General features: G+C 65.5%; 62 protein-coding genes and 1 riboswitch (1 of these 63 only partly in view). Of the genes, 26 read left to right on the top strand and 36 right to left on the bottom strand.

What is annotated here, in order from left to right; all coding sequences use genetic code 11:
* Together AC1RNQ_RS03575 and AC1RNQ_RS03570 are read right to left on the bottom strand one after the other, a co-directional pair.
* Positions 1–100, bottom strand: partial view of an acetyl-CoA C-acetyltransferase gene (locus tag AC1RNQ_RS03575; RefSeq protein ID WP_493168974.1) — the start only. 1070 nt of this gene lie to the left of the window's left edge; only the first 100 of its 1170 coding nucleotides appear in the window; the start codon lies at positions 98–100; its stop codon lies off the left edge, out of view.
* 102 nt (positions 101–202) lie between these two features.
* Positions 203–1357: an acyl-CoA dehydrogenase family protein gene (locus tag AC1RNQ_RS03570; RefSeq protein WP_493168973.1), complete on the bottom strand. Its 1155-nt coding sequence runs from the start codon at positions 1355–1357 to the stop codon at positions 203–205.
* Positions 1358–1655: 298 nt separating this feature from the next.
* Between AC1RNQ_RS03570 and AC1RNQ_RS03565 the strand changes: the two genes are divergently transcribed.
* The 5 genes from AC1RNQ_RS03565 to AC1RNQ_RS03545 all read left to right on the top strand — a co-directional run bounded on the left by AC1RNQ_RS03565 (position 1656) and on the right by AC1RNQ_RS03545 (position 6169).
* Positions 1656–2525, top strand: a complete 870-nt coding sequence (locus AC1RNQ_RS03565; protein ID WP_493168972.1) for an SMP-30/gluconolactonase/LRE family protein — start codon at positions 1656–1658, stop codon at positions 2523–2525.
* Positions 2526–2845: 320 nt separating this feature from the next.
* Positions 2846–4954: a M3 family metallopeptidase gene (locus AC1RNQ_RS03560; protein ID WP_493168971.1), complete on the top strand. Its 2109-nt coding sequence runs from the start codon at positions 2846–2848 to the stop codon at positions 4952–4954.
* A gap of 112 nt (positions 4955–5066) precedes the next feature.
* Entirely contained in the window at positions 5067–5414 is a 348-nt protein-coding gene (locus tag AC1RNQ_RS03555; RefSeq protein WP_493168970.1) for an Mpo1-like protein, read from the top strand.
* Positions 5415–5486: 72 nt separating this feature from the next.
* The gene (locus tag AC1RNQ_RS03550) at positions 5487–5690 is read left to right on the top strand and encodes a DUF2061 domain-containing protein (RefSeq protein WP_493168968.1); all 204 of its coding nucleotides are present in this window, start codon (positions 5487–5489) and stop codon (positions 5688–5690) included.
* 50 nt (positions 5691–5740) lie between these two features.
* Positions 5741–6169, top strand: coding sequence for an OsmC family protein (locus AC1RNQ_RS03545; protein WP_493168967.1), 429 nt, complete (start codon positions 5741–5743; stop codon positions 6167–6169).
* 3 nt (positions 6170–6172) lie between these two features.
* Here AC1RNQ_RS03545 and AC1RNQ_RS03540 read toward each other — a convergent pair whose 3' ends face one another.
* On the bottom strand, positions 6173–6751 hold the full coding sequence (locus AC1RNQ_RS03540; RefSeq protein ID WP_493168965.1) for a hypothetical protein: 579 nt from the start codon (positions 6749–6751) through the stop codon (positions 6173–6175).
* 146 nt (positions 6752–6897) lie between these two features.
* Between AC1RNQ_RS03540 and AC1RNQ_RS03535 the strand changes: the two genes are divergently transcribed.
* Together AC1RNQ_RS03535 and AC1RNQ_RS03530 are read left to right on the top strand one after the other, a co-directional pair.
* The gene (locus AC1RNQ_RS03535; RefSeq protein ID WP_493168964.1) at positions 6898–7446 is read left to right on the top strand and encodes a hypothetical protein; all 549 of its coding nucleotides are present in this window, start codon (positions 6898–6900) and stop codon (positions 7444–7446) included.
* A gap of 96 nt (positions 7447–7542) precedes the next feature.
* Positions 7543–7743: a hypothetical protein gene (locus AC1RNQ_RS03530; RefSeq protein WP_493168962.1), complete on the top strand. Its 201-nt coding sequence runs from the start codon at positions 7543–7545 to the stop codon at positions 7741–7743.
* Positions 7744–7825: 82 nt separating this feature from the next.
* Here AC1RNQ_RS03530 and AC1RNQ_RS03525 read toward each other — a convergent pair whose 3' ends face one another.
* Together AC1RNQ_RS03525 and AC1RNQ_RS03520 are read right to left on the bottom strand one after the other, a co-directional pair.
* Positions 7826–9043: an MBL fold metallo-hydrolase gene (locus tag AC1RNQ_RS03525; RefSeq protein WP_493168961.1), complete on the bottom strand. Its 1218-nt coding sequence runs from the start codon at positions 9041–9043 to the stop codon at positions 7826–7828.
* Entirely contained in the window at positions 9040–9534 is a 495-nt protein-coding gene (locus AC1RNQ_RS03520; RefSeq protein WP_493168959.1) for a nuclear transport factor 2 family protein, read from the bottom strand. Before AC1RNQ_RS03520 ends, AC1RNQ_RS03525 begins: the two co-directional genes overlap by 4 nt.
* 103 nt (positions 9535–9637) lie before the next feature.
* Here AC1RNQ_RS03520 and AC1RNQ_RS03515 point away from each other — a divergent pair, with 103 nt between their 5' ends.
* From AC1RNQ_RS03515 to AC1RNQ_RS03500, 4 genes are all read left to right on the top strand, one after another.
* On the top strand, positions 9638–10414 hold the full coding sequence (locus AC1RNQ_RS03515) for a hypothetical protein (RefSeq protein ID WP_493168957.1): 777 nt from the start codon (positions 9638–9640) through the stop codon (positions 10412–10414).
* Positions 10415–10534: 120 nt separating this feature from the next.
* Positions 10535–11101 (top strand): peptidoglycan recognition protein family protein, encoded by a 567-nt coding sequence (locus AC1RNQ_RS03510; RefSeq protein WP_493168955.1) that lies wholly within the window; start codon positions 10535–10537, stop codon positions 11099–11101.
* Positions 11102–11122: 21 nt separating this feature from the next.
* Positions 11123–11476 carry a hypothetical protein gene (locus AC1RNQ_RS03505; protein WP_493168953.1) on the top strand — a complete coding sequence of 118 codons (354 nt, stop codon included), beginning with the start codon at positions 11123–11125 and terminating at the stop codon, positions 11474–11476.
* 111 nt (positions 11477–11587) lie between these two features.
* Positions 11588–12451 carry an arylamine N-acetyltransferase family protein gene (locus AC1RNQ_RS03500; RefSeq protein ID WP_493168951.1) on the top strand — a complete coding sequence of 288 codons (864 nt, stop codon included), beginning with the start codon at positions 11588–11590 and terminating at the stop codon, positions 12449–12451.
* 135 nt (positions 12452–12586) lie between these two features.
* Here the strand turns inward: AC1RNQ_RS03500 and AC1RNQ_RS03495 are convergent, their stop codons facing one another.
* Positions 12587–12907, bottom strand: coding sequence for a hypothetical protein (locus tag AC1RNQ_RS03495; RefSeq protein ID WP_493168949.1), 321 nt, complete (start codon positions 12905–12907; stop codon positions 12587–12589).
* A 178-nt stretch (positions 12908–13085) separates the two neighbouring features.
* Here AC1RNQ_RS03495 and AC1RNQ_RS03490 point away from each other — a divergent pair, with 178 nt between their 5' ends.
* Entirely contained in the window at positions 13086–13874 is a 789-nt protein-coding gene (locus AC1RNQ_RS03490) for a matrixin family metalloprotease (RefSeq protein ID WP_493168947.1), read from the top strand.
* 52 nt (positions 13875–13926) lie between these two features.
* On the opposite strand, the gene AC1RNQ_RS03485 is transcribed toward AC1RNQ_RS03490, so the two are convergent.
* The 13 genes from AC1RNQ_RS03485 to AC1RNQ_RS03425 form a co-directional block, all read right to left on the bottom strand.
* Positions 13927–14736, bottom strand: coding sequence for a ThuA domain-containing protein (locus AC1RNQ_RS03485; protein ID WP_493168945.1), 810 nt, complete (start codon positions 14734–14736; stop codon positions 13927–13929).
* Positions 14733–15176, bottom strand: coding sequence for a nuclear transport factor 2 family protein (locus AC1RNQ_RS03480; RefSeq protein WP_493168943.1), 444 nt, complete (start codon positions 15174–15176; stop codon positions 14733–14735). Before AC1RNQ_RS03480 ends, AC1RNQ_RS03485 begins: the two co-directional genes overlap by 4 nt.
* 125 nt (positions 15177–15301) lie before the next feature.
* A complete protein-coding gene (arr, locus tag AC1RNQ_RS03475) occupies positions 15302–15742 on the bottom strand; it encodes an NAD(+)--rifampin ADP-ribosyltransferase (protein ID WP_493168942.1) in 441 nt (146 codons plus the stop codon).
* 60 nt (positions 15743–15802) lie between these two features.
* Positions 15803–16264, bottom strand: coding sequence for a hypothetical protein (locus AC1RNQ_RS03470; protein ID WP_493168941.1), 462 nt, complete (start codon positions 16262–16264; stop codon positions 15803–15805).
* A gap of 13 nt (positions 16265–16277) precedes the next feature.
* Entirely contained in the window at positions 16278–16493 is a 216-nt protein-coding gene (locus AC1RNQ_RS03465) for a hypothetical protein (RefSeq protein ID WP_493168939.1), read from the bottom strand.
* A 299-nt stretch (positions 16494–16792) separates the two neighbouring features.
* Positions 16793–17101, bottom strand: a complete 309-nt coding sequence (locus AC1RNQ_RS03460; RefSeq protein WP_493168938.1) for a hypothetical protein — start codon at positions 17099–17101, stop codon at positions 16793–16795.
* 225 nt (positions 17102–17326) lie between these two features.
* Positions 17327–18202: a MerR family transcriptional regulator gene (locus AC1RNQ_RS03455; protein WP_493168937.1), complete on the bottom strand. Its 876-nt coding sequence runs from the start codon at positions 18200–18202 to the stop codon at positions 17327–17329.
* 205 nt (positions 18203–18407) lie between these two features.
* The gene (locus AC1RNQ_RS03450) at positions 18408–18677 is read right to left on the bottom strand and encodes a hypothetical protein (protein ID WP_493168935.1); all 270 of its coding nucleotides are present in this window, start codon (positions 18675–18677) and stop codon (positions 18408–18410) included.
* A gap of 113 nt (positions 18678–18790) precedes the next feature.
* Positions 18791–19474, bottom strand: a complete 684-nt coding sequence (locus tag AC1RNQ_RS03445) for a hypothetical protein (protein ID WP_493168934.1) — start codon at positions 19472–19474, stop codon at positions 18791–18793.
* Between the two features lie 106 nt (positions 19475–19580).
* On the bottom strand, positions 19581–20096 hold the full coding sequence (locus AC1RNQ_RS03440) for a hypothetical protein (protein ID WP_493168933.1): 516 nt from the start codon (positions 20094–20096) through the stop codon (positions 19581–19583).
* A gap of 86 nt (positions 20097–20182) precedes the next feature.
* On the bottom strand, positions 20183–20773 hold the full coding sequence (locus AC1RNQ_RS03435; protein ID WP_493168931.1) for a GNAT family N-acetyltransferase: 591 nt from the start codon (positions 20771–20773) through the stop codon (positions 20183–20185).
* Between the two features lie 86 nt (positions 20774–20859).
* Complete coding sequence (locus tag AC1RNQ_RS03430) at positions 20860–21804, bottom strand: hypothetical protein (RefSeq protein WP_493168929.1); 945 nt, start codon at positions 21802–21804, stop codon at positions 20860–20862.
* Between the two features lie 98 nt (positions 21805–21902).
* On the bottom strand, positions 21903–22415 hold the full coding sequence (locus AC1RNQ_RS03425; protein ID WP_493168927.1) for a 2'-5' RNA ligase family protein: 513 nt from the start codon (positions 22413–22415) through the stop codon (positions 21903–21905).
* 825 nt (positions 22416–23240) lie between these two features.
* On the opposite strand from AC1RNQ_RS03425, the gene AC1RNQ_RS03420 reads away from it, so the two are divergent.
* Together AC1RNQ_RS03420 and AC1RNQ_RS03415 are read left to right on the top strand one after the other, a co-directional pair.
* The gene (locus AC1RNQ_RS03420) at positions 23241–24110 is read left to right on the top strand and encodes a retron St85 family effector protein (RefSeq protein ID WP_493168925.1); all 870 of its coding nucleotides are present in this window, start codon (positions 23241–23243) and stop codon (positions 24108–24110) included.
* Positions 24111–24285: 175 nt separating this feature from the next.
* Positions 24286–25200 (top strand): reverse transcriptase domain-containing protein, encoded by a 915-nt coding sequence (locus tag AC1RNQ_RS03415; protein ID WP_493168923.1) that lies wholly within the window; start codon positions 24286–24288, stop codon positions 25198–25200.
* A gap of 6 nt (positions 25201–25206) precedes the next feature.
* Here the strand turns inward: AC1RNQ_RS03415 and thiC are convergent, their stop codons facing one another.
* Positions 25207–27111 carry a phosphomethylpyrimidine synthase ThiC gene (gene thiC, locus AC1RNQ_RS03410; protein ID WP_493168922.1) on the bottom strand — a complete coding sequence of 635 codons (1905 nt, stop codon included), beginning with the start codon at positions 27109–27111 and terminating at the stop codon, positions 25207–25209.
* Positions 27112–27172: 61 nt separating this feature from the next.
* A riboswitch (TPP riboswitch) is annotated at positions 27173–27283 on the bottom strand.
* 175 nt (positions 27284–27458) lie between these two features.
* Here thiC and AC1RNQ_RS03405 point away from each other — a divergent pair.
* Complete coding sequence (locus AC1RNQ_RS03405; RefSeq protein ID WP_493168920.1) at positions 27459–29765, top strand: TonB-dependent receptor; 2307 nt, start codon at positions 27459–27461, stop codon at positions 29763–29765.
* On the opposite strand, the gene AC1RNQ_RS03400 is transcribed toward AC1RNQ_RS03405, so the two are convergent.
* On the bottom strand, positions 29735–30202 hold the full coding sequence (locus AC1RNQ_RS03400) for a cupin domain-containing protein (protein WP_493168919.1): 468 nt from the start codon (positions 30200–30202) through the stop codon (positions 29735–29737). The two genes, AC1RNQ_RS03405 and AC1RNQ_RS03400, sit on opposite strands and share 31 nt — an antisense overlap.
* 90 nt (positions 30203–30292) lie before the next feature.
* Between AC1RNQ_RS03400 and AC1RNQ_RS03395 the strand changes: the two genes are divergently transcribed.
* Positions 30293–31525 (top strand): cytochrome P450, encoded by a 1233-nt coding sequence (locus AC1RNQ_RS03395; protein WP_493168917.1) that lies wholly within the window; start codon positions 30293–30295, stop codon positions 31523–31525.
* 127 nt (positions 31526–31652) lie between these two features.
* Here the strand turns inward: AC1RNQ_RS03395 and AC1RNQ_RS03390 are convergent, their stop codons facing one another.
* The 3 genes from AC1RNQ_RS03390 to AC1RNQ_RS03380 form a co-directional block, all read right to left on the bottom strand.
* Entirely contained in the window at positions 31653–31895 is a 243-nt protein-coding gene (locus AC1RNQ_RS03390; RefSeq protein ID WP_493168915.1) for a hypothetical protein, read from the bottom strand.
* Between the two features lie 29 nt (positions 31896–31924).
* On the bottom strand, positions 31925–32803 hold the full coding sequence (locus AC1RNQ_RS03385) for a hypothetical protein (protein WP_493168914.1): 879 nt from the start codon (positions 32801–32803) through the stop codon (positions 31925–31927).
* A gap of 183 nt (positions 32804–32986) precedes the next feature.
* Entirely contained in the window at positions 32987–34408 is a 1422-nt protein-coding gene (locus AC1RNQ_RS03380; RefSeq protein WP_493168913.1) for an HD-GYP domain-containing protein, read from the bottom strand.
* Between the two features lie 179 nt (positions 34409–34587).
* Between AC1RNQ_RS03380 and AC1RNQ_RS03375 the strand changes: the two genes are divergently transcribed.
* Positions 34588–34866, top strand: coding sequence for a hypothetical protein (locus tag AC1RNQ_RS03375; protein WP_493168912.1), 279 nt, complete (start codon positions 34588–34590; stop codon positions 34864–34866).
* Between the two features lie 44 nt (positions 34867–34910).
* On the opposite strand, the gene AC1RNQ_RS03370 is transcribed toward AC1RNQ_RS03375, so the two are convergent.
* Complete coding sequence (locus AC1RNQ_RS03370) at positions 34911–35597, bottom strand: helix-turn-helix domain-containing protein (protein ID WP_493168911.1); 687 nt, start codon at positions 35595–35597, stop codon at positions 34911–34913.
* Between the two features lie 106 nt (positions 35598–35703).
* Between AC1RNQ_RS03370 and AC1RNQ_RS03365 the strand changes: the two genes are divergently transcribed.
* From AC1RNQ_RS03365 to AC1RNQ_RS03350, 4 genes are all read left to right on the top strand, one after another.
* Positions 35704–36213 (top strand): hypothetical protein, encoded by a 510-nt coding sequence (locus AC1RNQ_RS03365; RefSeq protein ID WP_493168909.1) that lies wholly within the window; start codon positions 35704–35706, stop codon positions 36211–36213.
* A gap of 313 nt (positions 36214–36526) precedes the next feature.
* Entirely contained in the window at positions 36527–36970 is a 444-nt protein-coding gene (locus AC1RNQ_RS03360) for a DUF6265 family protein (protein WP_493168907.1), read from the top strand.
* A gap of 47 nt (positions 36971–37017) precedes the next feature.
* Positions 37018–37710 carry a helix-turn-helix transcriptional regulator gene (locus AC1RNQ_RS03355; protein WP_493168906.1) on the top strand — a complete coding sequence of 231 codons (693 nt, stop codon included), beginning with the start codon at positions 37018–37020 and terminating at the stop codon, positions 37708–37710.
* A 79-nt stretch (positions 37711–37789) separates the two neighbouring features.
* Positions 37790–38194: a GFA family protein gene (locus AC1RNQ_RS03350; protein WP_493168904.1), complete on the top strand. Its 405-nt coding sequence runs from the start codon at positions 37790–37792 to the stop codon at positions 38192–38194.
* 6 nt (positions 38195–38200) lie between these two features.
* Here AC1RNQ_RS03350 and AC1RNQ_RS03345 read toward each other — a convergent pair whose 3' ends face one another.
* Genes AC1RNQ_RS03345 through AC1RNQ_RS03330 form a run of 4 tightly spaced genes read right to left on the bottom strand, consistent with a single transcriptional unit; the run spans position 38201 to position 39921 of the window.
* A complete protein-coding gene (locus AC1RNQ_RS03345; protein WP_493168902.1) occupies positions 38201–38656 on the bottom strand; it encodes a DMT family transporter in 456 nt (151 codons plus the stop codon).
* Positions 38653–38877 (bottom strand): tautomerase family protein, encoded by a 225-nt coding sequence (locus AC1RNQ_RS03340; protein ID WP_493168901.1) that lies wholly within the window; start codon positions 38875–38877, stop codon positions 38653–38655. Before AC1RNQ_RS03340 ends, AC1RNQ_RS03345 begins: the two co-directional genes overlap by 4 nt.
* 10 nt (positions 38878–38887) lie before the next feature.
* Complete coding sequence (locus AC1RNQ_RS03335; RefSeq protein WP_493168899.1) at positions 38888–39298, bottom strand: VOC family protein; 411 nt, start codon at positions 39296–39298, stop codon at positions 38888–38890.
* Entirely contained in the window at positions 39295–39921 is a 627-nt protein-coding gene (locus AC1RNQ_RS03330) for a pyridoxamine 5'-phosphate oxidase family protein (RefSeq protein ID WP_493168898.1), read from the bottom strand. The genes AC1RNQ_RS03335 and AC1RNQ_RS03330 overlap by 4 nt, the downstream gene beginning before the upstream one ends.
* A 98-nt stretch (positions 39922–40019) precedes the next feature.
* Between AC1RNQ_RS03330 and AC1RNQ_RS03325 the strand changes: the two genes are divergently transcribed.
* Positions 40020–40910: a LysR family transcriptional regulator gene (locus AC1RNQ_RS03325; RefSeq protein ID WP_493168896.1), complete on the top strand. Its 891-nt coding sequence runs from the start codon at positions 40020–40022 to the stop codon at positions 40908–40910.
* 247 nt (positions 40911–41157) lie between these two features.
* On the opposite strand, the gene AC1RNQ_RS03320 is transcribed toward AC1RNQ_RS03325, so the two are convergent.
* A complete protein-coding gene (locus AC1RNQ_RS03320; protein ID WP_493168895.1) occupies positions 41158–41589 on the bottom strand; it encodes a DUF3592 domain-containing protein in 432 nt (143 codons plus the stop codon).
* Between the two features lie 45 nt (positions 41590–41634).
* Positions 41635–42642: a MipA/OmpV family protein gene (locus AC1RNQ_RS03315; protein ID WP_493168893.1), complete on the bottom strand. Its 1008-nt coding sequence runs from the start codon at positions 42640–42642 to the stop codon at positions 41635–41637.
* Between the two features lie 269 nt (positions 42643–42911).
* Between AC1RNQ_RS03315 and AC1RNQ_RS03310 the strand changes: the two genes are divergently transcribed.
* The 3 genes from AC1RNQ_RS03310 to AC1RNQ_RS03300 all read left to right on the top strand — a co-directional run bounded on the left by AC1RNQ_RS03310 (position 42912) and on the right by AC1RNQ_RS03300 (position 46069).
* Entirely contained in the window at positions 42912–43136 is a 225-nt protein-coding gene (locus AC1RNQ_RS03310; RefSeq protein ID WP_493168891.1) for a hypothetical protein, read from the top strand.
* Between the two features lie 219 nt (positions 43137–43355).
* Complete coding sequence (gene dxs / locus AC1RNQ_RS03305; RefSeq protein ID WP_493168889.1) at positions 43356–45284, top strand: 1-deoxy-D-xylulose-5-phosphate synthase; 1929 nt, start codon at positions 43356–43358, stop codon at positions 45282–45284.
* Between the two features lie 116 nt (positions 45285–45400).
* Positions 45401–46069, top strand: coding sequence for a hypothetical protein (locus AC1RNQ_RS03300; RefSeq protein ID WP_493168888.1), 669 nt, complete (start codon positions 45401–45403; stop codon positions 46067–46069).
* 5 nt (positions 46070–46074) lie between these two features.
* On the opposite strand, the gene AC1RNQ_RS03295 is transcribed toward AC1RNQ_RS03300, so the two are convergent.
* Entirely contained in the window at positions 46075–46605 is a 531-nt protein-coding gene (locus AC1RNQ_RS03295; RefSeq protein WP_493168886.1) for a PaaI family thioesterase, read from the bottom strand.
* Between the two features lie 94 nt (positions 46606–46699).
* On the opposite strand from AC1RNQ_RS03295, the gene AC1RNQ_RS03290 reads away from it, so the two are divergent.
* Positions 46700–47059: a winged helix-turn-helix transcriptional regulator gene (locus AC1RNQ_RS03290; RefSeq protein ID WP_493168885.1), complete on the top strand. Its 360-nt coding sequence runs from the start codon at positions 46700–46702 to the stop codon at positions 47057–47059.
* Positions 47060–47074: 15 nt separating this feature from the next.
* Here AC1RNQ_RS03290 and AC1RNQ_RS03285 read toward each other — a convergent pair whose 3' ends face one another.
* The 4 genes from AC1RNQ_RS03285 to AC1RNQ_RS03270 form a co-directional block, all read right to left on the bottom strand.
* Entirely contained in the window at positions 47075–47494 is a 420-nt protein-coding gene (locus AC1RNQ_RS03285) for a DUF3035 domain-containing protein (RefSeq protein WP_493168883.1), read from the bottom strand.
* A gap of 25 nt (positions 47495–47519) precedes the next feature.
* Positions 47520–48050, bottom strand: a complete 531-nt coding sequence (gene lspA / locus AC1RNQ_RS03280) for a signal peptidase II (RefSeq protein WP_493168882.1) — start codon at positions 48048–48050, stop codon at positions 47520–47522.
* Between the two features lie 3 nt (positions 48051–48053).
* Entirely contained in the window at positions 48054–51119 is a 3066-nt protein-coding gene (gene ileS / locus AC1RNQ_RS03275; protein WP_493168880.1) for an isoleucine--tRNA ligase, read from the bottom strand.
* Between the two features lie 242 nt (positions 51120–51361).
* Complete coding sequence (locus tag AC1RNQ_RS03270; protein WP_493168879.1) at positions 51362–52408, bottom strand: glycerophosphodiester phosphodiesterase family protein; 1047 nt, start codon at positions 52406–52408, stop codon at positions 51362–51364.
* Positions 52409–52412: the final 4 nt, after the last annotated feature.

Genomic DNA, 52412 nt, shown 5'->3' with positions numbered 1-52412 from the left:
ACACCGCGGCGCCGAGGTCGACGGGGTGGACGCCGGCGAGCCGGCCGCCGCGCTTGCCGCCCGCGGTGCGGACGGCGTCGACGATATAGGCATGGGGCATGGGAGAATTCCTTTCTGAGCAATCGTCATCCCCGCGAAGGCGGGGATCGCTATGGAGATATAGGAACGCCAGCGGCCCCCGCCTACGCGGGGGCGACGGGCGTCAGAGCTTGCGCCCGATCAGTTCCTTCATAATTTCGTTGGTGCCGCCGAAGATGCGTGTCACGCGCGCCGCGCGCCAGGCGCGGGCGATCGGATATTCGTTCATATAGCCCGAGCCGCCGAACAGCTGGAGGCATTTGTCCATCACCTCCCATTGCAGGTCGGTGTGCCACAGCTTCGCCGCGGCACCCTCCTCGGGGGTGAGTTCCTTCTTCATGTGGCGCGCGAGCGCCCAGTCGAGATGCGCCCAGCCGACCTGCAGCTTGGCCTTCAGATCGGCGAGCACGAAGCGGCTGTTCTGGAAGTCGAGGATCGGCTTGCCGAACGCCTTGCGCTCGCGCGTATATTCGACCGTGTCGTCGAAGGCGCGCTGCGCCGAGGCCTGCGCGCTGACCGCGATCGACAGGCGTTCCTGCGGCAACTCGCTCATCAGGTAAATGAAGCCCTGGCCCTCTTCGCCGAGGCAGTTGGTGATCGGCACGCGCACGTCGTTGAAGAACAGCTCGGACGTATCCGCCTCGTCCTGCCCGATCTTGTCGAGGTTGCGGCCGCGCTCGAAGCCTTCGCGATCGGCCTCGACGAGGACGATCGACACGCCTTTCCACGCCGGCTGGATGTCGGTGTCGGTCTTGACGCAGACGAGGATCAGGTCGGCATTCTGGCCGTTGGTGATGAAGGTCTTCGACCCGTTGATGACGTAGTGATTGCCATCCTTCTTCGCGGTCGTGCGCATGCCCTGGAGGTCCGAGCCGGTGCCCGGTTCGGTCATCGCGATCGCGGTGATCGTCTCGCCCGACACCATCTTGGGCAGCCAGTGCTTCTTCTGCTCTTCGCTGCCATATTTGACGATATAGGAGGTGACGATGTCCGACTGGAGCGAGAAGCCCGTGGTCGCGCGGCCGTAATACGCGCTTTCCTCGTCGACGATCGCATTATAGCCGAAGTCGAGCCCGAGCCCGCCATATTCCTCGGGAACCGTCGGGCACAGCATACCGAGCTCGCCCGCCTTGGGCCAGATCGACTTGGGGACGATCTTGTCCTCGGCCCATTGCGCCGCGTTCGGCGCGACTTCCTTTTCGAGGAACTGGCGGACCGTCGCGCGGAACGCTTCATGATCCTCGCCATAGGCCGAGCGCGACAGATTATCGAGCGACATGGTCTTCTTCTCCCTTGGGGGCAGCCGAACGCGAGCGGGGAGTCGGCCGCATTTTTCGCGTGCCAACAGACCTTACGTTTACGTGCACGTCAAGTGGAAAGACGCTACGGCATGAAGTTCCTTCGTCGCCGAGCGGGAAGCCTCCGCTTCCCGTCACCCCGGACTTGATCCGGGGTCTGCCTGTCTTGCCGAAATAGGCGGATCCCGGGTCAAGCCCGGGATGACGATGGAATGAGCGGCAGCGAATAGGTTTGCAGGCGCTGGGCAGCGGCTGTGCCACTCGCTAGGCTCCCTGGCCATGGTCGAACTCCTTCTCGATGCCGGCGCGCTGCTCGGCGAATCGCCGCGCTGGCATGCCGGCGAAGCCCGTCTCTATTGGGTCGATATCGATGCGCAGCAGATCCACCGCTTGGATCCCGCGAGCGGGACGCACCAATGGATGCAACTGGACGAGCCGGTCGGCTGCATCGCCCTGCGCGCGGGCGGCGGGCTGGTCGCGGCGCTCGGCGACGGCTGCGTGCTGATCGACATATGGGGCGCGGTGCCGCGGCCCTTCGGTCCGGCGGCGCTCGCGGGCCTGCCGCATCAGCGCTTCAACGACGGCTGCGTCGATGGTGCCGGGCGGCTATGGGTCGGCAGCCTGACCAGCGACAAGCCGAAGCGCGACGCCACGCTCTACCGCCTCGACCCCGACGGGTCGCTGACCACCGTCTTCGGCGGGCTGATGACGAGCAACGGTGCGGCGTTCAGCCCCGACGGGCACATCTTCTATCACGCCGACACGCCGACGCATCGCATCCACGCCTATGACGTCGATCCCGCGATCGGCGATCTCGGCGGCAAGCGTCTGTTCCACGAATTTGCCGAGGGCAATGGTCGCCCCGACGGCGCAGCAGTGGACGCGGAAGGCTGCTACTGGTCGGCGCTGTGGGACGGGTGGCGCATCGTGCGCCTGTCGCCGCAGGGCGAATTGCTGCAGACGGTCGATCTGCCGGTGCAGCGCCCGACGATGCTCGCTTTCGGCGGCGCGGACATGCGCACCGCCTTCGTCACCAGTGCGGGCAAGAATCTGACCGGCGCGGAGCGTGAGGCCCAACCGCATGCGGGCGGGGTGTTTACCTTCCGCGTCGACGTGCCGGGTCTGGTCCAGCCGATGTTTGCAGGCTGATCGATCCTCCCCTTGGCGCAGCCATGGGGAGATGGCAGCGCGAAGCGCTGACGGAGGGGTAATAGAGCTAGCGTCGAGACCCCTCCACCATCGCCTGCGGCGGCGGTCCCCCTCCCCAACGCTGCGCGATGGGGAGGATCTGGAAGCCCTCCCGGACCTTGCATCGCGCCGTCACATAAGGTTAAGACGCCCGCCGACATGGTTTCGTCCGAAACCTTTTCCACCGGGAGATCCGAAATATGCCGCGCAGCGCGCCCCATTTTGCCCGTCGCCTGTCGACTCTGCTTGCATCCACTGCGATGCTCATGGGTATGAGCCAGATGACCAGCCTTGCCGCCGAAGCCGCCAAGCCCGCCGCCGCGACCGCGCCCGCGGGCGACAACCCGATGCTCGCGCCGTGGACCGGGCCGTTCGAGGGGGTGCCGCCGTGGGACAAGATGGACCCCGAGCTGTTCCCCGACGCCTTCGTGAAGGGCATGGCCGAAACCAGGGCGCAGGTGCAGGCAGTGATCGACGATCCCGCGGCGCCGACCTTCGAGAATACGCATGTCCCGATGATGCTTGCGGGCGACACGATGGAGCGGCTGTTCGCTTTGTGGGGCGTGCAGACGTCGAACAAGTCGAACGACCGCGTCGAGGATATCGATGCCGAGTGGAGCCCCAAGCTCACGACCTTCTACACCGAGCTGTTTTTGGAGCCCAAGCTCTTCGCGCGCTACAAGGCGGTTTACGACAAGCGCCACGAGAGCGGCCTCAACGCCCAGCAGATCCGCATCGTCGAGCGCAGCTATGAAGAGATGGTGCGCGACGGCGCGAACCTGTCGCCCGCCGACAAGGTGAAGCTGGTCGAATATAATTCGAAGCTCGAAGGGCTGTTCTCGACCTTTTCGTCGAAGCTGCTCGGCGACGAGAAGCTCTATACTTTCGTCACTGACAAGGCCGAGCTCGCCGGGCTCGAGCCCGGCTTCGTCGCCTCGCTCGCCGCGGCCGCCGAAGCGAACGGCAAGCCCGGCCAGTGGGCGATCAAGAACACCCGCTCGTCGGCGCAGCCGGTGCTGCAGGGCGCGACCAACCGGGCCTTGCGCGAAAAAGTCTATAAGGCGTTCGTGAACCGCGGCGACAATGGCGACGCCAACGACACCAATGCGACGATCGCCGAAATATTGAAGCTGCGCCAGCAGCGCGCCGAGCTGCTCGGTTTCCCGACGCACGCGCATTACCGCATGGCCGACACCATGGCGAAGACCCCCGAAAATGCGATGGGGCTGATGATGAAGGTCTGGCCCGCCGCGGTCGCGCGCGTCAAGGAAGAGGTCGCCGACATGCAGGCGATCGCCGACGCCGATGCCAAGGCCGGCAAGGGACCCAGGCTGACCATCGAGCCGTGGGATTATCGCTTCTATGCGGAGAAGGTCCGCAAGGCGAAATACGACCTCGATGAGAGCGAAGTGAAGCCCTACCTCCAGCTCGACAAGCTGACCGAGGCGATGTTCTGGTCGGCGGGGCAGCTCTATGACCTCGGCTTCCGCGAGAATAGCGGCACCGTCCCGGTCTTCGATCCCAAGGTCAAGACCTTCGAGGTCTATAACCTCAAGACCAACGCGAATGTAGGGCTCTTCTACCTCGACAATTTCGCGCGCGACGGCAAGCGCTCGGGCGCGTGGATGACGACCTATCGCAGCCAGCAGACGCTGGGCGGCGAGCGCAACGTGCTCGCCTCGAACAACAATAATTTCACCGAAGCCGCCAAGGGCGAGCCGACGCTGATCAGCCTCGACGACGCCCAGACGCTGTTCCACGAATTCGGCCACGGCATCCATTATCTGCTGCAGCACATCACTTACCCCGCGCTCGCCGGGGTGCCGCGCGACTTCGTCGAATATCCGAGCCAGGTGAACGAGAATTGGCTGATGACGCCCGAGGTGCTGTCGAAATATGCGACGCACACCAAGACGGGCGAACCGATGCCGCAGGCACTGGTCGACAAGATCCTGGCGTCGGACAAGTTCAACCAGGGCTTCACGACGGTCGAATATCTGTCGAGCGCGATCGTCGACATGAAGCTCCACGACCGCAAGACCCCGCCGGCCGACGCCGACAAGTTCGAGCGCGAGACGCTCGCCGAGATCGGCATGCCCAGGGAGATCGTGATGCGGCACCGCCTGCCGCAGTTCGGCCATCTGTTCAGCAGCGACGCCTATTCGGCGGGCTATTACAGCTATTTGTGGTCGGAGACGATGGATGCCGACACCTGGGCGGCCTTCACCGAAGCCGGCGGCCCGTGGGACCGCAGCGTCGCCGACAAATTCCGCACCATCCTGCTGATGACGGGTAACGAGACCGACCGCGCCGAAGCCTATCGCGCCTTCCGCGGCCGCGATCCCGATGTGAAGGCGCTGCTCAGGAAGCGCGGCTTCCCGACCGAATAGGTTCGAACAGAACCGGGGAGGCAAAGGGGGTCGTTTCGGCCCCCTTTGTTTGTCCGGGCCGTTGCGATGCCCCCGCCTTGACCCGCGCGGCGAAGCGCCGCATCCTCGCGCCATGTCCCGGCTCTACACCAGCTTCGCCGACTTCTGGCCCTTTTACCTGCGCGAGCATAGCAAGGCCTCGACGCGCGCGCTCCACTATGTCGGGACCAGCCTGGTGGTGGGAATCGCGATCGGCGCGGTGCTCACGGGGCGCTGGGCGTGGCTGATCGCGCTGCCGCTCGCGGGCTATTTCTTCGCCTGGGTCGCACATTTCGGGGTCGAGAAGAACCGCCCCGCGACTTTCACCTATCCACTGTGGAGCCTCGCCGCCGACTTCAAGATGTGGGCGCTGTGGCTGACCGGGCGGCTGGGGCCCGAGCTCGACAAGGCGGGGGTCCTGCGGAAAAATCGATCAGACTGACCCAAAGGTCGCTCTGGCGCTTGTTGCGAACGATTCTTAAGTTGGTGCTCTTCCGCCCACCGGAGACGCGCCATGCCGACCGACCTGACCAAGACCTTCACCTATCTGGCGCTGCACCTGACGATCGGGTTCGGCGTCGCTTATGCCATGACCGGGTCGGTCGCGCTGGCGGGCGGGATCGCGGTCGTCGAGCCGTGCATCAACGCGGTCGCCTTTTTCTTCCACGAAAAGGCGTGGAAGCGCGCGGATGCGCGGCCTAGGCTGGTCGCGGCCTGAACGCCGGCCTCGAGTCCCGCGGATTTTCATCCAGCCCAAGGAGATACGCCATGACCGTCAATCGCGCTTCCGCCCGCTACGAAGGCTTCGGCAAGGCGGGCAAGGGATCGATCACCACCAAGTCGGGGGTGCTCGACAAGCAGCCCTATGGTTTCGGCACGCGGTTCGAGGGGCAGCCGGGGACCAACCCCGAGGAGCTGATCGCCGCGGCGCACGCCGCCTGTTTCACCATGGCTTTGTCCTTCGGGCTGGCGCGCGCGGGCTATAGCGGCAACACGCTCGAAACCACCGCCGCGGTGACGCTCGACCAGGTCGAGGGCGGGTTCGAGATTTCGAGCTCGGCGCTGACTTTGGTCGCCAAGGTGCCGGGGATCGGCGCCGAGGAATTCGCGGCGATCGCGAAGGAGGCCGAGATGAATTGCCCGGTGTCGAAGCTGCTCGATTGCGAGATCACGCTCGAACATAGCCTGGAGAATTAGGGCTCAGGCGGCGCGCCGGATCGGGGGCAGTTCGTCGGCCATGAAGTCGAACAGCCCCTGCGCCGGCGGCGGCAGCATCCAGCTTTGCAGGACGCGGTGGCGCCGGTGGCCGATATGGCTTTCGACGAGCACCAGATTGTGCGGGGTCCAGGTCCAGGCGAGCGGCACCGGGTCGAAATCGCACGCGCCATAGCCGAGCGTGATATGCGGGCGCAGGCCCGACTTGCGGTGCAGCGGTTCGATGTCCTGCGCCGCGAGGCGGAGGGCGATGGTCTCGTACAGCGCGCGGATCGCGCCGATGCCGCCGGTGGTGACCAGTTCGGCGCCGGCGCCCCGCGCTACGATCCGGCCGAAGGGGATCGCGGCGGCGGTGGGCAGGCCGGCGTCCAGCGCGGCGGCGACGCGCTGGCGCAGGAAGGGGTGCGGCAGCATCGTCTCGGCGATGGTGCAGAGCGTCAGATGATAGAGATGCGGCTTGAGGTGCGCGAACATGTCGCCCGTGGGCGGCAGGCGGCGCGCGAGCCAGCCGGCGCGGTCGGCGGCGACCTGGAAGCCCAGGAAATAGCGAAACAACGGCTCCATCACTACTTCTCCGAATCGGATGATGTTCCTATTATGTTCTGCATGGCGACAAGAGTCGAATCGCGACGAGGATGGCAACGGCGCATCGACTTGCGAGCCCTCCGGCGCTAAGGATGACAACGGTTACCGTTGACGGGAGAAGGACGATGCGGTCGACGATCGGGATGATGGCAGGACTGTTGCTCGCAGGGTGCGGCGGGGTCGGGGCCGGCAAGGATGCCGGTGAAGGTGCGGCCGAAAAGGCGGTGCTCGCCAAGGGGCCCGAGGCAGAGGTCGACGCGGTCGCCGCCGCCGACCTGCCCGCCGGGGTGCGCGCGGCGGTGCTGGCGCGCGTGCCTGACATGAAAATCGCCGAGGCCGAGCGCAAGGCGCGCGATGGCATGGTCTTCTACGACGTCGAGGGTACGCGCGGCGACGGCAGCGCGGTCGAGCTCGACCTGATCGAGGAAGCAGGGGCGTATCGCGTGGTCGAGATGCAGCGCGACATCGCCTGGGCCGACGCGCCCGCGCCGGTGCAGGCGGCCGCAAAGGCGGCGCCCGACGCCTTCGTGCCGGTGCGGGTGATCGAAAGCCTGCAGGAGGACGGCATGGTCATCTACGAGCTGTTCGCGCCCGGTCGGCCCGACGAGCCCGCCGCCGAGGTCGACTGGAAGGACGGCAAGGCCGCGCTCCGCGGCAAGCGCAACGCCTATTGAGCGCGTCGCCCGGCGCGGCGATTTGGCGCAACCATCCTATACAGGCGGCGGCATGACGCCAGACTTCCGCGGTCCTTCGGTGGTGGGAGACGGCGGATGTTCGAAACGAAACTGGAAGTGCCGATGGCAGGCGACGGCGCGGCGGCGGATGCGGACGCGGCGCCGCTGAAGGCGCCCGAACGCGCGGGCAATGCGGTGTGTCCGCATTGCACCTATGTCAATTATTGCGACTGGGATTCGGGCCACACCGGCTCGTGCCATTGCAGCAACGGCCATTATTGGGGCTATGGCTGCTGAACGCGGGGCATAAGGGGGACCGGCTCCGGCGGCGGCGTGGATGGCGCCGCCGGGGCCGGGTTATTCCAGGCCTGCGGCCCTTTCACTCTTCCGGCGCGCATGGCGGCACGCGAAAGCGCTGGGCCGGATCGCCGTCCTGCGTCGCGCACTGCGGTTTCTGCGCCGCGGTCTTCCATGCCACGTCGGGCCACCAGCGCCGCGGCGGCGGTGCCGCGCCGGGGTCGAAGGACTCGCCCGGGCGGGGGATCGCGACGACGATCCCGGTGCAGCGCGCCGCGGCGAGGATGCGCTCGCCGGGTTCGGTCCAGCCGTGCGGGGCGAGGGTGAACAACGCCCAATGGATCGGCACCAGCGTCTTGCCGCGCACGAGCCGGTGCGCCTCGACCGCGAGTTCGGGGCCGAGGTGATTGTCGGGCCAGGCGGGATCATATTGGCCGGCGTCGAGCAGGGTCGCGTCGAACGGCCCCAGCCGCGCGCCGATCTCGGCGAACTCGGGCATGAAGCCGGTGTCGCCCGAATACCAGACGCGGTGCTCGGGACCGGTCAGCGCATAGCCTACCCACAAGGTGCGATTGCTCTGGGTGCCGAGCCGGCCCGAGGCGTGGCGCGCCGGGGTCGCGGTGATCGTCAGCGGACCGATGCGGTGGCTGTCCCACCAGTCGAGTTCGACGATCCGGTCGACATCGACCCCCCAATAGGCCAGGTGCGCGCCGATGCCGAGCGGGACCACGAAGGTCGTGCCGCGCGCGTCCAGCGCGCGCACCGTGCCCTCGTCGAGATGGTCGTAATGGTCGTGCGAAATCACCACCGCGTCGATCGGCGGCAGGTCGGCGAGCGCGACGAGCGGGGCGTACCAGCGCCCCGGCCCGGCCCAGCCGACCGGCCCCGCGGTCTCGCCCCACATCGGGTCGGTGAGGATGCGCGCGCCGTCGATTTCGACGAGCGCCGTCGAATGGCCGAACCAGGTGATGCGCAGCCCGCCGGCGGGCGGCTCGGCGAAGGCCGCGGCGGCGGGCCGGATCGCGGGTACCGGCGCGTCGGGTTCGGGCTGGGTGACCGCCGAACCGCCGAGCAGATTGCCATAGGCGGCGGCGCGGTCGACCCAGCCCCCGCGACGATTGGCGAAAGCGCCGTCCCGCCATTGCGGCGAGCGCTCGAGCTTCGCGAGGCGCGCGCCCGACGGGGTTTCGCCGAAGGCGGTCCATCCGGCGATCACGAGCCACAGCGCCGCCGCGGCCAGAAGGATCAGCAGCAGCGCGATGGTTCGCCAGAGCAGGCGGCCGAGGCGGCGCGCCCTCACTCGGTTGCCGCGCGCGGTGGCACGCGCGTCACCTGGATATGCACCGCCTGCCAGCTTCCGCTGCGGCGGCGGAAGATGTCGGTGAAGCGGATGCGGACCGCGAAGGGCTTGCCCGCCGAGCGGCCCGACAGCACCGCCTCGGCGCTCGCGAGCCCGGCACCCGGCCCGAGCGGGACGACGACGCGGTCGGCGAGCGTCACGGGGTCGTAATCGTCGTCGGCGCCGGTCCAGCCGGCGATGAAATCGCGCTTGCCGAGGCGTCGGCCGTCGCCGTCGATGAAGACGAGGTCGTCGGCGACCATCGCCTCGAGCGCGGCGGCGTCCTGCGCGATCTGCGCGGCGTCGAAGGCGTCGGCGAAAGCGGTGAGGTCGGCGACATCGTCGGCGCGTGCAGGCGCTGCGAATATCGTGAGGGCGGCGCCTAGTGTGAGGGCGATGGCGCGGAAGCTGTGCATACGGGTCGTCCCTCCTGTTCCTTGGCCGATGGTCATAGCATGGCGCCGCCGCGCGGCAATCGGCCGCACTGGCGGTGGTTGTCAGCGCCCGGCTTTTGCGACACGGTGCCCGCGACGGATGGGGCGCAAGGGACGGGCGATGAGTGATTCCAAATATCGGATACGTTATGATCTGGGCGGACAGGGCACCCCTGCTCCCGCGCCGGCGGCCGACGCGCCGCTGATCGAGTTCCTCTGCAATCCCGAACTCGCCGGCAAGATCCCGGTGCCCGAGCGCGCGATCCGTTTCGCCCCCGACTGGTTCAAACGGCTGAACCGCGAGATGGGCATGACCTATGAGAATGGCCTGCCCGCGATGACCGCCAAGGCCTGCCTGCCGATGACCGACGCCTTTTCGCTGGGCTTCGTCGTCCCGCTGCCCTTCGACGTGCTGATCGACGTGCCCGAGGACCGGGTGTCGATCCGGATGGGCTGGGCCGAGGGCGTCCTCTTCCAGCCGGTCGAGCAGCATCATCCGGCGCAGATCGGGGCGCCCGCGCCGCCGTTCGAGAAGGTGATGCCGCTGAAATTCATCAACCCGTGGCGGATCAAGGTGCCTGACGGCTATTCGGTGCTGTTCGTCCAGCCGCTGAGCCGCCCCGACCTGCCCTTCACCTGTTTCTCGGGCTTCGTCGATTGCGACCGCTTCGACACCACGGTCAACTTTCCCTTCGCCTGGACCGGGCCGGTCGGCGAGCATGTGCTGCCCGCGGGGACGCCGATCGCGCAGCTGATCCCGATCCGCCGCGACACGCTGATCAAGCAGGACCGCGCGCGCGGATCGACCGACGCGGAGCTCGCCGAGCAGGCGGCGGCGCAGGGCAAGAAATATGGCGAGGAATCGACCTATATGCGCGAGTGGCGGGTGAAGAAATAAAGCCGGCCGGCGTCTGCGAGCGCAAGCGGCACCAATAATCGTCGGCGTGACGGGCGTCACGCGCTCCATCCGTCCCGAACTCCTATCCCCATCTTCGGATGGCCAGAGGGAGTATCGGACATGGCGAACAGAAGCCTGCTGGGGCAAAGCCTCAACCTCAAGATCGACCATATCCCCGACGGCCGGCCCAATCGGCCCGGGACGCCGATGCAGCCGCAATTCATCACGGTCCACAACACCGACAATCCGCGCGCCGGCGCCGATGCCGAAGCGCATGCGCGTTTCGTCAAGCTGACCGGCCATTATGTGCACAAGGGCACGAAGCGCTGGATATCGTGGCATTATACGGTCGATGACGACAGCTGCATTCGCCACCTGCCGCTTAATGAGGTGGGCTGGCATGCGGGGTCCGCCGGGGGCAATGCGACCAGCATCGGCATCGAAATCTGCATGAACGAAGGCATCGACCAGGCGGCGGCGTTCGACCGGGCCGCGCGGCTGATCGCGTGTCTGTGCTTCGACTTGCAGCTCGACCCCAAGGAGGCGGTGGTGCCGCACAAGCATTGGTCGGGCAAGCTGTGCCCCAGCCTTTTGCTCGACGACGGCAAGCTCGGCGGCCGTTGGGGCGCGTTTGTCGACGAAATCGGGCGCCATCTGGACGGCATCGAGGACCCCGACGGGGTCTGACGCGAAGGAAAGGAGTTTTCAATGGCTGACACCCTCTATTCGGACTCGCTGGTCGAGGTCCTTTCGGAAAAGAAGGAAGATCTTGCGGCGGCGGGGGACACCGTGTCCGTCGAGAAGATATTGAAGGACGTCAAAAGGGAGGCGGCCGAGCGAACGCCGCGGCCGCTCGAATCCGACCGTTTGGTCTATCGGATCACGGTCAGCGTCCTGGGGCTGGCGGTGCTGTTCGTCGCCTATGCGCAGTTCGACATCGCGAGCGCAGCGATCAGCACCAAGGGCGATCCGTCGATTCCCGAAGGGTTGATCGCGCTCGGGTCGGCAGCCATCGGAGCGCTGGCGGGATTGCTGGCGCCCGCGCCGGCACCCGCGCGCTGATTGCGGGCATGACGGCGGGGAGGCGGGGGGCTTCCGGCGGTGAACAATCGCGCGCTTGATCTCGACTGCGGTTGAGCTTTCATAAGGCACGCCGATGATTCGCAACCGGAGATGATGCCCATGCCCGCCGCCACCGCCTTCGCCCCGCCCGACACGGCGCCCGTCGACCTGCCCGCCTATCTGGCGCGGATCGGATATGCCGGGCCGCTGGTCCCGACGCTCGAGGTGCTGACCGCGCTGCAGGCCGCGCATGTCGCGGCGATCCCGTTCGAGGCGATCGACGTGCTCGTCGGCGAGGGGGTCGATCTCGATCCCGCGGCGATCGACGCCAAGCTGATCGGCGCGCGGCGTGGCGGCTATTGTTTCGAGCAGAACGGGCTGTTCCTGCGCGTGCTGACCGCGATCGGCTTCGAGGCCGCAGGGCTGATCGCGCGGGTGCGCTGGATGCTGCCCGACGATGCGCCGCCGACGCCGCGCACGCACCAGCTGACGCGGGTGACGATTGGTGGCGCGGCGTGGCTGGTCGATGTCGGGTTCGGGTCGGCGGTGCCGGCGGCGCCGCTCAAGCTTGGCGTCGAAGGCGCGCAGGCGACCGCGCACGAACCCTGCCGCATCGTCGATGCCGACGGTGGCTGGCGGGTCGAGGCCGGGATCGAGGGCGGCTGGATGCCGCTTTATGTCGTCGATCCGGTGCCCGCGGCGCCGATCGATTATGAAGTCGGCAACTGGTATACGTCGCAGCACCCCGCCTCGCATTTCCGCCACCAGCTGATCGCGGCGCACACGACCGCCGACGCGCGCCATGCGCTGCGCGACAACCGGCTGACGATCCGCCGTCGCGATGGAGCGGTCGATCAGCGCTATCTGGCCGCCGACGAGATCGAGGATGTGCTGACATCGACTTTCGGGCTGGCGGTGCGGCCGTACTGGCGCCGCGCGATCGAGCGCGCGGCGGTGGTCGAGGTCGCCGCCTAGGCCGAGGATCGCGAAGCCAGACCCCGGCCGTGCGTTTGCGAAGGCGCGTGGACATTGATCCGGCTGGGCCCGGGCGGCAGCCTGGGGCCGCATTCCGCAAGACGAAATGCGGCCCGGCAGACCCGGGCGGATCGTCTAGCGGCAGTTGATGATCCAGTTGTTGCCGCTGCAATTGACGGTCCACGACTGTCCCAAATCGCAGGTGCACCAGATGCGCTGGTTGCCGACGTCCTTGTAGAAAAAATACCATTGGCCGCCGCAACACATTTGCGAATAGCAGCGTCCGTTGACCGTGACCTTCCTAACGTGCCCCGATGACGAACATGCGTCGAGCGTTTTCATTCCCAGGTCGTTCTGCGTCACTGCATGCACATCCGGGTCCGGAGCGGCCGTGGTCTTTTCGGCCATTCCCCGATCCTCGACCTCAAGTTCGAAGCCTTCCATGGTCAGTTTCATCATATCCTCCTCTCGATATAGGGAGCCGTGGGGGCCCCTGCGGAGAGATTCCGCGCCTTACCTTCATCAAGATTGCGAAAGGTTGCGCGTGACGGAGATCACGCGTGGCCGGTGGCAGAAGCGGCTAGCCGGAATGCGGACCTGACAGACAGGCCGGCTTGCAGCAGGAGGATTCACGATGGTTTCGCATTCCACGTTCGACTTCGTCGCAGCGATCGACGCCGAACAGGGCGACCAATCGGACGCGATCGGATCGGTACGGCAATATCTTGAGCGTTTCGGCTATATGCGGTCTGCGGCCGGGGAAAATGCGGTGTTCAAGAGTTTCGACGATTCGACCGAGCGGGCGCTCCGGCTTTATCAGGGTTTCAACGGATTGCCCGTGACCGGTCGGATCGACGCGGCGACAATAGCCGAGATGTCCAAGCCCCGATGCGGTTTTCCCGATTTCCCCGACCTCGCATCTTATGAAATCGATGGTCGAAAGTGGGACCATACCGACCTGACCTACCGGTTGGTCAACGTGTCGCCCGACGTGACCGAGGCCGAGGCCGATGCTTCGATCCGTTTCGCGCTCGACCTGTGGGAAAAGGCTTCGACGTTGACCTTTACGCGGGTCGACGGCGCAGCCGATATCGAGATCAGCTTTGCGGCCGGGAATCATGGCGACGAGTCGAGCTTCGATGGCCCGGGCCGCGTTCTTGCCCATGCCTTTTTCCCGCCTCCCAACGGCGGGCCGCTGGCTGGCGACGCCCACTTCGACGAAGCCGAGACCTGGTCGGTCGCCTTGCCGGTGCCCGGTGGGCGGTTCGATCTGCATACGGTTGCGGCGCACGAGTTCGGGCACTCGATAGGGCTCCGTCACAGCTCGGTCCAAGGCGCGCTGATGTTTCCCAGCTATTCGGGGCCGCATCGCCACCTGCATGCGGATGATGTCGCGGGGGTCCGTTCGCTCTATGGAGCATGAGCGCTCCGGCTGAACCCGCCCGCCAACATGCCGGCGCGACGGCAAGGGGTATTTAGCCGCAGCCCGCCCCCTCCGCGCGCGCCGCCCAGCCGATCGCGCCGTCGAGCAGCTTCAGATGCGCGGGGTCGCTCCACGCTTCGGCGCGGTGGCCGAGCGCCGAGTAGAAGATGCGCGCGCGGCCTTCGCAGCGCCACCAGATCAGCGCATGCTCGCCCATCCGCAATTTGGGTTCGAGGCGCATCTTCGCCTCGTCGAGGCGGACGAGGATATGCGCGTCGGGGGCGGGCCGGGCATCCCAGCTGTAATATTCGTCGGTCCAGCGCCACGCGGCGGGGAGATGCGCGGTCGCGGGGTGGCTGCGGTCGGCGACGGCGAGGTCGGTCGCCTGAAACTGGTCGGCGCCGCCCGGGTGGCCGGTGAACTGGCCGTTGCCGCGCAGTTTGACGAACCAGCCGGGATGGCTGCCGTCACCGGCGCTGTGGAGGCCGACGAAGCCGCCGCCGCGCGCGATGAACGCCTGAAAGGCCGCGCGCTGCTCGGGGGTAGTGATGTCGCCGCTGGCGTTGGCGAAGACGATGACGTCGAATTTGGCGAGGCTGTCGGGATTGAACACCGCGGCATTTTCGGTCGCGAAACTGCCCCAGCCGCGCGCCTTCGCGAGGCGCTCGATCGCCGGCACCGCCTCGGCGATGCTGTCGTGGCGATAGCCGTTGGTCTTGCTGACGATCAGCACCGCGGGGCGCGCGAGGTCGGGGACCTCGGGCGCGACATGGTCGAGCGTCGGCGCCGGGCGGCGCGGGTCGGGGACGGCGGCGGGCGTCTGGAGCGCGAGCAGCAGCGCGGCGGCGAACGCGGCCTTCATCGGGCGGTCTCGCGCGGTTTCATGTGCCACATCGCGTTGACGATGACCCAGCGCGCGCCGAATTTACCCATGTGGAAATAGTCGACGAACCACGGCGTTTCGACCCGGACCGCCGCCGCGTCGCCCGCGACGTCGAGGATGCGGCACGAACGGTTCCACTCGGCGCGCGGGGTCTTGAGCGCGCCGCGCTTCGTCAGGTCGACGAGTTCCTCGCGGCTCATGCGCTGCAGCCCGAGCCGCTCGTCGGGGGTGTCGCCGAGCACGCGGCGTTTCGCGAGATCGGGGTGGAGCGCGCGCTTCACCCGCTCGGGATCGCCCTCGAGCTGGCCGTCGACATAATCCAGGCAGGTCGCCTCGATCGCGGCGAGGTCGGCGGGGGATGCTGCGGGGGCGGGGGTCGCGGTCGCGGCGGCGAGGGTAAGCAGGGTCGTCAGCATCATATCTCCCTTTGAAGGCGTCATTCCCGCGGAGGCGCGAATCCCGCTTTTCCTTTTCGGCGCCAAGGCGCCATGGCAAGGGGGCAAATAGCGGGACCCCCGCCTCCGCGGGGTGACGCGGCGCGCGTTCAGTCGATGATCGGCGCCCCCTCGGCCTGCAGCCTTGCGAGATTGGCCTTCATCGCCGCGAGCACCTCGGGCGGATGGGGGGGCCAGCTTTCGACCTCGCCGGTGACGCGCAGCGGGAAGCGCGAGCGGTAGCTGCGCGTCGGGTTGCCGGGGAATTTCTTGTCGGTGAGATTGGGGTCGTCGAACCAGTCGCCGGTTGGCTCGACGATATAGATGCGCTCGCGGGCGTCGCCGGCGGCAAGCTCGCAGCCCCAGATCGCCGATTCGAGCGCGGCGGAGAAATAGATCCACGAGAGCGGGTTTTCGGTGCCGTAATTGCTCGTCCAGCCTGCGGCGAGCAGGTCGCCGACGGCGAGGTCGGCGCGGGTGCCGTGGTAGAAGGTCGCGCCGGCGTCGGGGCCGGTGGCGGCGACGGAGGCGGGGGCGGGGATGTCGGTCATCGTCGGGACGCTCCTCTGATTCGGTTGCGCAATATTGTTCCAAAGGTCACGAAAGTCACGCTACGTCCCCCCTGACTTGTCTCCTTTTGCCGTCGGCTCGCCATCCTCGCCCGACGGCGCTTCGGCGCTGCCGGCGGCGGCGTGGCGCGCCAACTCGGCCTCGACGTGGCGTGCGAATTCGCCCTTGGCCAGCGCGCCCGAATCGATCCCCTGCGCCTTCAGCCGCTGCATCACCGCGATCCCGGCGAGGATCCATGCGTCGGTTTCCTCCTCGGTCGGGCGCCGGCGCTTTGCGGCCGCGCGCTCGACGAGCGCGACCTCTTCGTCGGTCAGCCACTCGGTCGCATCCTCCTCGCGCTCGCGGTCGACCATCATGCCGGCTTTCGTGTCCCGCGCATCCTCGGCGACATGGTTCGTCCAGCGGCCGAGCGCGATCGCCGGCGCGTCGGGGCGGCGGCGCGGTTCGCGGCGGTCGCGCCATTTGCCATAGGTGTCGGGATCGCGATAGCGCAGCAGGAACATCGTCAGCCGCTCGTCATAATAGCGCCGCTCGCCGACCTGTTCGCCCTGGAAAAAGGACCGGGCGCGCGACGCCGTTCAGCGCGCGACTGAAAGCCGCGTCGGACAGGCGGCGGATCGCATGGTCCAGCGCGGCGTCCCACGCGGCGCGAAAGCTGTAGGCATCGGGGCGGCGTCCCACGCGGTACGCGGTCGACGGCGCCTGGCCGACGCGCGCGCACGCCTCGGTCACGCAGCCGCTTTCGGCCAGCGCGTCGATGAAGGCGACCTGCTTGTCGGGGGTCCAGCCGTCGTAGCGTTCGCGCGGCGACGCGGAGACGAAGTCGGGGAGCGAGCCGATCAGGCGGCTGTCGTCGGGCGGCGCGCGGCGCGGCTTGATGATGCGGACGGGATTGCGCGGCGTCCGCGTGGCGCGGCCGGCGGCGGGGCGAGGGGGGGTTTTTCCTGCTTCATCCGAGATGATGAACCAGACGGGAATTTATTAGGAAAGGCTTTTTTGCGGGTGGGCGTGCGAAAGTGGATTTGCGGCGGTTATTCGACGTCGTCGGACGGGTCGAGCCGCACCGTCCACATCGGCTGTCCCTCGGGCGACAGCGCGATGTCGTGCGAGGGCACCATGTCCGCCCCGGTCTCGATCCACCCGCGCCCGTCGCATTTGGGGCAGGGCACGCGGATCGAGCGGTGGCTGACGAGGTCGATCTGGCTGTTCCACTGGCCATGGCCCGCGCAGACCGGGCAGCGTGCGTCGAGGTCGCCGGTGCGGTGGCGGGGGGAGATGCCGTCGAGGGCGTGGGGGTCGGTGGGGCCGGTGCAGTGGATGACGTTCGAGGGGTGGGACATGGGGGTGGAGGATAGGTGGTGGGGTGGGGGTTGGCAATGCGGGGTTGGAATCCGGAACGGTTCGCAATTACTTGTCCGATTTGGAACGGAAGATAATTCGAACCGGGCGCGCGGGGAGTCGGTAACGGGGACTGTCCGGTGGGCACCTTACCGCCCATATGATGGCTGGCAGATAACGTGCTATTCCGACGACAATCGATCCTATCACTACAAGGGTCATGTCAATCATGCGCCTGTCGCCCCCCTTTTTTTGATCTGCTCTCTAGCGAGCATCGCTGTGTAGGCGCGCTCTTCTTTCTTAGCTTCGAGATCAATTTTCCAAACGCGGCGAATTATTCGACCAGCTGCTATGAAGATCGCGGTTTCGCTGTCAGGCATGTTTGAAAAGCTTTCGCTTGGCTCAGTTTGCGACGCTATTTTCCAAAAACCCTCGCTGTCTTGCCAAGCTAGCCATCCAACATTCCCTGTATCAATAGAAAACATCTCAACAGCAATATCTTCAAATACTTTGACAAGAAAAATTTCTTCTACAGAAAGTGTACAAGCAAAAGATATTATCCTTTCACCAGGATCTTTGTCGCTCCAAGTTCTATAAATGTCTTCATACAAATCAGACTCATTTTTCGCATCTTCAGAATATAAGTTCTTAAAATTTCCATTTTCGTCATCAATATATTTATGAAATCGAACCGTTTCTCCCGAGCGAAACCGATGTATTTGACTGGCCAAGTTGGCTGCCGCCGACATGCTGTAGGGATGCAATTTTACGCCGCTGCAAAGATCTATGGCGGCGTGAAAAATGTCCGCAAGTGATCGTAAGGACGCAAGCTTTAAGCCGTAAGGCTGTAGGCTGCCGAGGATGGCGGCGACGGTTACCTCGAATGGAGAAAATCGCCGATGAGACCCCTTGCCTTGTCCACCTTCAAGGGAACGGAGGACATCGTTCTTGAGCCAGAAAGAGAGTACGCCATCGCTCACACCTGACAGCTCGGCCAACTGACCTCGCGTGAAGGTAACTGCTTTTTGCCATCCTAAATCCATCAAAGCCTGATAAAGGATCAAAAGACCTTTGTAAAGTTCAAAGGGCTTTATTAGGATCAATGGGCTTCTGGCTCCATCAATGGCGACCGAGGGTATGACTTGCTATCGGACTCCTTCCGGTCGAACCAGTATCGAGTGCAGCCTCGGTGGATCATCCAAGCTTTCAGCATGCCGGAGTCGGCATAGCTAATGCGACGCTCAATAGGGGGCGGATTGCACGTCGATCGAATTGAGTGTGAAATAGAGCCGTCGATATCGACGACGACTATCTGAAACGATTGCGGAATTCGTCTATTGTTTCTTCAAAGCGGGTAAAGCCCTCTCGCTTCATTTCCTCGGCAAATTTCGTGCTTCGATCTGTACCAATAATAGCTGACCAGTAATAGCTCATCATCCCGATAGCATCTCGCTTCCTAAATCGGATAATAGTGAGGCGAACACCCTGCTTTAGGCGAGCAGAAGCGCTTTGCGACGAAAGGATAGGGTCAAAGACATTCTCATGTAAGAAGGCCATGATCTCGTCTTCTTTCGACATTGACCGTCCCTTCCGATGCAGGGTTTGCAGTGGCTAATGCGCCAGTTCCCAATCCTAATTGGTTTGCTTGCGTTTCATCCTTTATAAGCGCGGTCTTGGACTGCGCAACGCCCTCACCGCCGTCTCCAAGCCACCCGCACCGCGTACAGACAAAACCCCCCGAAGGCGAAGAGCAGCAGGCTGCTGATCAGCCAGCTCGTCCAGCGCCAGGCGAGCTCGCCCCAGCCCCAGACGAGGCCGACGTGGCGCGCTTCGCCTTCGGCCGAGAGGATGCGGACCGCGGGGAGCTCGCCGCTGCGATCGGTGGCGAGGCGGCGTTCGATGCGGTTCGACGCGTCGTCCCGCGCGCGTGACCGCGCGATATAGGCGTCGAGCTCGGCGGCCTCGCGACGCTTCTGTTCGGCCGTCGCCGCCTTCCATTTGGCCATCGCCTCTTCGTAGCCGAGCCCGGCATAAGGGTCGCTGCCCTCGCCGTCCGGCTTGCCGGTTTGGTCGGGAAGGCGCGCGGGGGCCGCGGCGGCGGGCTGGGCCTCGGCGAGGTCGATGACGCAGGCATATTCGGTCAGGCCGATGCCGCGGCTCGAGTTCGAGCCCGCACGCTCGCGCGTGCAATCGACAGCGGTGGCCTCGAGCTTGCCGCCGTCGGTCCCGGCGCCGAAAGCGGCGCGCGTGTCGTCGACGATCCCCCAGCCATTGGGGAGGGTGAGCCGGTAGATCGGGAAGCCGGTGCAGACCAGCCCGGCGGGGAGCAGCAGGAACAGCGCGATCGCGCGCGCGATGCGGATCCGCAGCGGCATCAGCGCGGCGCCCCCGGCGCGCGCGGCGGCGTCGGGGGGGCGGTACGCTCAGCCATGCCCGCGCGCTGCGGAACGGTGGCGGCAAGGGGCGGCGATCATGGCAGCTTCACTCCCGGTCGGGCCGTTCGCGGTCGAACCAATATTGCTTGTCGCCCAGTATCGCGCGCAGGCGCGGCGGGTCGCCCAGCGCTTCGGCGTGCGGCAGGCGCGCGAGCTTGTGCGAGGCATAATAGCCGTCGAATTCCACATCGGTCGAATCGAGCGTCCAGTAGGAGCCGTCGAGATAGACGACGATGTCGCCGACCGCGAAGCGGTCCAGCGTTTCGGCCATCTCCCCGGCCCACTCCGCGATATCCTCCTCGGTCACGGTGGTCAGGCCGAGCCGCGCGACTTCGCGGCGGCCGAGTTCGACGAGCGGGATGTCGGTTTCGCGGACCTCGGCGAAGACGAATGACTTGCTGCATTTCGAGCAGGCGATCATCCAGCCGCAGCCGCACCAGGGGCAGTCGAGCTGGCCGGTCGACATCGCGGGCTCGCCTTCGCAGCGGCAGAAGGAGAGGATGTCGTCGTTCGCCTTGAAGAGGAATTTCTGCTTCGTCTGTGCCTGTTCGTGCACTGGCATCGCCGTTCCCTTCATTCTCGCCGTGGCAATGGCCGCGTCCCGGGATCGATCTGATCACCCAATGCTTCGCGGTGCAAGCGTTCGATTCAGCCGCATTCGCGCCGTCCCGGGCGGAGCATCGGCGTCAGGACCGGCGAAGTTTCGGTCCGGATCTCGCCGATGATTTCGAAGCCGAAGCGCCGGTAGAGCGATATGTTGCGCGGGTTCGAGCTTTCGAGATAGGCGGGGCGGCCGTCGGCGTCGATGCGCGCGATCGCCGCTTCCATCAGCGCGGTGCCGAGGCCGCGGCCGCGATATGCGGGATCGGCGGCGATCAGCGGCAGATACCAGTGTGGCGCGTTGAGGTGGAATTTGTCCATCTGCTCGAAGAGCGCGTTCATCTCGCTTTTCCGGCTGGCCGGCGTCTGATCGTCCATGATCGCGGCCATCCGCGCGCCGTCGGGTTCGACGCCCGGCGGCAGCCAGGTCGCGACCGCCGCCCCGTCGTCGGCGACGAACGCCGTCTCATGGTCGAACGCTGCGCCGCCGAAGGCGCCGAAAAACTCGTGCCGGCGATCGAGATAGGTCGCAGCCTCGGGCGAGGCCCAGCGCGCCACCGGATCGCCGGCAAAGCCGAGCACCAGCGTGTGGAGCAATCGCGCCCGGTCCGCGGGCTTGCCGATCGTGATCTTCGCCATGGCTGTGCTTCCTTTCTCGCAGGGGGCACCCCGAAATGGCCGTGGCCGGCGAAAAGTTGCGGTGGCGAGGAGTTTCGGGCCCGGACTTATCGCGCGGCCACGCCTTGTGCCTCTGCCTTCTCCTCCTTCGCGATCCGGAAGGCCTGCGCATTCCGCGCTGCACCGGTCAGGCGCTTGATCTCGGCGGCATCGCTTTCGGCCTCGGCGGACTTCTCGAGCGCCTCGGCGAGGTTCTTCTCGCGCTTTTCGAGCTGTTTGGTCCATTTGCTCTCGTCGGTCTTCGCCTCGCGAAGCGCCTGCGCGAGGCGGCCGTTCTTCGGATTGGCGAACGCGGCGCTTTCGGCCGACGCCCGTTTGGCGCTTGCGGCGGCGAGTTTGGTCTTGCCCTCGTCGACGCTCTTCCCCGCGCTTTCGCGCCAATTCTTGGTCGAGGTCAGGCGATGCTCGATCACGTCGCCGGGCTTCACGCAATATTGTGCGATCGGTTCGACCGCCTCGTCGGCGGCGGATAGCGTGAGCTCGCGCAGCTTCCACGCCTTTTTCGAGCGCGCGAAGAAGCCGGTATAGACCCCCGCGACCCGGCCGTCGGCGCCGAGCACCGCCCATTGGCCGAGCGCGGTCGCGCCCGAACCGCCGCGATAGAAGCGCAGCGGATCGCCCTCGAGGACATGGCCCGCGGTGGCGAGCGGATCGGACTGGCGGTCGATGTCGAGCTGCCCGGCGGTGGCGCCGCCGCCCTGCCACTTGCTCTTCTTGTCGAGATGGAAGGCCACGCTCTTGGGCGTGCCGCCCTGCGCGGCGGCGAAATAGGCCTGCATGGCGGCGAGCGACGGCGCGCGCGCCTCGGCGATCTTGGGATCGGCCATCGGGGTGCCGGTCATGCACGGGCTGACGCCGCCGCCATAGCCCATCGTCGCGAGAATATAGAGATTGGGGTCGAGGTGCGGCATATATTGCGCGGCGGCGGGCGCCGCCTGCAGCGCGGCGGCGGCCGTCAGCGCGCCCGCGATGACCTTGAAAGTCCGGCCCATTTTTTCCTCCCCGCGGTTTCGTTCGGCGATGCGATCACCGCGGGAAACCTTATCAGTTTCGGCCTGTTCGGATAGCTTGAAATTTTGTGGGGGTATCGTCAGGCCGCGTCGGCGCGGAGCGCCCAGCGGCCGTGCTCGATATGGGTGGTCTTGCCGACGACGCTTTCCATCAGGATGATTTCGTGCACCGTCCAGCCGATCGGCGGCATCTTCTGGGCATTGAGGCGGTCGCCGCGATAGTTGATCGTGATGTGCGGTTCGGGCGTGGTGCCGTCCATGATCGGCGCCTTTTCGCGCAGCAGATGGTTCACCAGCGCCTTCTGGAACGCCCGCGCCTCGGCCAGCGGCTCGCGCGTGCGCAAGGTCACCGCCTTGCGGTTCTCGATCCGGTCGAAGCGGAGCGGGAAGGGGGCCGCGGCGAAGCCGTCCAGCGCGGCGATGGTCGCGGGCAGCCACGCGGGCGGCGCATAGTGGAGATCGTAGAGCGAGATCAAAGTGACGTGGAGGAGGTGGGGGCCGCGTCCGGGGTCGTTGCGCGGTAGCGCGGTAATTTGCGCCTGCACCTCGGGCGGCGGCTTGGCCATGACATAGAGGGGGTTCCGGGCGCGCATGGGTGGGAGTGTAGCATGGAGTGGGAGCGGGGACGACGGGTGGCCGATCGAGGCCGCGGATTCCCGGGATGCGAGAAGCCGTCTCCGCCTCCAAAGTTCAGGAAAGTTCAGCCCAATGGCGATCCCCTGCCGGGCCGCGGAAGGTCTCGAAGTTCACGCGCCCCTCCGCTGTGCGGCCCGGGTCACACAGGCGGTCTCGGCGAGCGCTTCGATGAAGTCCATCTGGCGGCCGGGCGTCCATCCGTCGTGCCGCCGGCGCAGCGGCACGGGGACATGGTCGGGGACCGCGGCGCACGACCTGGCGCGGCCGGCGGCGGGGCGAGGGGGATTTTTCCTGCTTCATCCGACAGGGTGAACCAGATGGGAATTTATTAGGAAAGGAGTTTTTTGGGCGGGGCGTGCGAAATAGGATTTGCGGGGGCTATTCGACAGCGCCGGAGGGGGTCTCATCATACAGTGAGTTTGGGGGTTATTGCACCTGTCACCGTAATTGGTCACCGTAATTGGGGCAGCCATTCGGGCGGGGCATGGTGGAGGTCGTAGAGCGAGATGAGCGTGACATGGAGCAGCTCGGGGCCGCGCCCGGGGCGTTGCGCGGCAGCGCTGCGATCGCAGCCTCCACCTCCGGCGGCGGCTTGGCCATGACGTAGAGGGGGTTGCGGGCGCGCATGGGTGGGAGTGTAGCATGGCATGAGAGTGAGGCGAGTGGCGTACGCTGTCGCGCTTGGAATTGCGGATTCAGTAAATAGTCACCGCACTCCGTGCCCACTGATCCTGATGCACCGACTTCTTGCTATGGTTTCGCCAATAAGCCATTTGTCAAACATGATCATCGGGCCGAATCTTCTTAAAGTGAGCGCTTTGAAGCGCCCGACAAGAATCTTTCTTTGTGGGCCAGGAATTGGTGCGGTGAATTTTCAGATCCGGGAGTTCGCCAAGACGAGCCTAACGAATGTTGGCGCGATTGAAGTAGTGTATGGTGAAGATATAGAAAAAATTTCTTCCTTCAAAAGGAAGAAAAAAGATTTGCAGACTCTCGAACTCGATTTTGCGCATTCTGTCGACTACACTTTTCTAATACTTGAATCTCCCGGATCGATAGCAGAGCTGGGTACGTTCAGTATGGTTGAGAACATTCGAGGCAGATTGGTTGTATTGGTCCCAAGTCAGTTCTATAGAGATCAAAGTTATATTGCTCGCGGACCCTTGAGCCTAATTTCCGGACAGTTCCAGTCAAATATTATATATTTTGATAGGAAGTTAGATAAGAATCTTCACGATAGAATTCTTTTTCCTTTAACATTCTATAAGTACGCAAACTATAGGATGGGTTGGAAATATGTTCACCATATAAATAGCGCATATCGTGAGCGTGGGTACAAACGTAATTCTTACGAAGATTTTATTAATCCAGTTCGTGACGAATTTGCTGATGCTGCAACATATGCCGGAATTTTGATACTGGGGAATCCCACCTTTCCGGAACTTGTGTCGTCGACATCAATGTCACCTAGCCAGACGTCCGAAGCTCTTCGTCGGCTTTTTCAGGCGGGCAAAATTATGAAGGGGGCCGGCGGTCGATATGATGCGCTTATGGGATTTGCAGACCCTATCTTGGAACCTTTTAGTACAACTCGTTTGAGTGAGGCTCGCGCGAAGTACATTGCATCTCTTGACAGTCGCATGGTCAGCTAGCAGTCTCGATATGCGTTCCTAGCATATCCCGAGAGGGAGGCATGGCGCATCGCCATGAGCACGTAAAGTACGTAGAGTCCTGATTTAATAGTAACCCAAAAGAAAATTTTTCTTTCGTGCCACTATTAAATCATCGAATGAGAGCTGAAGTAGGGGCGTAGTGCTGCGGTGAGAAATGTCAGCGGTTGAAGAAGTTTCTGAAGCGCTGGGATTTGCGCCGCAGCATATTTATGCTCTCGTCGCGACGGCCGAAAGTCAGTATTTTACAATTTCGATCCCGAAGAATGGCGATCCTGAGAGTTTTCGGCAGCTAGATATTCCGACAAGTGCCCTGAAGGGTGTCCAAAAGCAAATCTTGAAGGCAGTGCTCCGAGACGTAGAAGTCCATGAGAGCGCGTATGCTTACGTTCGTTCTAGAGATATCGTCTCCGCAGCTCGTCGCTTGTGCGGGAATTATTCTTTGTTGAAGATCGATATAGCAGACTTCTTCCCAAGCATAACATCTCGACGGATTTTCGGGGTGTTTAAATCGATTGGATACAGTGACAGTATAAGCTATATTCTGACAACGCTATGCACTTATAAAGGAAGTATTCCTCAAGGTGCACCAACAAGTCCTGCACTTTCGAATATAATTTTCAGAAAATTGGATGCAAGGCTAGAAAAATTGGCTCAAAGCTGGGCTTTGGAATATACAAGATATTCCGATGACATGTTTTTTTGCCACGATAGAAATTTCAACCACCCCAAATTTCTTGAATTAGTTGTAGGCCAGATAGAGTCTTCTGGATTCTCGATCAATGCCGCCAAGACACGCTTCTATCCGCGTGGCGCGCCGAGGAAAACGTTAGGTTTGTTGACGCACGGCTCCAGCCCGGCGCTGCCCGGTCCAGTAAGGCGAAAAATCCGAGTGGCGTTTCACAAAGGGTCAAGGAACATTGGGTGGGGGCAAGAAAACATAGAGTTCCTTAGGGGAATTCTTGAGTGGTACAAATGTGTATATGGTAGAGATTCTAGATATTTTGAGTATAGAGCCGTTGTGGACACTATTGAACGGGTGAAGCTGCATATATCTTATCAAAGCGTCTAAGCGTTATCAATCATGCTCCCGGCCACCGGCGCCCATATACAGCTCGCGCCCGGTTTCCTCATAAACCTCGCTCATCTGCGCCATGCCCTTCTCCGCCTCTTCGGCAGCGATGAAGCCGGCACTGTCCTGATTTTGCAGCTTCGCGAACTCGCGCACTTCCTGGCTGATCTTCATCGAGCAGAATTTGGGGCCGCACATGCTGCAGAAATGCGCGGTCTTGGCGCCTTCGGCCGGGAGCGTCTGGTCGTGGTACTGCTCGGCGGTGTCGGGGTCGAGCGACAGGTTGAACTGGTCGCGCCAGCGGAATTCGAAGCGCGCTTTCGATAGCGCGTCGTCGCGGACTTTCGCCGCGGGGTGGCCCTTGGCGAGGTCGGCGGCGTGGGCGGCGAGCTTGTAGGTGACGACGCCGACCTTGACGTCGTCGCGGTCGGGGAGGCCGAGATGCTCCTTGGGCGTCACGTAGCAAAGCATCGCGGTGCCGTACCAGCCGATCATCGCGGCGCCGATACCGCTGGTGATATGGTCGTAGCCGGGCGCGATGTCGGTGGTGAGCGGCCCCAAGGTGTAGAAGGGTGCCTCGCCGCACGCTTCGAGCTGCTTGTCCATATTCTCCTTGATCTTGTGCATCGGGACGTGGCCGGGGCCCTCGATCATCACCTGCACATCCTGCTCCCACGCGCGCTTGGTGAGCTCGCCGAGCGTGTAGAGCTCGGCGAATTGCGCCTCGTCGTTGGCGTCGGCGATGCTGCCGGGGCGCAGGCCGTCGCCGAGGCTGTAGGCGATGTCATAGGCCTTCATGATCTCGGTGATCTCGTCGAAGCGTTCGTAGAGGAACGATTCCTTGTGATGCGCGAGGCACCATTTCGCCATGATGCTGCCGCCGCGGCTGACGATGCCGGTGACGCGCTTCGCGGCGAGCGGAACGTAGGGCAGGCGCACGCCCGCATGGATGGTGAAATAGTCGACGCCCTGTTCGGCCTGCTCGATCAGCGTGTCGCGGAAGATGTCCCAGCTGAGCTCCTCGGCGATGCCGCCGACTTTTTCGAGCGCCTGATAGATGGGGACGGTGCCGATCGGGACGGGCGAGTTGCGCAGGATCCATTCGCGCGTGTCGTGGATATTGCGGCCGGTCGACAGGTCCATGACGGTGTCGGCGCCCCAGCGGATCGACCAGACCATCTTGTCGACCTCGGACGCGACGTCGGACGCGACCGCGCTGTTGCCGATATTGGCGTTGATCTTGACCAGGAAATTGCGGCCGATCGCCATCGGCTCGCTCTCGGGATGGTTGATGTTGTTGGGGATGATCGCGCGGCCTCTTGCCACTTCATCGCGAACAAATTCGGGGGTGACGTAATCGGGGATGCTGGCGCCCCAGTCCTGCCCGTCGCGGACATATTCGGCGAGGCGTTCGCGGCCGAGATTTTCGCGGGTCGCGACATATTCCATCTCGGGCGTGATGATGCCGCGGCGGGCATAGTGCATCTGGCTGACGTTCGCGCCGGGTTTGGCGCGCAGCACGGTCTTGCGGACGTTGGGGAAGGCGGGGACGCCGCCGCTGCGGTCGGGGCCGAGCTGGCCGTTGTCCTCGGGGCGGACCTCGCGCTGAGTGACCTCCTCGACATCGCCGCGTGCGCGAATCCAGCTCGCGCGGAGTTCGGGGAGGCCCTGCGCGATGTCGATGCTCGCATTGGGGTCGGTGTAGGGGCCCGAGGTGTCGTAGACGCGGACGCTGGGCTCGCCCGAATGCGGGTCGAGGTCGATCTCGCGCATCGCGACGCGGATGCCGCTGCCGGTGGGCGAGGCGATGTGGACCTTGCGGCTGCCGCGGATCGCGCCGGTGGTGACCCCGATGGGGGTGGCTTGGCGCCCAACGCTCTTCAGGTCGAGGCGGGAATCGATGTCGGCCATGTGCAGTCGCTCCGTTCTTGTTGCCGGAGCGAAAGACGGTTTTCACGCCCCTGTTTCGCTTAGGGGTGAAGCCGGCCCTCCCTCCGCCCGAGTTACCGGGATCAGGTTCGACGGGTCGCGGGCTGTTCCGCTCTCAACCTGCTGCTTCACACAGGCTCCCCGGGGATGGCGGAAGATTAGGCGGCGAGGGCGCTAAAGTCACCCGGCAAATTTCGTTGCACTGCAACAATCGCGCGCACGATCGTCATCATTTTGCCGCCCCTGCGTCATCTCGGTGTCGCCGGAGCCGGCCAAAGGGGCGCGGCATAGTCTGCACCTATCCCTGAAAAACAAAAAAGGTCTCTCCCATGGCTCGCTCTACCCGTGCTTTTGCCGCGCTTGTGCTTTGCGCGATTTCGACTCCCGCGCTGGCGCAGGCCGACGCCGCGCCCGTCGCCGACGGCGACATCCGGGAGGGCGAGGACATCGTCGTCACCGCGCAGAAGATCGAGCAGCGGGCGATCGACGTGCCGATCACCATTTCGGCGACGAGCGGCGCGCAGTTGCGGGGCCTGGGGGTCAGCGATCTCGACGAACTGTCGAACTATGTTCCGGGTCTGAACATCCAGGAGCAGAGCGCCAACAACCCCGGCATCGTCATCCGCGGCATTACCTCGGACAGCGGGTCGGCGCAGCAGGCGGCGCGCGTCACACTCTATTACAATGGCACCGACATCTCGCGCTCGCGCGGTTCGTACCAGGCGATTTACGACGTCGACCGGATCGAGGTGATCAAGGGTCCGCAGGCGACGCTGTTCGGCACCGCGTCGGCGGTCGGCGCGATCAGCATCATTTCGGCTCGGCCGAAGCCCGGTTTCTCGGGCGAGGTCAATGCGAGCTATGGCAATTATGACGCGACGGTGCTGGGCGGCTTCGTCAACCTCGGGTCGGACAAAATCGCCGGGCGCGTCGCATTCGAATGGAAAAAGCGCGACGGCTATGTCGACAATCTCGCCGCCGGGCAGGAGGATCTCTATGCGCAGGACCAGTTGGGGGTGCGTGGATCGCTGCGCTTCGCACCGACCAGCGATTTCACCGCCGACCTGATCCTGACTTATGACCGCCAGCGGCACAGCGGCACGCCGTTCATTTCGGGCACCTATCCGACGGCATCGGGGCCGGCGAACCCGTTCGGCGATGCCGCGCTGGGCGGCTCGCCGCTTTCCGAAGCTGTTCTGGGCAAAGCGAAGCTCGGGCTGACGCGCGATGTCTATGATGCCAATCTGACCTTGGCGTGGGACGTTGCCGACGATTGGACGATCACGATGATCAACAGCTATCGCGATTTCGATTCGCTGGAGATTTTCGACGCCGACGGCAGCGCCGCCTGGTATCTCGAATTCGCCGAGGACGCGAAGGGGCACCAGTATAACCATGAGACGCGCTTTTCGTACAACAGCGACCGGTTCCGCGGCTCGTTCGGCTGGAACGCCTTCCTCGAAAGCGGGTCGCAGGTCGTGCCCTTTTCGAGCGAGGAAGGCATTTTCCTGCAATGCGCGGCGCGGCTGATCCCGAACCTGCCGTGCATCGCGCCCGACGGGACGGTGAGCGCGGCGCAGGCGACCGCGATCCTGACCGGCGGGGCGTTCACCCAGCTTCCCTATCGGTCGACCTTCGGCAATATCGGCAAGAACCAGAGCTATTCGGTGTTCGCCGACGGCACATGGATTCCGACCAAGGCGCTCGAAGTGACCGCGGGCGTGCGCGCGCTGATCGAAAAGCGCCGCTCGGGCTATTTTGCGGTGGTGCCGCGCTCGCGGATCACCGGCGGCGCGTCGTTGATCCCGGGGCAGGTCGATACTGGCGGGCAGACATTTTACAGCGAGGACAGTTTCAAGGCCTTCCTGCCGCGCTTCAATGTCCTCTATCGTTTTTCGGACGGATTCAACGGCTTTGCGACGGTATCGAAGGGCCGACGGTCGCCGACGGTCAACCTCAACGCACGCGCTACGCCGACCGGGCCGGTGGCGAACGTCAGCGACATCGCGTCGGAAAATGTCTGGAACTACGAAGTCGGTTTAAAGGCTTCGACCGGCGGTTTTTCGGGGTCGATCGGTGTCTACTACCAGAAATATGACAATTTCCAGGTGTCAGTGACCCAGTCGAACGGCCAGACGATCACCCAGAGCGCCGGGACCGCGAGCAACCTGGGGGTCGAGGCCGAGGCCGCCTATGCCTTTACCGACTGGTTCCGCCTGTTCGGCAATGTCGCCTATATCGACGGCGGCATCGACGACAAGGCGGCGAACGGCGTGTTCGCGGGCGACCGGTTCCGCCTCCAGCCCGAATGGCAGGCGGCGGCGGGCTTCACGATCAACGCCGACCTCGGCGGCGGGATGCGTTTGTTCGCGACCCCGACGGTGACCTATCGCAGCAAGATCTTTTTCGAAGTGCCCAACCGCGCGCTGATCAGCCAGGATGCGGTGACCCTGGTCAACGCGCGCGCCGGGGTGAGCTTTGCCGACGACAGGTTCGAGATCGCCGGCTTCGTGCGCAACGCGACCGACGAGGATTATCTGCTCGACGCCGGCAACACCGGCGGCGCGTTCGGCATCCCGACCTTCATTCCCGCCGAGCCGCGTTTTTACGGTGTGCAGGTGCTCGGGCGCTTCTGATCCGGAGCTTCGCCGCCGGGCGCCCAGCCCGCTGGGGCGAGGGTGAAACCCGCGAAGTCGAAGCCGGGGACGACGAGGCAGCTGACCAGCGCCCAGCCCTCGGCGGCGTGCGCGGCCTGCCAGTGGTGCGCGGGGATGCGGAACTGCGGGGCTTCGCCGGCGAGGATGTCGGGGCCGAGGCGGTGGCGGGCGGGCGCATCGGCGTCGGTCGCGGCGAGCGACAGCGCGAGCGGCGACCCCGCGTGCCAGAGCCAGAACTCCTCGGCGTCGACCTTGTGCCAGTGCGAGCGCTGCCCGGCCTCGAGCAGGAAATGGATCGCGGTGCCGCCGGCGCGGCCGTCCGCGCCGGGCGGGCCGCGCCAGGTCTCGCGGTACCAGCCGCCCTCGGGATGCGGGGCGAGGCCGAGGCGGTCGATCAGGGCGCGGGGGTCGGTCATGACGCATCCTAGGCGCGGCTGGACTCGTCCGGCAAGCATGGCATAGTCACCCGGCAGACCCGCGAGCGACGCGGGCGGCGGGAGAGAGAGATGGCTTCGGTGCTCGAAGAGGCGCGCGCGATTGCGCCGGTCGATGTCAGCGACATCGCGCTCTATACCGAGGATCGCTGGCGCGAACCCTTTGCGCAACTGCGTGCCGCGATGCCGGTGAGCTGGTGTCCCGACAGTCCCTATGGCGGTTACTGGTCTGTGGTCAGCCATGCGCTGGTGCAGGCGGTCGAGCTGGATCCCGCGACCTTCTCCTCGTCGTGGGAGAATGGCAATATCGTCATCGCCGACCCGCCGCCGCAGTCGAACCTGCCCAATTTCATCGCCGCCGACCCGCCGGTGCACACCGCGCAGCGCAAGGTGATCGCGCCTGCCTTCAACCCGAGCCAGATGGCCGAGCGCGAGAAAGTGGTGCGTCAGCGGACGCGCGAGCTGTTCGATGCGCTCCCCGTCGGCGAGAGCTTCGACTGGGTGGAGAGCGTGTCGGTTCCGCTGACGATCGGCATGCTGTGCATCCTGTTCGACTTCCCGTGGGAGGAGCGCCACGACCTCAAGCGCTGGTCGGACTATGGCGGCCATGTCTCGCCCGAGACCGCGAGCGAGGAATATCGCGCCGCGTGGATGGCCGAGATGCAGGCGATGCTCGCGCGCTTCGACGAAGAGTTCGCCAAGCGCAAGGCGCTGCCGCCGACCGATGATTTGCTGTCGCGCATGGTACACAGCGAGGCGATGGGTAGTTTGAACCCGATGGAGCGGCTCGCCAATATCGCGCTGCTGATCGTCGGGGGCAACGACACGACGCGCAATTCGATGAGCGGGCTGGTCGAGGCGCTGCACTGCTTTCCGGGCGAGCTCGAGCGGCTGCGCGCCGACGCGTCGCTGATCGCTAACGCCGCGCAGGAGATCATCCGCTGGCAATCGCCGGTGACGCATATGCGGCGCACCTGCACGCGCGACGTCGAACTGGGCGGGCAGCAGCTCCGCCAGGGCGAGAAGGTGATCCTCTGGTATATTTCGGCGAACCGCGACGAGAGCGTCTTTCCCGATGCCGAGCGTTTCGACGTCGGGCGCGCCAATGCGCGGCGGCACGTCGCGTTCGGCCACGGCATCCACCGCTGTGTCGGGGCGCGGCTCGCCGAGATCCAGCTCTGCACGCTGATCGAGGAGATCGTGGGCCGCGGGATCCGCATCGAACCGCAGGGCGCGGCCGAGCGGCTGGCGAGCCCCTTCCTGCACGGTTTCGTGCATATGCCGGTGCGGATCGTTACGAGCTAGCGCGATTGCCGTCGCCTTGGCTTCGCGACGCGACCAAAATCTCTGAGCGGCGCGCGATATCGTCCGGAGCTGTCGTCTGGATAGGGACGGACCCGGCACCGCGGCGCCGGATGCGTCCTCCCCCTTCTCAGCCGATCACCTCGACCGTGCCCTTGCCATGACATTTGGCGCAGCGGTCCTCCGACGTCGTCCGATGCTCGACGCTGATCACGCCGTGCCCGCGGCACTGCGTGCAATAGGCGCTGACATTGTCGGGTTCGTACTTCGATCCGCCGCAGCGCGGGCAGGTTTCGGGGCGATTGGTCGTGACGGTCGTGGTGACCGTCCCGCGGCCATTACATCTGTCGCACGTGATATCCACATAAGGCATGCTGGTCCTCCTCCTCGATGCGCGGTTGTTCAGGATTTGAGATAATCGGCGAACTTGCGGTTCGCGTCGTCGAACGCCCGCTGCCGGTCGCGGTTCATCTTGAGCAGCATGTCGGTCTGCTCCTTCATCGCGTCGATCACCGGGTTGGAACCCGCAGCCGGCGGTGCGACGGGCATCGGCGGCATCGGCGCCATCGGTCCGCCGCCCTGTCCCATCGGCGGTATCGGCGGGAACGGCACATAGGGCGGCGGCATCATCGGCCCGCCGAACATCGGGGGATAGCCGGGCATCATGCCGGGCGGCATCATCCCGAACGGCGCGCCGAAGGGCGGTACCATCGGCGGCATATAGGGTTCGAGCCCGGGGATCGGCGGCGGCACGAAGGGATTGAACGAATGACTGGGGTCCGGGCCCGGCCCCGCACCATGGTTTGCGGGGCTGGCCGAAAAGAACGCGGTGGAGGTCGCCTGCACTTTCGCCAGCGCCTTGACCGCGTCGTCGAGCAGCGGCGCCAGATAGGCCTTGAACTCGCCCGCGCCCGCGGCGGCGAGGAGATCGGCGTCGCCCACGAAGCTTTTGCACGTTTCGGTCCAATGGCCGAGCGCGAGCGCGAGCGACTGGTAAAGCGCGATCGGCGGCGGGGTCGGCAGGCTGCCGAACGGCACCGGCGCGGTCATATAGGCCTGAACCTGCGCGAAATAATCGGCGATTACGGGCTCCTGTTCGGTGCGCGCGGCGTCGAATTTGGCGGCGATGTCGCGCGCGATTTCCTGCGCGGCGGCCAGGAGTTCGGCCTGCTGCGCTGCATCGGGTTCGGGATATTCGGGAAGCTTGCGCTCCGAATAGCGGAACGACTTGGCGGCCTCGCGGGCGATTTCGCCCTGCCTCAGATATTCTTCGAAGCTCATGGCGCACAGATCCTTCTTGCGAAGGTCAAGTTGCGCGATCCCTTGTCTTTATCGTTGCTTGACGCTGGTCCTGGTCATGCAATCATATTTCCCGGACCGGCATGCGGAACGGAAGTAATATAGCGGGCGACCCGAATCATTATTTTGGATTGATTATGTGTTAGGGGCGATTTGGCCTTGCTGTCAAGGTCGGCCCCCGGCGAGCGCGGTCGGCATCGCGGGGAGCGGCGCTTCGGGCAGGCCCGCGGCGACGATCTCCTCGAGCGCGTCGTAGCAGTCGCCGTCGATCGCATCGCCGACCTCGCACGCCATGATCGACAGCGCCTGATCCACCGGCATCGCCGCGCGATAGGGGCGGTCGGCGGTGAGCGCGTCGAAGAAGTCGGCGACCGAGATGATCCGCGTCTCCATCGAAATGCTCGTCTCGTCGAGCCCGAGCGGATAGCCGGTGCCGTCGAGCCGTTCGTGGTGCGAGCCTGCGATCAGCGCCATGTCGCGCATCACCGAAATGCGCGAGAGGATGTCGGTGGTGATCTGGGCATGGCTCTGCATCACCGCCCATTCTTGCGCGGTGAGGCGCCCGGGCTTGTCGAGGATGCGGTTGCTGACCCCGAGCTTGCCGATGTCGTGGAGCATCGCCGAACGGACGAGGCGGCGGCGTTCGGGCGCGGCGATGCGAAGCTTGGCGCCGATGCGGTCGGTGAGCAGCGCGACGCGCTCGCTATGGCCGCCGGTATAGGGGCTCTTGGCGTCGATTACCTGGCCGAAGGCGATGGCGATATCGTCGAGATAATCCTCATCGACCATGATGCGCGCCTGTGCGGGGGCGAGCGCGAAGAGGCGGTCGTCGATGCCCGGCGCCGACAATTCCGTCCAGAAGCCGGGGTCTGCGGCGAGTTCGGCGAAGATCGCGGCGAGATCGGGGTCGAGCCAGCTGCCGCTGCGCCTGGCGACCTCGGCCAGCGCGCGCTCGGGACCGCCCGCCATGAAGAAGACGTCGGCGACCTGCGCGAGCAGCGCGATGCGCGACAGCAGCGGGATGGCGCTGCCCGACAGGCCGCGCGGCATGCCGCCGCCGTCCCAATGTTCGTCGAGCGCGGCGATGCCGTCGGCGACCTGGGTCGAGAAGCGCAGGCGCTTGGCGATGCCGGCGCCCTGGGTGCAGCGCGTCTCGATGAAGCCGGTGAGGATGGGGGCGGCGTTGGCGGTGAGATGGTCGCGGGCGTCGCGGCGCGCGGCCGCTTCCTCCTTGGCGCCGACCTCGGCCTCGACGAAGGCGAGGAAATCGGTGACGTCGGGGCCGATCAGCTTGAAGCCGTGCTTGAGGCTGCGGTCGTCGCCGAGGAAGAGCTCGGCGACGCGCGCGGCGTTGCTCGAGCAGCCGAGGTCCTTGAGCAGCACGGCGTAGAGGCAGTCGGCGAGCTCGGCGCCCTGCAATCCGGCGGCGAGACCCACATAGGTGCCGATCCACGCGGCGCGCACGCTGTGCCCCGCGGGCTGGCCCTCGGTGAGGTCGAGTGCATAGGAGAAGGCGCCGAGAATCTCGGCGAGCGGCGCTTCGTGCGCGGTCGCGGTTTCGAACGCCGTGCGGTCCGGCTGGAACATGACTATCCTCCCTGCTTGGCGGCGAGGATAGCGGGGAGAGTTTACCGGCGGGTTAGCGAGGGCGAAGGGTATCGGGCGGGATCGGCCATTTTTCTCCCCTCCCGCAGGCGGGAGGGGGAATCAGCATAGCCCTAAAAAGCCCGTTGGCGGCGCGGCGCCGATATGCAAGGCATGGCGGCATGACCCGGCCCGACCTTTCCGACGAAGCGGCGCGCGCCGCCTATCGCCGCGAGCTGCGCGGGGTCGCGCGCTGGCCGCGCGCCGTGGGGATGGTCCTCGTCTTCGCCTCGCTGGGGCTGTGGGCCTGGCCGCAGCGCGGCGGACCGATGGTGCCGGGGCCGCTGGCGACCGAGAGCTGGGGCTGGCTGTGCCTCGCCGCCGGCTGGGCGATATTATTATGGTCGATCGTCATGCGCACGCGCCACCACCGCGCGCGGATGGACGAGCCGGGGCCTTAAGAACCCGCCCAATTTTCCCGTTCGGAAGGGTCGGGGATCCGGGCCTAGCGCAAAAACGGACCCTTCGCCCTCGCCCGCGCCTGACCCGCGGACACCCCCGCCAGCTCGCGAAACGCGCGCGCCATATGCGCCTGGTCGGCGAAGCCGCGTTCGGCGGCGTGGCCCGCGAGGCTCGCTTCGCCGGGGAGGGTTTCGAACGCCTTCTGGAAGCGCAGCAGGCGGAGCCAGGCGCGCGGCGGCAGGCCGACATGGGCGGCGAACCAGCGCTGGAGCGCGCGCGCGGGCATGTTGGTGGCGGCGGACATCGCGGCGACCGAGGGAGCCGCGACGAGCGCGCTGCCGATGGCATCGAGGCCGGTCTCGGCGGCGAGGCGGCGTTCGATGGCGTCGAAATCGGACGCATCGTGCGCCAGCCAGCGGCCGCGGAGGTCGGCGAGCGCGATGCTGCCGACCCGCGTCCACGTCCATGGCCAGAGGCGCAGGCCTTCGAAGGCCGCGTCGCCGCTGATCTCGAAGGCGGTCGGGCGCTCGACGAGGCCGACCGCGAAGCCCGGCGGCTGGTCGCCGTCCCAGCGCGAGCGGCCGCGGGTGCGGCGGATCAGCTCGACGCAGCCGTCGGGGGTCGCCTGCTGTTCGATCCACGCGTCGACCGCGCCGGTACCAGCGAGCGTCCAGCGCGCCTTGATGAGGCCCGCGAGATGCGGCGGTGGCGGGGTTTCGCGGTACTCCATCGCCGTCTTAGACGACGATATCGGTGCCGGTTCAAGGGGCGGCCAATGGCCGGGCGCTGCGACTCCGTCTTAGGTGGGGGCGATGATCGAAGAGAGGGAATTTCCCATGACCATCCGTTCGTTTGCCGCATCGCTCGCGCTGCTCTCCTGCGCGTCGCCGCTCCACGCCCAGACGATGACCGACCCCGCGCTCACGGCCGGTGCGAGCCCCGTCGCGATGGGTAGTTTTGTGGGCGCGCGCCTCCGCATCCCGCTCGGCGAAACGAGGGGCGGCGGCGAGCCGATCCGCGCCGGGCTGACCGTCGCGCCGATGCAGCGGAGCGACGGGACCGGGCAGCGCGGACCCGCGTGGCGGATCGGCGAAGGGCTCGAGTTCGGTTTTACGAGCGACGCACCCACCCCGCATCTCTCGCTCGCCGGGCAATATATGGGGCCCGCGCGCTTCGCGCCCGGCGGACGGGCGACGGCGAAGCGGCGGAGCAATTTGTCCGACGGCGAGACCGTCGCCGCGGTGGCGGTCGGGCTCGCGCTCCTCGTCGGCGGCGGGCTGTTGCTCGCGCTCGACGCGGCGGGCGATCCCGACCCCTGCACGCCGGGTGGGTGCAATAATAATTAGGTTTGAAATCCGGCGGCGGGATGACGGTTGCGACCGGAAGATCCTCCCCACGCGTAGCGATGGGGAGGTGGCAGCGCGAAGCGCTGAAGGAGGGGTCGACGCCGTCGGGTGTTGGCGCAAGGCCAGACCCCTCCACCATCGCTTCGCGGCGGTCCCCCTCCCCATGGCTTCGCCAAGGGGAGGATCTTTTGGCCGGTCCTCCACCGCGAGGCGGCTGCCGATCGGATAATTCTCGACGCCCCCGCGCGCTTGTCGCATCGGTTCAAGACCGGCGCGGCGAAGTGCGGCAAACTCGGCGGGACAGGAGGCGCTTATGACATCATGGATGGCGGCGGGGCTCGCGGCCCTGCTGGTGGCGGCGAGCCCGGCGGCGACGGTCGACGATCTCGCCTGGATGGCGGGGCAGTGGAGCCGCGAGGACGCCGGACGCTGGACCGAGGAGAGCTGGAGCGCGCCGCGCGGCGGGACGATGCTCGGGCACAGCCGCTCGGGCGCGGGCGAAACCTTGCGCGAGTTCGAGTTTTTGCGGATCGCGGCCGATGCTGACGGCGTGCCAACCTATTATGCCCAGCCCGGCGGGCGGGCGCCGGTGGCGTTCCGGCTGGTTCAGCACGACAAGGCGAGCGCGACCTTCGAGAATGCGGGCCATGATTATCCGCAGCGCATCACCTATGTGCGCGACGGTGCGACGATGACCGCGACGATTTCGGCGATCGACGGGTCGCAGGCGATGGGCTGGACCTTCCAGCGCCGCTGAACCGCCGCTACCGTCGCCGCGGGGTGCAGGCGCGAGAGGAGCGGCGGGTGGACAAGACGGGGCGGCTCTTCGCGATCATCGACAGCCTGCGCCGCCGCCGCCGGCCTGTGACCGCCGAGGTGCTGGCGGAAGAGCAGGGGGTGTCGGTGCGCACGTTGTACCGCGACGTGCAGGCGCTGATCGCATTGGGCGCGCCGATCGAGGGCGAGGCGGGGGTCGGCTATGTGCTGCGCCCGGGATTTTTCCTGCCGCCCTTGATGTTCACCGCCGACGAGCTGGAGGCGCTGGTGCTCGGCGCGCGCTGGGTCGAGGGGCGGCAGGACGGGGCGCTGTCGCGCGCGGCGGGGCTGGCGCTCGCCAAGATCGCGGCGGCGAGCCCCGACGAGCTGAGGCGGCGGATCGACGAGGCGGGGCTGTGGCCGGTGAACAGCCGCTGGCGCGAGACCAACGCGCCCTTGCTCGCCACGGTGCGCGAGGCGATGCGCGCCGAAAAGACGCTGCACATCGACTATGCCGACGAGAAGGGAGCGGCGACCGAGCGTGCGATCTGGCCCGCGGCGCTCGCCTATTTCGAAGACCGGCAGGTGATCGCCGCCTGGTGCCTGCTGCGGCAGGATTTCCGCAGCTTTCGCATCGACCGCATCGCCGCGGCGCGGATCGGCGACGAACGCTTCGGGCGGCGGCGCGCGGTGCTGATGGCCGATTGGTGGCGCAAGAATGGCTATGACGACGCCTCCTGACAATATCTGTCAGGGGGGTGGGCTAATCGCTTCGGGGTGAGGAGCGCCGAGGGACGGCGCGTCAGACCGGAGACAGACTATGCTCAAAACCCATCATGGTTCGTGCCACTGCGGCGCAGTGAAGTTCGAAGCCGAGCTCGACCTCGAAGCGGGGACGGGCAAATGCAATTGCTCAATCTGCACCAAGAAGCGCAACTGGAGCGCACAGATCAAGCCCGATGCCTTTCGCCTGCTGACCGACCCCGCGGCGCTTTCGGACTATCAGTTCGGTTCGTCGAGCGTGCACCATCTGTTCTGCAAGACCTGCGGCGTGTCGCCCTATGGCCAGGGCTATGTCGAGGAAATCGGCGGCGCCTATGTTTCGGTGGCGATCGCGTGCCTCGACGACCTGACCCCCGCCGAAATGGCGGCGCTGCCGGTGCAGCATATGGACGGCGCGGGCAATAATTGGTGGAACCCGCCCGCGGTTACGGCGCATATGTGACGCCGCTTAGGTTCGGCGCGCGAGATAGACCCCGGCGATCATCAGCGCGATGCCGGCGACGCGCTTGAGATCGATCGCCGAGCGCATCGCGCCGAACAGGCCGAAATGGTCGATCGTCGCGGCGCTGACCAACTGGCCGACGAGCACGAAGAAGATCGCATTGCCGACCCCGAAACGCGGCGCGATGAAGGTCACCGCGATGACGTAAAAGGCGACGAACAGCCCGCCGAAGTAGAAGTGGAAGGGGATGTCGCCGGTGAAGCGGATCTGGCCGACCGAGCCGGTGAACAGCGCGCCCGCGGTCGCGATCAGGAAGGCGAGGCCGAAGAGGATCATCGACGCCGCCATCGGGCTGCCGAGCCGCGCGCCGAGCCCGCCGTTCAAGGCGGCGAGGATGGGGATGCCGATCCCCGTCAGCAGCATGATGAGCGCGAAGGCGGGTGCGCTGTTGGGTGCGGTCATCCTTCGGCCTCCCTGGCGGCGGCTTGCTGCGCGCGATAGTCGAGCACGGGCAGCCCGCCGATGCCCCAATTGTCGGTATCGATCTCGTCGATCGTGACGACCGTGGTCGCGGGATTCTTGCCCAGCACGCGTTGGAGCAGCGCGGTGACCCCGCCGATCAGCTCGGCCTTTTGTTCGGGCGTCGCGCCCTCGCGGGTGATGCGGATGTTGACGTAGGGCATGGCGCGCTCCTCAGGCGAAGGGGGTGGCGAATTCGATGCGGATGCCGCCGGGCATAGCGCAGATGAAATGATGCGTCGTCGCGCCTTCGCGGATCGGTTCGGGGTCGAATTCGATCCGGGCACCGGGATGGCCCCGGACGCGCGCGAAGACGGTGCGCAGCGCATCGAGATCGGGGACCCGGAGCGCGAGATGGTGGAGGCCGATATTGGCGCGGCGGTCGAAGGGGGTGGCGCTCGCGGGGTCGGCGACCTGCCACAGGGTGAGCAAGGTGGTGCCGTCGCTGACGAAGATCGCGGGATAGTCGGGGCGTTCGGCGGCGACGCTATAGCCAAGCACATCGACGAAGAAGTCGCGCGCTTCGGCGACGTCGCGCACCGCGAGGCCGATATGGTGGGCGCCTTGGGTGAGAGCGGTCGTCATTGATCTTCCTTCCCTGAACGAAGCGCGGCGATCTCGGCGCGCAATTGGTTGAGTTCGGCGGCCATCGGCTTGATCGCCGCCGAGATTTCGGCCTCGGTGAAGCGCGGGGTGATGTGCTGCGAGCAATTCCATTCCCAGCCGATGACATCGATCAGGAAGGCGCGCTCGGGCACCGCGCGGTAACCGTCGGGCATCAGCGCCGCGACGAGCTCGGGATCGTCGTCGCGTTCGACGCTATGGGCATGGCCGAGCAATTTCAGCCGCTCCCTGTTCGGATAATCCATCAGGAACAGCGACACGCGGTCGTCGCGCATCAGGTTCGCGGTGCTGATATATTGCCGGTTGCCGCGATAGTCGGCGAAGCCGATGCGGTTGCCGTCGATGTGACGCAAGAACCCCGCGGGGCCGCCGCGGTGCTGCATATAGGGCCAGCCGTCGGCGGTGACGCTGGCCATGTAAAAGCTGTCGCGCAGCGCGATATAATCGAGCTCCTTGGCGGTCAGCAGGTCGGGGCTGCCGTCGGCGTCCGCGTCGAGCCTGGCATAGGAGGCGCGCGAGCCATGCAGTTCCTGCAGGCGCTGGATGTCGGCGTTGAAGAGGGTGGTCCGGTAATTGCGCGCCATCGGTCGGCTCCTTTTCGCTGCAGCCGATCTAGGTCATTGCCCGGATGACGATAATCGGCGAAGATTGCAGGAGTTCATTCCGGAAAATGGAATAATCGATGGACCGGTTGTTGACGCTGGAAATGTTCGTCGCGGTGGCGGGCGAGGGCGGCTTCGCGGCGGCGGCGCGCAAGTTGGGCAGCTCGCCGCCCGCGGTGACGCGCGGGATCGCGGCGCTCGAAGCGCGGTTGGGGACGACCCTGTTCCACCGCTCGACGCGCGCGGTGGTGCTGACCGATGCGGGGGCGGCGTTCCTCGTCGAAGCGCGGCGCATCCTCGCCGATCTCGCGGGCGCCGAGCGCGCGGTGCGCGGCGCCGCGGCCGAACCGCGCGGCCAGCTCTACCTCACCGCGCCGGCGATGTTCGGGCGGCTGCACGTCTTGCCGGTGGTGAGCGCCTTGCTCGCCGAGCATCGCGCGCTGACCGCGCGGATGATGCTGGTCGACCGCAATGTGCGGATCGTCGAGGAGGGGATCGACGTCGCGCTGCGCATCGGGCCGCTCGCCGATTCGGCGCTCAAGTCGGTGCGGATCGGGGCGGTGCGGCAGATGCTGGTCGCGAGCCCCGCCTATCTGGCGCGGCGCGGCGCACCCGCGGCGGTCGGCGATCTCGCCGACCATGCGTTGATCGTGATGGACGGGCCGCGCGCGGGGAGCGAGTGGCAGTTCGCGGCGACGCGGCTGAAGCTCGAGGCGCGACCGCGGCTGGTCGTCAACACCGTCGACGGCGCGATGGCGGCGGCCGAGGCGGGGGTCGGGATCGCGAACCTGCTGAGCTATCAGGTCGCCGACGCGGTCGATGCCGGCCGGCTGATTTCGCTGCTTGGCCCCGAGCAGCCGCCCGCGCTGCCGGTGCACCTGCTCTTCGAACCATCGCGCGCGGCGCTGCCGTCGGTGCGCCTGTTCGTCGATGCGATGAAGGCGCGGCTGCGGCTGGCGGGGTTGGGGTAGCGGGGCGGGCGGCTTGCGTAGCGCGTTTCGTTCGAAGCCGATAGGTTCGGATTTTTGTTTCGCGCAAAGACGCAAAGACACGAAGACGATGGTGCGCGGCCGAAAGGCCGCTTTCTCATCGTCGCCGCGTCTGCACGCGAGGATCAACCAATAAAACCGCTTCGCGGTCAACGCGGCTTCTTTGTGCCTTTGCGTCTTTGCGCGAAACGAATCTCGCCGACGTCTGCGGCACAGCGTCCGCTTCGCGTTAATGCGACCCCGCCACCACGATCCACACCGTGCCGATTGCGAAGAAGAGCGAGCCGAGGCCGACGAACAGGCCGATGAAGCAGCCGTTGCGCAGCGGCGCCCAGATCATGACGTCACCTGGATCGTCGGGGTTGTAGCGGACGCGCATGACGCTGCCGACGGTCTTGGGATGGTTGGTCGACAGGCTGTCGCGTAGCTGCTTCGTCACGCCCGCGAGGCGATATTCGACGATCGCGGTGTGCATGAGGGTATTGTCGCCGTCGCTGTCGCGGCTCCAGTGGCTGTCGTGGCCGACGATGTGTCCCTCGACCTCGTGCCAGCGGCGGCCGCGCATCTCGCTTTTCGCCATCCACAGGCCGATGCCCGCGAACAGCGCGCCGATGCCCGCGAAGAACCACGGCAGCAGGCGCAGGATCTGGTCTTCTTCCACTTCGCTTCCCCCCCGGAACGACGAAGAAGAGGGTCGGTATTCCCTCTAGAATTGATAGGCGAGGCCGATGCCGCCGAGCCACTGGTCGGCGCTGCCCGCGTCGGCGACGATCGGCGAATCGGCATAGCGGCCGAGCATGCGGCCATATTGCGCGCCGCCGATCAGCACGAAACCCTTGCGGAGGTCGCCCGACAGGCCATAGGCGCCCGCGACGCCGAGCGTATATTTGCCTGCGGTGATCTTGTTCCCCGCGCCCGAATAGACGGGCAGCCCGCTCGCGGCGCTGCCGAGCGGGTCGACGTCGAAATAATAGCGGCCGAAACCCTTGCCATAGACGTTCACCGACGCCGAGACGCCGATGAAGGCGCGCTTCGACAGCGGCGTGCCATAGTCGATCGTCGGCGAGACGACCCAGCTGCCGTGCTTGTCCGACACGTCGTAGAGCCCGACGAGGCGGACGCCGACCTGGTCGTAGCCGCTGGTGACGATCCCGGTGTGGGTGATCCCCGTCGAGATGCCGAGTTCGACCGCCATCTTCCTTTCGCCGAGCGCCTCGACCTGCGGATCCTTGATCCGGCCGGTGCGGTCGCTGCGGAGGTTGATGATCGGCCCGAATTTGAAATCGGTTTTTTGCCCGCGCTTCTGGCGGATCAGGTCGACCTGGAAATTGGTGCCGCGGGTCGAGAAGGCGAAGCCGGCGAGCCGCCCGCGCAGATAGAAGCCGGGCAGGACCACGCGGTCGTCGGAGCCGTTGTAGCTCGGCGCGGTGATCACCCCGCCGGCGATCGAGATATAGTCGCGCGCCCATTTGCGGCTGTCCTCGTCCCCCTCGGGCGAGGCGGTCGGCAGCAGGATCGCCTCGTCGAGCTCGCGGTCCTGCAGATAGGCCGATGCCGTGGGCAGGACGGGGGCCGGGCGGCCCGGGGCGAGCTCGCCGCCGCCGAGCGCGGCCAGATCATAGCCGAGCGGGCCGTCCATCGCCTGCGCGGGCGCGGCGGCGAACAGCATCAGCGCCGGAAGGGCCAGGCGGGGGAAGAAGGCGAGCATCGGCATAAGGTATATGGTTCCTGTTGGTCTTGCCCCTCGTGACGTTCGTGTAAGTGAAGCAAGGGGGCTTGGAAAGACAGAGACTTGCCGCGGCGCGATTTAGTTCCCATGCTAAGCGCCATGCGGCCTTCCTTCTGCTTCGACCCGCCTTGCGGGCGCCTGAACCGTGCCGGCGATCCGCGGGGCGCCGCGTGCGATGTTGCGCGGCGCGACATGGGGGCTGACGTCATGATGGTGGGCACGGACGATTACGGCGCGGGGCGGGAGACGCGCGGGTGAGCCGCAAACCGCGCTTTGCCGGCTATGCGCTGATGGTTATCGCGGCGTTGCTCGCGGTGATGATGCGCGAGCAAGGGGTCGAGCGGATCGGACCCTTTCCGGTCGTCGCGGTGGCGCTGCTGGTCGGGATGATCGGGGTGATGCTGGTGTTCACCGACCTGATGGTGCGCGGGCTGTATGCGCAGGTCGAGGGAGCGAAGGAGGGTGAAGAGGACGGGTGACGGACGAAATGCGACTTTTTATACCATCGTCATCCTGAACTTGTTTCAGGCTCCATGGTCTGCCGTTTCCTTTGGCGCGGCATTAAACGAGAGCTCTGGCCATGGATGCTGAAACAAGTTCAGCATGACGAGAATTGAGGGGTTTGCTTTCCAGTCCATGACCATCCCGTGCCCCCCTTTTCGTTCGACAGTATCGGCGGTTACCTTTATGACGCGGGCATGACCGATCGTCCGTCCACACCGCTGCTCGACACGGTGGATGTCCCCGCCGACCTCCGCAAGCTGAAGCCCGAAGACCTCCGCCAGTTCGCCGACGAACTGCGCGCCGAGATGATCAGCGCCGTCGGCACGACGGGCGGGCATCTGGGGTCGGGGCTGGGGGTGGTCGAGCTGACCACCGCGCTCCATTATGTGTTCGACACGCCGCGCGACAAGATCGTGTGGGACGTCGGGCACCAATGCTATCCGCACAAGATCATCACCGGGCGCCGCGATCGCATCCGCACCTTGCGCACCGGCGGCGGGCTCAGCGGTTTCACCAAGCGCAGCGAGAGCGAGTATGACCCGTTCGGGGCGGCGCATTCGTCGACCTCGATCAGCGCCGCGCTGGGCTTTGCGATCGCCAACAAGCTGAAGGACCAGCCCGGCCGCGCGATCGCGGTGATCGGCGACGGGTCGATGTCGGCGGGCATGGCCTATGAGGCGATGAACAACGCCGCCGCCGCGGGCAACCGGTTGATCGTGATCCTCAACGACAACGACATGTCGATCGCGCCGCCGGTCGGCGGGCTGTCGGCCTATCTCGCCAAGCTGGTGTCGTCGCGGCCCTTCGTCGAGCTGCGCGAGATCGCACGGCGCTTCGCGCGCAAGCTGCCCGAGCCGCTGCACAAGGCGGCGAAGAAGACCGACGAATATGCGCGCGGCATGGCGATGGGCGGGACGCTGTTCGAGGAATTGGGCTTTTATTATGTCGGGCCGATCGACGGGCATAATCTCGACCATCTGATCCCGGTGCTCGAAAATGTCCGCGACAGTGACCATGGCCCGGTGCTGATCCATGCGGTGACGATGAAGGGCAAGGGCTATGCCCCCGCCGAGGCGGCGGCCGACAAATATCATGGCGTCCAGAAATTCGACGTGATCACCGGCGAGCAGGCGAAAGCGCCGCCGGGACCGCCGGCGTATCAGAATGTGTTCGGCGAGACGCTGGCGAAGCTGGCCGAGACCGACAAGCGCATCGTCGCGATCACCGCGGCGATGCCGTCGGGGACCGGGGTCGACAAGTTCGCCAAGGCGCATCCCGACCGGACCTTCGACGTCGGCATCGCCGAGCAGCATGCGGTCACCTTCGCGGCCGGATTGGCGGCGCAGGGGATGCGGCCCTTTGCCGCGATCTATTCGACTTTCCTGCAGCGCGCCTACGACCAGGTCGTGCACGATGTCGCGATCCAGAATCTGCCGGTGCGTTTCGCGATCGACCGCGCGGGGCTGGTCGGTGCCGACGGCTCGACGCATGCGGGGTCGTTCGATGTGACCTATCTTGCGACCTTGCCCAATTTCGTCGTGATGGCGGCGGCCGACGAGGCCGAGCTCGTCCATATGACCTATACCGCAGCCGAATATGACGCCGGCCCGATCGCCTTCCGCTATCCGCGCGGCAATGGCACCGGCGTGCCGCTGCCCGAGGTTCCGCTAAAGCTGGAGATCGGCAAGGGGCGTATCGTTCGTCAGGGCAAGACCGTCGCGATCCTGTCGCTCGGTACAAGGCTCGCCGAGGCGCTGAAGGCGGCCGATACGCTCGAAGCGCGCGGGCTGTCGACGAGCGTGATCGACCTGCGCTTCGCCAAGCCGCTCGACGAGGAGCTGATCCGCAAGACACTCGCGAGCCACGAGGTCTGCGTGACGATCGAGGAGAATAGCGTCGGCGGGCTCGGCGCGCATGTGCTGACGCTGGCGAGCGACGAGGGGCTGATCGACGCGGGGCTGAAGCTGCGCACGATGCGCCTGCCCGACATGTTCCAGGACCAGGACAAGCCCGAGCTGCAATACGACCAGGCTGGCCTCAACGCGCCGCAGATCGTCGATACGGTGCTCAAGGCGCTCCGCCACAACAGCGCGGGTGTGGAGGAAGCGGGGGCCAGAGCTTAAACTCCTCCGTTTGTGCTGAGCTTGTCGAAGCACCGTCCTTCTTCCTTCGACGGTTGAAAGAAAGAACGGCCCTTCGACAAGCTCAGGGCGAACGGAAGAGAGAGGGCGGCGGCCGCATGAACTTCTTCAACCTCCTGCAATCGCTCGACGAGTTGCTCTACGAGGTGATGTCGTGGCTGGTCTTCTATCCTATCACTTTGTGGCGGACGCTCGTCCATCCGCTGAAGATGATGGATTATTCGGACGTCGAGCAGGGCGACGCGTCGGACCAGCAATATACCGACACGCTGAGCCCGCCCTTGTTCCTGCTGCTGTCGTTGATCATCGTCCAAGCCGCCGAGATCGCGCTGGTCGGCAATGACGCGGTGATCGCGAGCAAGGTCGGGCTGTCGGCTTTCGTCAGCAACAACACCGACCTGATCATCCTGCGCATCGTGATGTACAGCCTGTTCCCGGTGATGATGGCGACGCGGATGGTGCGCGCGCAGGGGCTGCAGGTCGACCGCGGCACGCTGCGCGCGCCCTTCTACAGCCAATGCTATGTCGCCGCGGTGCTTGCGATGCTGCTCGGAACCGCGGTGATCCTGATCAAGCTCGCGCACGACTGGTCGGTGCTCGCGGGCGGGGCGCTCGCACTGTTCGGGCTCTTGTGGTTCGGTTTCCTGCAGACGGCCTGGTTCAACCAGCATCTGAAATGCGGGCGCCTGCGCGCCTTCGGCCACGCGTCGCGCGCGATGGTCGAAAGCCTGGTCGCGATGTTTATATTGTCGAGCCTGTTCAACTAGGTCGGTCAGGCCGCCGACCGCGCGGGATCGGTAATATGCGCCGCCTCGGCCGCGACACAGGCATAGCAGATCGGGGCGTCGTGCAGGGCCGGCGGAGGCGGGGCCTCGACCGGCACGATCGTCGCCTGTGCGACCGCGCAGTGCCGCGGTTCGTGCCCGTCGCGTTCGGCCCAGACATCGGCGCGGACGATTGCCTGGCGCTTGCCCGCCCGGACCACCGCGCCGCGCGCGCGCAATCGGTCGCCCTGCGCCGGGGCCAGGAAGTTGATCATGTAGCTGCTGGTGACGACGTCGCCGATGATGCTCGATGCCGCCCAGGCGCAGGCATTGTCGGCCATCAGCCCGACGATGGCGCCGTGCGCGAAGCCGTGGTGCTGGGTCATGTCGGGGCGCAGCGCGAGCAGCAATTCGGACTCGCCGTCGAAACAGCGCAGCGGCTCTACCCCGAGAAAGGCGGTGAAGCCCGAGGCGTCGACCGCGACGCGTTTCATATGGGCGACGGCCTCGTCGTTGCTCGCGAACCGCTGACCGCGCATGGGAGAGTCCTTTTCGGCTTTGGCCTCGTTAAGTCTGGATTGCAGACATAATGCCGCTTGCATTGGAGTCGGGTCAAGTCTTAAATCCAGACTTATGAAGAACTACGTCGCCTCGCGCTCGCCCTGTGCCGTCGGCCGCGCCTCGCGTCTGCTCGGCGATCGCTGGGTATTGCTGATCCTGCGCGAAGCCTTTTTGGGGATCGACCGGTTCGACGATTTCCTGGGGCGGCTTGACATTTCGCGCGCGGCGTTGAGCTCGCGGCTCGGCTGGATGGTCGAGGCGGGGGTGATGGAGCGCGTGCCCCCCGATGCGAAGCGCGCCGCATATCGGCTGACCGCGGCGGGCCAGGCGCTGCGGCCCACCTATGACGCGATCAAGGCGTGGGGCGACGAATGGCTGCCGCGCGGGGCAAAGGAAAACGGCCCGGGCGATGCCGGGCCGTCGATCTATTGATGCGATAGCGCGGGATCAGGCGCCCGGGATCGAGGCCGATGCGTCGCGGCCGTCGCCTTCGGGGGCGAAGAGGATGTCGCGGGTGACGAGGCCCTTGTCGACGACTTCGGTGGTCGGGCTGCCGACCTGACTGCGGATGCCGGGGTCGGCGCGCGCGCCGTCGGCGCTGCCGATGATGGCGCCTTCGGTCGCGCTGCGCGGCGCGGCGCCGCCGAAGAGCGCGCGCAGCGTCTGCTCGGCGGTGGTCTCGCCGCCGGGGCGCGCGGCACCCGGCGCGGGCGGGGTCAGCGAATAGTCGGGGGGCACGATCAGCGGCGCCTGGCGCGAGACGCGCATTTCGTCGGGGCGGTCGCGGCTGAACAGATTGTTCGACCCGCAGGCCGCGAGCGTCGAGGCGGCCAGGGCGGCCCAGAGAATGGCGGTGGTCCGGTTCACGTATAAAACTCCTGATGCGCCCCGTTTACTCGGTGGCGGGCTTGTCGGTCGACGCGTCCGCCTCGGGCGCCTTTTCGCGCAAGAGCAGCGCGCGCGCAACCAGCAAAAGCACCCCGATGGTGATGCAGGCGTCGGCGACGTTGAAGATCATGAAGGGGCGGAAGGCGCCGAAATGCAGGTCGGCGAAATCGACGACATAGCCGTAGCGCACGCGGTCGACGATATTGCCGAGCGCGCCGCCGAAGATGAGCGCGAGCGCGAGCACGTCGCCCTTCGCCTTTTCGACCGTCATCCAGAAGGCGACCGCGAGCGCGACGAGCGCGGTGACCGCGACGAGCGTCCAGCGCGTGGTTTCGGTGCAGCTCGCGAACATCGACAGCGAAATGCCGCAATTTTCGGCCCAGCGCAGGTCGAAGATCGGCAGGATCGTGACGACGCGCTTCAGCTCGAGCGACAGCGGGACGATGACGACCCACTTGCTGAACTGGTCGAGCAGGAAGGCGAGTGCGGCGATGAACAGGCCGTATTTGAGGTGCGGCGAACGTCTTTTTGTCATGGCCTAGCTCAATACCGTGTCGCAGCGATTGCACAAGGCGCCGTCCTCGGCGACCTCGGGCAGGTGGCGCCAGCAGCGGCCGCATTTGTGATGAGCCGAGGGATAGACCTTGTGCCCCATGGATCTGACTTCCATTGGCTCGCTGCCATTGGCACTAATAAATTGTGAAGGCTCATCGGTTCTATCGACCAACTTCACATTGGAGCAAATCAGCACTTCGGCCGCGTCATGCTTCCACAGTTCTAAGTGGCTCTCCATACGGACACTCAGTTCAACGTCGGCGTCAAGGCTAGAGCCAATTTCCTTGGCCCGCCGCAATTCTTCAAGGGAATGATAGATTTCCGCGCGTTGGAAGCGTTTAAGTGCCCAGAGTTCCTCTAATTCCTCGCCTCTCCAAGCTGGGCTCACGACAGGCCATTCCAGCAGATGCACGCTGCCCGCATCGGGATAACGCGTGCCCCACACTTCTTCGCTCGTGAACACCAGCACCGGCGCGGCATAGCGGACGAGCGCGTGGAACAGAACATCGAGCACGCTGCGATACGCGCGGCGGGTGTCGGTGCCGAGCGGCGCGGCGGGGCCGAGGTCGCAGTAGAGGACGTCCTTGCGGATATCGAAATAGAAGGCCGAGAGGTCCTCGTTGCAGAAGTCGGCGAGCAGGCGGGTGTAGCTGTTATAATCGAAATCATCGACCGCCTGCCGCATCTTCGCGTCGAGGTCGGCGAGCAGCGAGAGCATGTAACGTTCGAGCTCGGGCATCGCCGCGACGTCGGTGATGCGTTCCTCTTCGGAGAAGCCTTCCAGGGCGCCGAGCAGGTAGCGGAACGTGTTCCTGAGCTTGCGATACTGGTCTGCCACACCTTTCAGTATCTCGTCGCCGATGCGGTGGTCCTCGGTGAAGTCGACGCTCAGCGCCCACAGGCGGATGATGTCGGCGCCGTTGGTTTCCATCACCTTGACCGGATCGGTGGTGTTGCCGACCGACTTGGATTGTTTGAGGCCCTTGCTGTCCATCGTGAAGCCGTGCGTTAGCACCGCCTTGTACGGCGCCTGTCCGCGCGTGCCGCAGCTTTCGAGCAGGCTCGACTGGAACCAGCCGCGATGCTGGTCGCTGCCCTCGAGGTAGAGGTCGGCGCTGTGCGTCGAGCCGTCGTGGCGCACGACCGCGGGCCATTTGCCGCTTTCGAGCACGAAGGCGTGGGTGCAGCCCGAATCGAACCAGACGTCGAGAATATCGACGATGCGTTCGTAATCGGCGGCGTCGTACTTGTCGCCGAGATATTCCTGCGCGCGCGCGTCGGACCAGGCGTCGACGCCGCCCGCCTTCACCGCCGCGACGATGCGGTCGTTGACGATCGGGTCGTTCAAATAATGGCCGGTCTTGCGGTCGACGAAGAGCGTGATCGGCACGCCCCAGGCGCGCTGGCGGCTGAGCACCCAGTCGGGGCGGTCCTTGACCATCGACCCGATGCGGTTGCGGCCCTTTTCGGGGACGAAGCGCGTGCGCTCGATCGCGTGCATCGCGGCCTGGCGCAGCGTCGGCGCGTCGCAGAGATCCTCCTCATGCGGGTTGATCGCGCCGCCTTCGCTCTCCCAGCGCTGCTCGCGCGGCGCCTTGGGCTCGATGTGCGTCATCACCTTGTCCATCGGCACGAACCATTGCGGGGTGCAGCGATAGATGACCTTCGCTTTCGAGCGCCAGCTGTGGGGATAGCTGTGGGGATAGTCGTCCGACGCCGCAAGCAACGCGCCCGTTTCGCGGAGGTCGGTGCAGATGGGCCCCGCTTCCATATTGGACCGAAAGCCGGCGGCGTTGAATTTCGGATTGATCACGCTGCCTTGGCCGCCGAGCCAAGCCCAGTCGTCGCGATATTTGCCGTCGCCCTCGACCGCGAACACGGGGTCGATGCCGTTCGCCTTGCACAGGTCGAAGTCGTCCTCGCCGTGATCGGGCGACATATGGACGAGGCCGGTGCCGCTGTCGGTGGTGACGAAATCGCCCGCGAGGAAGGGGCGCGGACGCGCGAAGAAGCCGCCCAACGCGTGCATTGGATGACGTGCGACGGAGCCCGTGAGGTCCGAGCCTTTGCCAACCCAAAGTGGTTTGAAAATATCGTCGGGCGTGAAGGCCGATCGACCTCGAAACTCTTCAAATAGCTTTGCCGCAACGAGGACGACGCCCTCCCAGACAAGCTGCAAGTTGTCGCCGGTGGACGGCAGCGCGAAATCTATCTGCCTGAATTGGCGCCCGTGATGCGCAACATAATCGACATCCTCACCATAAGCGATCGCCTGGTTGACGGGGATCGTCCACGGGGTGGTCGTCCAGATAACGGCCTTCGCGCCGATGAGTTCGGGGATCGGCGAATCTGTGATGTCGAAACCGACATCGATCTGGGTCGAGACGATATCCTCATATTCGATCTCGGCTTCGGCGAGCGCGGTCTTTTCGACCGGCGACCACATCACCGGCTTGGCGCCGCGATAGAGCATGTCGTTGGCGGCGAATTTGAGCAGTTCGCGGACGATGGTGGCCTCGGCCTCATAATCCATCGTGAGGTACGGATGGTCCCAGTCGCCGCCGATGCCGAGGCGCTTCAGCTGCTCGCGCTGGGTGTCGACCCAGTGCTGCGCATAGGCGCGGCATTCGGCGCGGAATTCCTCGACCGGAACCTCGTCCTTGTTGAGCTTCTTCTTGCGATATTGCTCCTCGACCTTCCACTCGATGGGGAGGCCGTGGCAGTCCCAGCCGGGCACATAAGGCGCGTCCTTGCCCTTCAGCGTCTGGGTGCGGACGACCATGTCCTTGAGGATATGGTTGAGCGCATGGCCGATGTGCATGTCGCCATTGGCGTAGGGCGGGCCGTCGTGGAGGATGAACTGCTCGCGGCCCTTGCGGCTATCGCGAATCTGCCCCTCGAGATTGCCCGCGATCCATTTGGCGAGAATCGCCGGTTCCTTCTGCGGCAGGCCGGCCTTCATCGGGAAGTCGGTCTTGGGCAGGAAGACGGTGTCGCGATAGTCGCGCTGGTCGCCAGTCGGTTCGGGGGTGGGCGTGCTGTCGGTCATGGTGCGCGGCGCTTAGCGCAGATTCGCGTGGGCGCAAAGCTTATGGGGCGGGTAGGAAGAGGTTCGCGCGGAGACGCGGAGACGCGGAGGAAAAAGAAGAAGGGTGATTCGCGCAGAGGCGCAGAGATCGCAGAGTAGAAGAGACAAGGGCGGCGGGGCCGCCATTCTCATTTCTTCTCCGCGCCTCCGCGTCTCCGCGTGAACCAAAATCTCTGCGGCCTCTGCGCCTCTGCGCGCATTTCTTATTTCTGCCGCGGTTTCAGCGCCGGGCCGATGCTCGCGATATCCTCGACCCAGATATAGCCGTTGAAGCTCGACGGGATCTTGGCGAGCTGGCGCGGGTCGCTCAGCCCCTCGTTCGACTTGCCTTTTTCATAGGGGCCGAAGACGATCACCTTCGCGCCGGCGCTGTCCATGCGCGCGATCAGCCGGTCGGGCCAGCCCCAGAAGGCCCATTGATAATTGACCGGGATCGCGAGCACGCCGTTCCGGCAGCTGTCGGGGACGATGCCCGTCCAGCCGTAGGTCACATAATCCTTCGAGCACGCCATCGCTTCGGTTTTCAGATCAAATGCCCAATTCGCCGGCAGCAGCTGGCGCATGCGCTTCACCGGCGCTGCATGGCCGTAGAAGGCGTCGCCGATCTTCGCGCTGTCGCGGCCCGATGCCTTGAGGATCGCGAAGAGCTGGTCGGCTTCTTTTGCGTTCTTCGACTTGAAGTTGAAGAGGATCGGGTGGACCGGAAGCGCGGCGAGGCCCGCCTCGACGGTCGGCATCTTGCCGACGCCCTTGCCGCGCAGCGGGAAACTCTTGCCGCCGTCGGCACTATAGCCGTAGCCGATGTCGAGCGCCTGCAGCTCGGCGAGCGTCAGGTCGCGCGTGTCGCCCTTGCCGTCGGTGCGGCAGTCGACGGTCCAGTCGTGGAAGAGCACCATGCGGCCGTCTCTGGTCGGCGCGACGTCGATCTCGACCATCGCGGCGCCATAGCCGACCGCGAGGCGCATCGATTCGGGGGTGTTCTCGAAAATTTCGTGCGCCGGCGGGTAGATGTGCCGCGCGGTGCAGGTGTCGCGGCCGACCGCGGCGCGCTTGTCGTAGAGGTGATAGACGCCGCGGTGCGCGATCAGCCTGGGCTTGCCGACGGGATCGGGCGCGAGCCAGCTCGCGTTGCTGAGCGCGAGCCAGGCGACGAGTGCGGCGAAGAGCCAGAGCGCGATCTTGGTGCCGCGGCGCATCGGCTTTTTCTTCGGGCCTTCGAGGGCGTCGGCCCAGTTGTCGTTCGTCGTCATGCGT

The sequence above is a fragment of the Sphingopyxis sp. GW821-FHT12F08 genome (assembly GCF_058806755.1).
Note: the sequence above shows the minus strand (reverse complement) of the source record. Positions and strands in the feature narration are given on the sequence as shown.

What these genes read in the sequence shown, in the direction of transcription:
- AC1RNQ_RS03505 (WP_493168953.1), top strand. Translation starts at nt 11,123, where the DNA reads ATGGCTGACACCCTCTATTCGGACTCGCTGGTCGAGGTCCTTTCGGAA.
- arr (WP_493168942.1), bottom strand. Translation starts at nt 15,742, where the DNA reads ATGACCGACATCCCCGCCCCCGCCTCCGTCGCCGCCACCGGCCCCGAC.
- AC1RNQ_RS03400 (WP_493168919.1), bottom strand. Translation starts at nt 30,202, where the DNA reads ATGACCGACCCCCGCGCCCTGATCGACCGCCTCGGCCTCGCCCCGCAT.
- AC1RNQ_RS03350 (WP_493168904.1), top strand. Translation starts at nt 37,790, where the DNA reads ATGCTCAAAACCCATCATGGTTCGTGCCACTGCGGCGCAGTGAAGTTC.
- AC1RNQ_RS03375 (WP_493168912.1), top strand. Translation starts at nt 34,588, where the DNA reads ATGACCCGGCCCGACCTTTCCGACGAAGCGGCGCGCGCCGCCTATCGC.
- AC1RNQ_RS03510 (WP_493168955.1), top strand. Translation starts at nt 10,535, where the DNA reads ATGGCGAACAGAAGCCTGCTGGGGCAAAGCCTCAACCTCAAGATCGAC.
- AC1RNQ_RS03430 (WP_493168929.1), bottom strand. Translation starts at nt 21,804, where the DNA reads ATGGGCCGGACTTTCAAGGTCATCGCGGGCGCGCTGACGGCCGCCGCC.
- AC1RNQ_RS03450 (WP_493168935.1), bottom strand. Translation starts at nt 18,677, where the DNA reads ATGTCGAAAGAAGACGAGATCATGGCCTTCTTACATGAGAATGTCTTT.
- AC1RNQ_RS03345 (WP_493168902.1), bottom strand. Translation starts at nt 38,656, where the DNA reads ATGACCGCACCCAACAGCGCACCCGCCTTCGCGCTCATCATGCTGCTG.
- ileS (WP_493168880.1), bottom strand. Translation starts at nt 51,119, where the DNA reads ATGACCGACAGCACGCCCACCCCCGAACCGACTGGCGACCAGCGCGAC.
- AC1RNQ_RS03420 (WP_493168925.1), top strand. Translation starts at nt 23,241, where the DNA reads ATGATCATCGGGCCGAATCTTCTTAAAGTGAGCGCTTTGAAGCGCCCG.
- AC1RNQ_RS03295 (WP_493168886.1), bottom strand. Translation starts at nt 46,605, where the DNA reads ATGCGCGGTCAGCGGTTCGCGAGCAACGACGAGGCCGTCGCCCATATG.
- AC1RNQ_RS03405 (WP_493168920.1), top strand. Translation starts at nt 27,459, where the DNA reads ATGGCTCGCTCTACCCGTGCTTTTGCCGCGCTTGTGCTTTGCGCGATT.
- AC1RNQ_RS03515 (WP_493168957.1), top strand. Translation starts at nt 9,638, where the DNA reads ATGAGTGATTCCAAATATCGGATACGTTATGATCTGGGCGGACAGGGC.
- AC1RNQ_RS03340 (WP_493168901.1), bottom strand. Translation starts at nt 38,877, where the DNA reads ATGCCCTACGTCAACATCCGCATCACCCGCGAGGGCGCGACGCCCGAA.
- AC1RNQ_RS03300 (WP_493168888.1), top strand. Translation starts at nt 45,401, where the DNA reads ATGAACTTCTTCAACCTCCTGCAATCGCTCGACGAGTTGCTCTACGAG.
- AC1RNQ_RS03570 (WP_493168973.1), bottom strand. Translation starts at nt 1,357, where the DNA reads ATGTCGCTCGATAATCTGTCGCGCTCGGCCTATGGCGAGGATCATGAA.
- AC1RNQ_RS03490 (WP_493168947.1), top strand. Translation starts at nt 13,086, where the DNA reads ATGGTTTCGCATTCCACGTTCGACTTCGTCGCAGCGATCGACGCCGAA.
- AC1RNQ_RS03360 (WP_493168907.1), top strand. Translation starts at nt 36,527, where the DNA reads ATGACATCATGGATGGCGGCGGGGCTCGCGGCCCTGCTGGTGGCGGCG.
- AC1RNQ_RS03500 (WP_493168951.1), top strand. Translation starts at nt 11,588, where the DNA reads ATGATGCCCATGCCCGCCGCCACCGCCTTCGCCCCGCCCGACACGGCG.
- AC1RNQ_RS03520 (WP_493168959.1), bottom strand. Translation starts at nt 9,534, where the DNA reads ATGACCATCGGCCAAGGAACAGGAGGGACGACCCGTATGCACAGCTTC.
- AC1RNQ_RS03470 (WP_493168941.1), bottom strand. Translation starts at nt 16,264, where the DNA reads ATGTTCCTGCTGCGCTATCGCGATCCCGACACCTATGGCAAATGGCGC.
- AC1RNQ_RS03495 (WP_493168949.1), bottom strand. Translation starts at nt 12,907, where the DNA reads ATGAAACTGACCATGGAAGGCTTCGAACTTGAGGTCGAGGATCGGGGA.
- AC1RNQ_RS03315 (WP_493168893.1), bottom strand. Translation starts at nt 42,642, where the DNA reads ATGCCGATGCTCGCCTTCTTCCCCCGCCTGGCCCTTCCGGCGCTGATG.
- AC1RNQ_RS03395 (WP_493168917.1), top strand. Translation starts at nt 30,293, where the DNA reads ATGGCTTCGGTGCTCGAAGAGGCGCGCGCGATTGCGCCGGTCGATGTC.
- AC1RNQ_RS03390 (WP_493168915.1), bottom strand. Translation starts at nt 31,895, where the DNA reads ATGCCTTATGTGGATATCACGTGCGACAGATGTAATGGCCGCGGGACG.
- AC1RNQ_RS03550 (WP_493168968.1), top strand. Translation starts at nt 5,487, where the DNA reads ATGCCGACCGACCTGACCAAGACCTTCACCTATCTGGCGCTGCACCTG.
- AC1RNQ_RS03290 (WP_493168885.1), top strand. Translation starts at nt 46,700, where the DNA reads ATGAAGAACTACGTCGCCTCGCGCTCGCCCTGTGCCGTCGGCCGCGCC.
- AC1RNQ_RS03425 (WP_493168927.1), bottom strand. Translation starts at nt 22,415, where the DNA reads ATGCGCGCCCGGAACCCCCTCTATGTCATGGCCAAGCCGCCGCCCGAG.
- AC1RNQ_RS03370 (WP_493168911.1), bottom strand. Translation starts at nt 35,597, where the DNA reads ATGGAGTACCGCGAAACCCCGCCACCGCCGCATCTCGCGGGCCTCATC.
- AC1RNQ_RS03535 (WP_493168964.1), top strand. Translation starts at nt 6,898, where the DNA reads ATGCGGTCGACGATCGGGATGATGGCAGGACTGTTGCTCGCAGGGTGC.
- AC1RNQ_RS03270 (WP_493168879.1), bottom strand. Translation starts at nt 52,408, where the DNA reads ATGACGACGAACGACAACTGGGCCGACGCCCTCGAAGGCCCGAAGAAA.
- AC1RNQ_RS03540 (WP_493168965.1), bottom strand. Translation starts at nt 6,751, where the DNA reads ATGGAGCCGTTGTTTCGCTATTTCCTGGGCTTCCAGGTCGCCGCCGAC.
- AC1RNQ_RS03545 (WP_493168967.1), top strand. Translation starts at nt 5,741, where the DNA reads ATGACCGTCAATCGCGCTTCCGCCCGCTACGAAGGCTTCGGCAAGGCG.
- AC1RNQ_RS03365 (WP_493168909.1), top strand. Translation starts at nt 35,704, where the DNA reads ATGACCATCCGTTCGTTTGCCGCATCGCTCGCGCTGCTCTCCTGCGCG.
- AC1RNQ_RS03385 (WP_493168914.1), bottom strand. Translation starts at nt 32,803, where the DNA reads ATGAGCTTCGAAGAATATCTGAGGCAGGGCGAAATCGCCCGCGAGGCC.
- AC1RNQ_RS03555 (WP_493168970.1), top strand. Translation starts at nt 5,067, where the DNA reads ATGTCCCGGCTCTACACCAGCTTCGCCGACTTCTGGCCCTTTTACCTG.
- AC1RNQ_RS03335 (WP_493168899.1), bottom strand. Translation starts at nt 39,298, where the DNA reads ATGACGACCGCTCTCACCCAAGGCGCCCACCATATCGGCCTCGCGGTG.
- AC1RNQ_RS03460 (WP_493168938.1), bottom strand. Translation starts at nt 17,101, where the DNA reads ATGTCCCACCCCTCGAACGTCATCCACTGCACCGGCCCCACCGACCCC.
- lspA (WP_493168882.1), bottom strand. Translation starts at nt 48,050, where the DNA reads ATGACAAAAAGACGTTCGCCGCACCTCAAATACGGCCTGTTCATCGCC.
- AC1RNQ_RS03435 (WP_493168931.1), bottom strand. Translation starts at nt 20,773, where the DNA reads ATGGCGAAGATCACGATCGGCAAGCCCGCGGACCGGGCGCGATTGCTC.
- AC1RNQ_RS03530 (WP_493168962.1), top strand. Translation starts at nt 7,543, where the DNA reads ATGTTCGAAACGAAACTGGAAGTGCCGATGGCAGGCGACGGCGCGGCG.
- AC1RNQ_RS03440 (WP_493168933.1), bottom strand. Translation starts at nt 20,096, where the DNA reads ATGCCAGTGCACGAACAGGCACAGACGAAGCAGAAATTCCTCTTCAAG.
- AC1RNQ_RS03560 (WP_493168971.1), top strand. Translation starts at nt 2,846, where the DNA reads ATGACCAGCCTTGCCGCCGAAGCCGCCAAGCCCGCCGCCGCGACCGCG.
- AC1RNQ_RS03480 (WP_493168943.1), bottom strand. Translation starts at nt 15,176, where the DNA reads ATGATGCTGACGACCCTGCTTACCCTCGCCGCCGCGACCGCGACCCCC.
- AC1RNQ_RS03415 (WP_493168923.1), top strand. Translation starts at nt 24,286, where the DNA reads ATGTCAGCGGTTGAAGAAGTTTCTGAAGCGCTGGGATTTGCGCCGCAG.
- AC1RNQ_RS03445 (WP_493168934.1), bottom strand. Translation starts at nt 19,474, where the DNA reads ATGCCGCTGCGGATCCGCATCGCGCGCGCGATCGCGCTGTTCCTGCTG.
- AC1RNQ_RS03485 (WP_493168945.1), bottom strand. Translation starts at nt 14,736, where the DNA reads ATGAAGGCCGCGTTCGCCGCCGCGCTGCTGCTCGCGCTCCAGACGCCC.
- thiC (WP_493168922.1), bottom strand. Translation starts at nt 27,111, where the DNA reads ATGGCCGACATCGATTCCCGCCTCGACCTGAAGAGCGTTGGGCGCCAA.
- AC1RNQ_RS03565 (WP_493168972.1), top strand. Translation starts at nt 1,656, where the DNA reads ATGGTCGAACTCCTTCTCGATGCCGGCGCGCTGCTCGGCGAATCGCCG.
- AC1RNQ_RS03325 (WP_493168896.1), top strand. Translation starts at nt 40,020, where the DNA reads ATGGACCGGTTGTTGACGCTGGAAATGTTCGTCGCGGTGGCGGGCGAG.
- AC1RNQ_RS03380 (WP_493168913.1), bottom strand. Translation starts at nt 34,408, where the DNA reads ATGTTCCAGCCGGACCGCACGGCGTTCGAAACCGCGACCGCGCACGAA.
- dxs (WP_493168889.1), top strand. Translation starts at nt 43,356, where the DNA reads ATGACCGATCGTCCGTCCACACCGCTGCTCGACACGGTGGATGTCCCC.
- AC1RNQ_RS03330 (WP_493168898.1), bottom strand. Translation starts at nt 39,921, where the DNA reads ATGGCGCGCAATTACCGGACCACCCTCTTCAACGCCGACATCCAGCGC.